Origin of the sequence: Phaeodactylibacter luteus (assembly GCF_007993045.1) — a bacterium.
Taxonomy (GTDB): domain Bacteria; phylum Bacteroidota; class Bacteroidia; order Chitinophagales; family Saprospiraceae; genus Phaeodactylibacter; species Phaeodactylibacter luteus.
Map to the genome: position 1 here is coordinate 1 of NZ_VOOR01000027.1, position 57671 is coordinate 57671.

At 56.0% G+C, this 57671-nt stretch carries 48 protein-coding genes (1 of these 48 running past the window's edge); 28 read left to right on the top strand and 20 right to left on the bottom strand.

Going from position 1 to position 57671, the window contains the following annotated elements:
* The coding region (locus FRY97_RS22975; RefSeq protein ID WP_211356868.1) for a hypothetical protein at positions 1–224 on the bottom strand (224 nt) is incomplete at its 3' end.
* Between the two features lie 1076 nt (positions 225–1300).
* On the opposite strand from FRY97_RS22975, the gene FRY97_RS13140 reads away from it, so the two are divergent.
* From FRY97_RS13140 to FRY97_RS13150, 3 genes are read left to right on the top strand one after another with little or no spacing between them, the layout of a single operon-like run.
* Positions 1301–2386 (top strand): BamA/TamA family outer membrane protein, encoded by a 1086-nt coding sequence (locus tag FRY97_RS13140; RefSeq protein WP_170254635.1) that lies wholly within the window; start codon positions 1301–1303, stop codon positions 2384–2386.
* Between the two features lie 29 nt (positions 2387–2415).
* The gene (locus FRY97_RS13145) at positions 2416–3108 is read left to right on the top strand and encodes a TIGR04283 family arsenosugar biosynthesis glycosyltransferase (protein ID WP_147168006.1); all 693 of its coding nucleotides are present in this window, start codon (positions 2416–2418) and stop codon (positions 3106–3108) included.
* A gap of 29 nt (positions 3109–3137) precedes the next feature.
* A complete protein-coding gene (locus FRY97_RS13150; RefSeq protein WP_147168007.1) occupies positions 3138–4430 on the top strand; it encodes a 1-acyl-sn-glycerol-3-phosphate acyltransferase in 1293 nt (430 codons plus the stop codon).
* 95 nt (positions 4431–4525) lie between these two features.
* On the opposite strand, the gene FRY97_RS13155 is transcribed toward FRY97_RS13150, so the two are convergent.
* Together FRY97_RS13155 and FRY97_RS13160 are read right to left on the bottom strand one after the other, a co-directional pair.
* Positions 4526–7408 carry a TonB-dependent receptor gene (locus FRY97_RS13155; RefSeq protein ID WP_147168008.1) on the bottom strand — a complete coding sequence of 961 codons (2883 nt, stop codon included), beginning with the start codon at positions 7406–7408 and terminating at the stop codon, positions 4526–4528.
* A 134-nt stretch (positions 7409–7542) separates the two neighbouring features.
* Entirely contained in the window at positions 7543–9006 is a 1464-nt protein-coding gene (locus tag FRY97_RS13160; protein WP_147168009.1) for a hypothetical protein, read from the bottom strand.
* Between the two features lie 303 nt (positions 9007–9309).
* Between FRY97_RS13160 and FRY97_RS13165 the strand changes: the two genes are divergently transcribed.
* From FRY97_RS13165 to FRY97_RS13190, 6 genes are all read left to right on the top strand, one after another.
* Complete coding sequence (locus FRY97_RS13165) at positions 9310–10263, top strand: hypothetical protein (protein WP_147168010.1); 954 nt, start codon at positions 9310–9312, stop codon at positions 10261–10263.
* Positions 10264–10592: 329 nt separating this feature from the next.
* Positions 10593–11195 carry a bifunctional pyr operon transcriptional regulator/uracil phosphoribosyltransferase PyrR gene (gene pyrR, locus FRY97_RS13170; RefSeq protein WP_147168011.1) on the top strand — a complete coding sequence of 201 codons (603 nt, stop codon included), beginning with the start codon at positions 10593–10595 and terminating at the stop codon, positions 11193–11195.
* Positions 11196–11207: 12 nt separating this feature from the next.
* Complete coding sequence (locus FRY97_RS13175) at positions 11208–12140, top strand: aspartate carbamoyltransferase catalytic subunit (protein ID WP_147168012.1); 933 nt, start codon at positions 11208–11210, stop codon at positions 12138–12140.
* Positions 12141–12395: 255 nt separating this feature from the next.
* Positions 12396–15395, top strand: a complete 3000-nt coding sequence (locus tag FRY97_RS13180) for a hypothetical protein (protein ID WP_147168013.1) — start codon at positions 12396–12398, stop codon at positions 15393–15395.
* A 230-nt stretch (positions 15396–15625) separates the two neighbouring features.
* Positions 15626–17065: a TlpA family protein disulfide reductase gene (locus FRY97_RS13185; RefSeq protein ID WP_147168014.1), complete on the top strand. Its 1440-nt coding sequence runs from the start codon at positions 15626–15628 to the stop codon at positions 17063–17065.
* Positions 17066–17118: 53 nt separating this feature from the next.
* Entirely contained in the window at positions 17119–17619 is a 501-nt protein-coding gene (locus FRY97_RS13190) for a hypothetical protein (RefSeq protein WP_147168015.1), read from the top strand.
* A gap of 230 nt (positions 17620–17849) precedes the next feature.
* On the opposite strand, the gene FRY97_RS13195 is transcribed toward FRY97_RS13190, so the two are convergent.
* On the bottom strand, positions 17850–18233 hold the full coding sequence (locus FRY97_RS13195; RefSeq protein ID WP_147168016.1) for a hypothetical protein: 384 nt from the start codon (positions 18231–18233) through the stop codon (positions 17850–17852).
* Between the two features lie 397 nt (positions 18234–18630).
* The gene (locus FRY97_RS13200) at positions 18631–19254 is read right to left on the bottom strand and encodes an NUDIX hydrolase (RefSeq protein ID WP_147168017.1); all 624 of its coding nucleotides are present in this window, start codon (positions 19252–19254) and stop codon (positions 18631–18633) included.
* Between the two features lie 23 nt (positions 19255–19277).
* Here FRY97_RS13200 and pyrE point away from each other — a divergent pair, with 23 nt between their 5' ends.
* The 3 genes from pyrE to FRY97_RS13215 all read left to right on the top strand — a co-directional run bounded on the left by pyrE (position 19278) and on the right by FRY97_RS13215 (position 21927).
* A complete protein-coding gene (gene pyrE / locus FRY97_RS13205) occupies positions 19278–19910 on the top strand; it encodes an orotate phosphoribosyltransferase (protein WP_147168018.1) in 633 nt (210 codons plus the stop codon).
* 81 nt (positions 19911–19991) lie between these two features.
* Complete coding sequence (locus FRY97_RS13210; RefSeq protein WP_147168019.1) at positions 19992–21071, top strand: M42 family metallopeptidase; 1080 nt, start codon at positions 19992–19994, stop codon at positions 21069–21071.
* A 4-nt stretch (positions 21072–21075) separates the two neighbouring features.
* Positions 21076–21927, top strand: a complete 852-nt coding sequence (locus tag FRY97_RS13215; protein ID WP_147168020.1) for a UbiA prenyltransferase family protein — start codon at positions 21076–21078, stop codon at positions 21925–21927.
* A gap of 204 nt (positions 21928–22131) precedes the next feature.
* On the opposite strand, the gene FRY97_RS13220 is transcribed toward FRY97_RS13215, so the two are convergent.
* The 4 genes from FRY97_RS13220 to FRY97_RS13235 form a co-directional block, all read right to left on the bottom strand.
* Positions 22132–23061, bottom strand: a complete 930-nt coding sequence (locus tag FRY97_RS13220) for a hypothetical protein (protein ID WP_147168021.1) — start codon at positions 23059–23061, stop codon at positions 22132–22134.
* A 128-nt stretch (positions 23062–23189) separates the two neighbouring features.
* Entirely contained in the window at positions 23190–23981 is a 792-nt protein-coding gene (locus FRY97_RS13225) for an ion transporter (protein ID WP_211356869.1), read from the bottom strand.
* 11 nt (positions 23982–23992) lie between these two features.
* A complete protein-coding gene (gene priA / locus FRY97_RS13230) occupies positions 23993–26473 on the bottom strand; it encodes a replication restart helicase PriA (RefSeq protein WP_211356870.1) in 2481 nt (826 codons plus the stop codon).
* Positions 26474–26642: 169 nt separating this feature from the next.
* Entirely contained in the window at positions 26643–28172 is a 1530-nt protein-coding gene (locus FRY97_RS13235) for an FG-GAP repeat domain-containing protein (RefSeq protein WP_147168023.1), read from the bottom strand.
* Between the two features lie 518 nt (positions 28173–28690).
* On the opposite strand from FRY97_RS13235, the gene FRY97_RS13240 reads away from it, so the two are divergent.
* Complete coding sequence (locus FRY97_RS13240) at positions 28691–29677, top strand: TerC family protein (protein ID WP_147168024.1); 987 nt, start codon at positions 28691–28693, stop codon at positions 29675–29677.
* Between the two features lie 220 nt (positions 29678–29897).
* Here FRY97_RS13240 and FRY97_RS13245 read toward each other — a convergent pair whose 3' ends face one another.
* Complete coding sequence (locus FRY97_RS13245; RefSeq protein ID WP_147168025.1) at positions 29898–30332, bottom strand: LexA family protein; 435 nt, start codon at positions 30330–30332, stop codon at positions 29898–29900.
* A 230-nt stretch (positions 30333–30562) separates the two neighbouring features.
* On the opposite strand from FRY97_RS13245, the gene FRY97_RS13250 reads away from it, so the two are divergent.
* The 4 genes from FRY97_RS13250 to FRY97_RS13265 all read left to right on the top strand — a co-directional run bounded on the left by FRY97_RS13250 (position 30563) and on the right by FRY97_RS13265 (position 36052).
* Positions 30563–32608, top strand: coding sequence for a transketolase family protein (locus FRY97_RS13250; protein WP_147168026.1), 2046 nt, complete (start codon positions 30563–30565; stop codon positions 32606–32608).
* Between the two features lie 250 nt (positions 32609–32858).
* Entirely contained in the window at positions 32859–34301 is a 1443-nt protein-coding gene (locus FRY97_RS13255; RefSeq protein ID WP_147168027.1) for an SDR family oxidoreductase, read from the top strand.
* Between the two features lie 143 nt (positions 34302–34444).
* The gene (locus FRY97_RS13260; protein ID WP_147168028.1) at positions 34445–34993 is read left to right on the top strand and encodes a fasciclin domain-containing protein; all 549 of its coding nucleotides are present in this window, start codon (positions 34445–34447) and stop codon (positions 34991–34993) included.
* 186 nt (positions 34994–35179) lie between these two features.
* Positions 35180–36052 (top strand): alpha/beta fold hydrolase, encoded by an 873-nt coding sequence (locus FRY97_RS13265; RefSeq protein WP_147168029.1) that lies wholly within the window; start codon positions 35180–35182, stop codon positions 36050–36052.
* Between the two features lie 5 nt (positions 36053–36057).
* Here the strand turns inward: FRY97_RS13265 and FRY97_RS13270 are convergent, their stop codons facing one another.
* Positions 36058–36690 carry an NAD(P)-dependent oxidoreductase gene (locus tag FRY97_RS13270; protein ID WP_147168030.1) on the bottom strand — a complete coding sequence of 211 codons (633 nt, stop codon included), beginning with the start codon at positions 36688–36690 and terminating at the stop codon, positions 36058–36060.
* A gap of 109 nt (positions 36691–36799) precedes the next feature.
* Here FRY97_RS13270 and FRY97_RS13275 point away from each other — a divergent pair, with 109 nt between their 5' ends.
* The 3 genes from FRY97_RS13275 to FRY97_RS13285 all read left to right on the top strand — a co-directional run bounded on the left by FRY97_RS13275 (position 36800) and on the right by FRY97_RS13285 (position 40636).
* Complete coding sequence (locus FRY97_RS13275; protein WP_147168031.1) at positions 36800–37135, top strand: winged helix-turn-helix transcriptional regulator; 336 nt, start codon at positions 36800–36802, stop codon at positions 37133–37135.
* A 197-nt stretch (positions 37136–37332) separates the two neighbouring features.
* Entirely contained in the window at positions 37333–38361 is a 1029-nt protein-coding gene (locus tag FRY97_RS13280; RefSeq protein WP_147168032.1) for a hypothetical protein, read from the top strand.
* Positions 38261–40636 (top strand): hypothetical protein, encoded by a 2376-nt coding sequence (locus FRY97_RS13285; protein ID WP_147168033.1) that lies wholly within the window; start codon positions 38261–38263, stop codon positions 40634–40636. Before FRY97_RS13280 ends, FRY97_RS13285 begins: the two co-directional genes overlap by 101 nt.
* Before the next feature lie 296 nt (positions 40637–40932).
* Here the strand turns inward: FRY97_RS13285 and FRY97_RS13290 are convergent, their stop codons facing one another.
* On the bottom strand, positions 40933–41343 hold the full coding sequence (locus FRY97_RS13290) for a hypothetical protein (protein WP_147168034.1): 411 nt from the start codon (positions 41341–41343) through the stop codon (positions 40933–40935).
* Between the two features lie 595 nt (positions 41344–41938).
* Here FRY97_RS13290 and FRY97_RS13295 point away from each other — a divergent pair.
* The 3 genes from FRY97_RS13295 to FRY97_RS13305 all read left to right on the top strand — a co-directional run bounded on the left by FRY97_RS13295 (position 41939) and on the right by FRY97_RS13305 (position 45025).
* Complete coding sequence (locus FRY97_RS13295; protein ID WP_147168035.1) at positions 41939–43444, top strand: M14 family zinc carboxypeptidase; 1506 nt, start codon at positions 41939–41941, stop codon at positions 43442–43444.
* An 88-nt stretch (positions 43445–43532) separates the two neighbouring features.
* The gene (locus FRY97_RS13300; RefSeq protein WP_170254636.1) at positions 43533–44075 is read left to right on the top strand and encodes a DinB family protein; all 543 of its coding nucleotides are present in this window, start codon (positions 43533–43535) and stop codon (positions 44073–44075) included.
* Complete coding sequence (locus FRY97_RS13305) at positions 44072–45025, top strand: FAD-dependent oxidoreductase (protein WP_147168037.1); 954 nt, start codon at positions 44072–44074, stop codon at positions 45023–45025. The genes FRY97_RS13300 and FRY97_RS13305 overlap by 4 nt, the downstream gene beginning before the upstream one ends.
* Here FRY97_RS13305 and FRY97_RS13310 read toward each other — a convergent pair.
* The 5 genes from FRY97_RS13310 to FRY97_RS13330 all read right to left on the bottom strand — a co-directional run bounded on the left by FRY97_RS13310 (position 45022) and on the right by FRY97_RS13330 (position 49032).
* Positions 45022–46035 (bottom strand): cytochrome-c peroxidase, encoded by a 1014-nt coding sequence (locus FRY97_RS13310; RefSeq protein ID WP_147168038.1) that lies wholly within the window; start codon positions 46033–46035, stop codon positions 45022–45024. The two genes, FRY97_RS13305 and FRY97_RS13310, sit on opposite strands and share 4 nt — an antisense overlap.
* Positions 46036–46145: 110 nt before the next feature.
* Complete coding sequence (locus FRY97_RS13315) at positions 46146–46895, bottom strand: MbnP family protein (protein WP_147168039.1); 750 nt, start codon at positions 46893–46895, stop codon at positions 46146–46148.
* A gap of 66 nt (positions 46896–46961) precedes the next feature.
* Entirely contained in the window at positions 46962–47348 is a 387-nt protein-coding gene (locus tag FRY97_RS13320; RefSeq protein ID WP_147168040.1) for a hypothetical protein, read from the bottom strand.
* A gap of 48 nt (positions 47349–47396) precedes the next feature.
* Complete coding sequence (locus tag FRY97_RS13325) at positions 47397–48305, bottom strand: transporter (protein ID WP_147168041.1); 909 nt, start codon at positions 48303–48305, stop codon at positions 47397–47399.
* A 340-nt stretch (positions 48306–48645) separates the two neighbouring features.
* Positions 48646–49032: a hypothetical protein gene (locus FRY97_RS13330; RefSeq protein ID WP_147168042.1), complete on the bottom strand. Its 387-nt coding sequence runs from the start codon at positions 49030–49032 to the stop codon at positions 48646–48648.
* A gap of 140 nt (positions 49033–49172) precedes the next feature.
* Here FRY97_RS13330 and FRY97_RS13335 point away from each other — a divergent pair, with 140 nt between their 5' ends.
* From FRY97_RS13335 to FRY97_RS13355, 5 genes are all read left to right on the top strand, one after another.
* Positions 49173–50576, top strand: coding sequence for a glycosyl hydrolase 53 family protein (locus tag FRY97_RS13335; RefSeq protein WP_170254637.1), 1404 nt, complete (start codon positions 49173–49175; stop codon positions 50574–50576).
* Positions 50577–50926: 350 nt separating this feature from the next.
* On the top strand, positions 50927–51337 hold the full coding sequence (locus FRY97_RS13340) for a 6-pyruvoyl trahydropterin synthase family protein (RefSeq protein ID WP_147168044.1): 411 nt from the start codon (positions 50927–50929) through the stop codon (positions 51335–51337).
* A 59-nt stretch (positions 51338–51396) separates the two neighbouring features.
* The gene (gene folE, locus FRY97_RS13345) at positions 51397–51993 is read left to right on the top strand and encodes a GTP cyclohydrolase I FolE (RefSeq protein ID WP_147168045.1); all 597 of its coding nucleotides are present in this window, start codon (positions 51397–51399) and stop codon (positions 51991–51993) included.
* Positions 51994–52015: 22 nt separating this feature from the next.
* Positions 52016–52894, top strand: a complete 879-nt coding sequence (fabD, locus tag FRY97_RS13350; protein ID WP_147168046.1) for an ACP S-malonyltransferase — start codon at positions 52016–52018, stop codon at positions 52892–52894.
* Between the two features lie 98 nt (positions 52895–52992).
* A complete protein-coding gene (locus tag FRY97_RS13355) occupies positions 52993–53553 on the top strand; it encodes a YqgE/AlgH family protein (protein WP_147168047.1) in 561 nt (186 codons plus the stop codon).
* Positions 53554–53833: 280 nt separating this feature from the next.
* Here FRY97_RS13355 and FRY97_RS13360 read toward each other — a convergent pair whose 3' ends face one another.
* The 3 genes from FRY97_RS13360 to FRY97_RS13370 all read right to left on the bottom strand — a co-directional run.
* Complete coding sequence (locus tag FRY97_RS13360) at positions 53834–54793, bottom strand: D-2-hydroxyacid dehydrogenase (RefSeq protein ID WP_147168048.1); 960 nt, start codon at positions 54791–54793, stop codon at positions 53834–53836.
* A gap of 160 nt (positions 54794–54953) precedes the next feature.
* Positions 54954–56114: an ArsA family ATPase gene (locus FRY97_RS13365; RefSeq protein ID WP_147168049.1), complete on the bottom strand. Its 1161-nt coding sequence runs from the start codon at positions 56112–56114 to the stop codon at positions 54954–54956.
* Positions 56115–56520: 406 nt separating this feature from the next.
* A protein-coding gene (locus FRY97_RS13370; RefSeq protein ID WP_147168050.1) for a methyltransferase RsmF C-terminal domain-like protein crosses the window boundary here: on the bottom strand, positions 56521–57671 show its 3' portion. 202 nt of this gene lie beyond the right edge of the window; the window shows 1151 of its 1353 coding nt (coding positions 203–1353); the start codon falls outside the window, past its right edge — the gene reads right to left on this strand; it ends in the stop codon at positions 56521–56523.

Consider the following 57671-nt stretch of genomic DNA (forward strand, 5'->3'; position numbering starts at 1 on the left):
ATTTGATAAACCGTCCCTTCGCGCCTTATGATTCCGTCCCTCTCGCTGACGGAAAAGAAGACAAGGTGCCTTGGAGACCGGGCGATTTTACAGGCAGTGCTGCGCGAGCTTAAGACCAGGATACAGGATGCGAGATACGATGTTAGCACCCGCCTCAGGAGGCTTTTGTCGAGGACCTGCATTTGGGCGATCCCTACCAAATCATGCAGCGAAACTTCCAGCACAGCCCGCAGTTTGGTGTCCGCTTCTGTGGAGGGCAGCATCTTGCTACCCCCCCCCAAAAAAAATTCTCTTGCGCGCTACCAAGTTGGGCGTAAACCAAATTATCGCAGGCGTTTATGTTTTCCGGGCTCTAGTGGTCTGTCAAGTGTTAATTTATGGGTTGAGTGGGAGCGAATTTTGAGGCTAATCAAGGCGGATGTTCCCGCGCATAGCAGCGCTACGTAAGGGGTTGTCCAACGAAGAGTAGACTCAAAAGTCGCCGCAGGCAACCCCTAGTTTTAGCCTTGACAGACCACTAGTGCCTCAAGCCATAAATCCTTGCCACCCCAAGTTTCGTTCTTTTCCGCCTACTCTTCGTTAAAGAACCGCTCCTTTAGCTCGGGCTAAAGTCGCCAACCTTCGCCTTGATTAGCCGGAAAATAACTTCAACTTAAGTATCATAGATTTATGACTTAAGGTACTTGCCTGGCATTGGCCTAGCGCTGCGCAGGGGTGGCCGAAGGCCAGACCCGACGCCCGTAGGGCGAGGGGCCGAGCGGACAGCGAGCCCCGGAGCATAGCGGCACCTGCCATCGGGCAGGGGCAGGCCCCCCCTATAAAAAAAACGACCATCTGGTTTTCACCCTCCTTCTTTGTCCTGGTTGGCTGGGTTTTTGATTGTCGCAGGCCAAGGCTGTAGCTACAGCCCAACTTTTCTTCCTGGGCTGTTCATGTGCAAAGCTTTCCTGTTCCAGATGATCCCGGCGTGTAGGGCAAGCCTGGCTATAACCCCTCTGAGCAGCTCCACCTAAAAAAGGAATGCCGGATTAGGGCTTCTAACTTTTTCTGTTTTCAATTATTTTAATCGTTTCATTTCCAAGCCCAGCACTTCAGCCGTCTTTAGCCGGATTCATCTACTTTGCCATTTGTGCCCAAGCGATTGACCGGGCTCAGCGATTGCTCGAAGGACATTTTGAAGATACGGACCATCCTTGCACTTGGAAATCAATATCCCCGGCCTTTTCCTGCAAAGGCTTATCTGTTGATGTTCCCTCCCTCCCTTCAACCGCCCCACCCCCAATCTTCGTACCTTGTAAGCATGAAACAGCTGATATGCACAATCGCCGTTTGGGCCTTCGGCTGCCTGCCCCTCAACGGGCAAGCCGATACGTTGCAGGGCAGTAGCGGCAGGGCGGTGGCACTGCCTTTGGCCTTCCTGACGCCGGAAACGAGCTGGGGCTTCGGGGCAGCAGGCATTTACACCTTCCGCCTGCCGGGCGAGCCGCCTAGCTCCCGCCCTTCTCAGCTGCAGCTGGGCGGGGCCTATACCTTGGAGAAACAGCTGCTGCTTTATCTGCCATTCCAGTTTTTCAAGCACGAGGAGCGGTCCAACCTCTATGGCGAGCTGGGCTATTACCGCTACACCTACTACTTCTATGGTGTGGGCAACGCTTATCCGGATTATGAGGGGGAGCTGTTCGATTTGGAATTCCCCCGGGTGCGCCTGGCCGCTGTGCGCAGGCCCGGAAGCAGTGCCTGGTACTTGGGCGGGCAGTATTGGCTCGACCGCATGAAGGTGTCTGGGCTAGAGCCGCAGGGGTTGTTGTTCAATGTCAATGTGCCTGGAAAGGAGGGCGGGCTGCTGTCGGCTGCCGGGCTTGTCGCCCTGTTGGACCATAGGGATAATGTTTTTTACCCCTCCGCAGGGGGGTACCTGGAGCTCAGCTCCCTTCACAGCATGGCGGCCATTGGCAGCGATTTTGATTTCTCTAAATTCACGCTCGACGGGCGCAAGTATTGGAGCCGCGACGGGCAGCACGTAGTGGCCCTGAACGCTTACCTGGAGTGGAACACAGGTACGCCGCCCTTTACCCACTTGGGCTTCATCGGGGGCACACGCCGGATGAGGGGGTATTACGAAGGTCGCTTCCGCGACCGGCAGCTGGCTATTTTTCAGGCCGCATACCGTTTCCCGCTCATTTGGCGGTTCAAAGCGGTTATATTCGCGGGCCTGGGGAATGTGGCCCACGATTGGGGCAGCATGGCCTTGGGCAATACCCGCTGGGCGGTAGGCGCTGGGCTGCGCTTCCTGCTATTGAAAGAGGAGCGGGCACATGTTAGGTTAGACTACGGCATAGGGCAGAACAGTAGTGGCGTCTATATCACAGTGGGCGAAGCTTTCTGATTCAGGCTCTACAGAAAATATGATGCACAATGAAAGTAAGCGTAATCATCCCTACCTTGAACGAGGCAAAAAACATCGGCAAGCTGCTGGGCTTCCTTAGGCAGAACAGTGCCCCGGAGCTGGCCGAAATATTGGTCGTAGATGCAGGGAGCACCGACAACACCGCAGAGGTGGTGCGGGCGGCCGGTGGAACGCTGCTCTCTCCGGGAGTCAGGGGGAGGGCCCGGCAGATGAACTTTGGCGCAAGCGCTGCCAAAGGGGACGTGCTCTACTTTGTACACGCCGATACCCTGCCGCCGGCTACCTACCTGGAGGATATCCGGCGGGCCCGGGAGGAGGGCTTCCCTTTGGGGTCGTATCAGTCTGCCTACGACACCCGCAGCCTGCTCTTGAAGATCAATGCTTTCTTCACCCGCTTCGATTTTCTATGGTGCCGGGGCGGGGATCAGACTTTGTTTGTAGACCGGCCTGTTTTTGAGGCCCTGAACGGATACCGCGAAGATTACTGTATCATGGAGGAGTACGATTTTATCGTGCGGGCCAGGCGGGAACATCCTTTCAAGATCATGGACAAAGCGGCGCTGATCTCGGCCCGAAAGTACGAAGAGAACTCCTATATACGGGTACAGCTGGCCAATTTGGTCGTGTTCAATATGTACCGGCTGGGCTATTCGCAGGAGCGCCTGGCCAATACCTACACCAAGCTGTTGAAATATCGTTAACTTTGCCGCCCAACTAACGAGTTTTTTCCATGCTCTATTCGTTTGTGCGGCCCATAGCAGCGCTTGGGCTCCGGGCTTTTTACCGAAAAATCCAGCTGGTGCACACCGAGCGGGTGCCCACTGGCAAGCCGGTCATCCTGGCTTGCAATCACCCTACTGCTTTTATCGAGCCCTGCCTCTTGGCTTGTTTTATGGGCAGGCCCCTCTACTTTTTGGTAAGGGGCAACCTCTTCCAGAAGAAAATTTACGATGCGCTGCTGCGCAGCCTCAATATGCTGCCCATCTTCCGGCTGAAAGATGGGGGGTACGGCAAATTGAAGAACAACTTTGATACCTTTTCTGCGGTCTTTGACGCCCTGAAGCGCAACCGGACGGTGATGATCTTGTCGGAGGGCAGCACTATCCAATGCAAGCGGCTGAGGCCGTTGCAGAAAGGGACCGCCCGCTTAGCCCTTGGCGCACTGGAGGAGGCCGGGCTGGAGGAGGTCTACGTCGTGCCGGTAGGGGTGAATTTTGCTTATGCCGAGCGCCCCCGCTCCGAAGTGATGATCGAATTTGGCGAGCCGCTGAAGGCCTCAGATTATCTGGCCGCTTTCCGCGAAAGCGCCAATCAGGGCATCGTAGACCTGACCACCGACCTGAAGCCTGCTATGGAGTCTTGCCTGGTCAACCTTCCAGGGGAAGGGGATGAAGCGCTGGGCGAGCCTTTTCTCCAAATGGCGCGCAGCGAGCACCCACAGCCCATTTGGCCGGTGGTCTCTGGAAGCCCCGGCCGCCTCGAGCTCGAAAAGGCTGTGGCAGACAAGATCGCCGCTTTGCCCCAAAGCGCCAAACCGGCCTTGCAGAAGGCGGCAGACGATTACCTCGAGCACCTCGGGCAGTTCGGGCTTACGGACGAGGCCTTGTACCGAAGGGGGGAAAAAATCGCAGGCTGGCCTTTGGCCCTCGGCGCACCCTTGTTCTGGCCGTTGTACAGCGTACATGCTCTACTGACGCGCCCGGGCAAACAGATCTCCGAAAACAAGGTGAAAACCCATGAGTTCATCATGCCGGTCCGCTGGGCGGTCAACTTGGGCACTTACTTAGCAGGCACGGTGGTGATGGGCATAGCTGCGGCCATCGCCGGTTCTTGGGCGGTCTTGGGCTGTTGGGCAGCCTTCCTCCTGTTGGGCTACCTCAGCCTGTTCTATATGGAGCACTTGCAGCGCTACCGCCTCAATAAGCGTGCCCGGCAGGTGCCGCAGAGCCAGTTGGAGCAATTGCTGGGCCGCAGGGCAGCCCTTAAGCAGCTGCTGCAAAAGGCAGAAGTGGGGGTGAAGTAGGAGCTTTTGGCTTGCCGCCAAAAAGGGAAGCCCCGGCAGCGTACAGCTGCCGGGGCTTCCTGATAAGTGTCACTTTGTCTTAGGGCCAGTCCTGTTTAGAAACGGTGGCTCAGCCCTAGGCCAAAGGAACGGCCAGGGTTGATGCTGTTGAAGATCTCGGGCGTAGCCTCAAAAGACTGATAGAAGCTCTCCACCCGGTCGTTCAGGATGTTGGACACCTTGAAATCGATGGAGGTATTCTGGTTTTTGCCGATCTTTTTGTTGAGGCTGAAATTCAGGGCGTGGAAGGGCTCGTAGTAAATATCTGAGTATAGCCCGACACCTACAATCTGTAGGGTTTCGCCTTTTACATTGTAGAACAGGCCGGCATCCCAGCCTTTGTCGCGGTTGGTGTAGGTGAGGCCTGCGTTCACCACATAAGGGGCCTGCCCAGCCATTTGGCGGGTGTTCTCGACGGTTTCGCCTGTCCGCTCGAAGTTTTTGCGGGCATTGAACTCGGTCGCGGTCATGTCGATGCGGGATTCCACGAAAGTGACGTTGCCGCTCAGCCCGAAGTCGCTCAGGGCCTCGCTCACGAAGTTCATGCTCTTGCGGAACTCGAGCTCTACCCCGTACAGCTGCCCGTCGCCTACGTTTCGGGGCTGAAACTCTGTGCTCGTCTGCTGCTCAGGTATGCGCACGAGTTCGATCGGGTTGTCGAATTGTTTGTAGAACGCGCTGACGGAGAAGAGCTGCCCGCCTTCCATGAAGAGCTCCCAGCGCAGGTCGAGGTTGTTGATGCGCGTCTCGGAGAGGTTGCCGTCCCAAGAGCCAGCATATTCAAAAAGGCTTCCGTTGAAAATACGGTTGGTGATGGGGTCAATGATCTGCGCAAAGGACAGCTCCTTGAAGGAAGGCCGTGCGATGGTGCGGGAGTAAGCGGCGCGGAGGTTCTGCTGTTCGCTCAGGCTGTAGATGAAGTTGGCCGAAGGGAAGAAATCCAGGGCATCGAGTACTTTTTCGTTGTCCAGGTTATTGCCTTCGAGGATGTCCCCGCTCGCAAAGCGCTGATCGCGGCCGGTGTGGCGCTGCACGTAGTTCTCTGCACGTACCCCAATGATGGCCTTCAGGTTGGGCAGGGGGTCGAATTCATTGGACACGTAAACCGCTGTATTGTTGACGTTGGACTCGTACGCGTTCGGGTTGGGCGTGTTGTTGCCCGACTGGTAGTAAATGCGGTTGCCATTGGGGAAAATATTGCCCTCGGTCAGCACTTCTGAAGGCGTGGGGTTTGGCCAGTCCTGACCTCCGAAAAACTGAATATCAAAGAACAGGATCTCGTAATCCCGCTGCTTATAGGTGTGGCTTGCGCCAAACTTCAGCTTGGCATCTTCCCCTTTGAATTTATATTTCTTGGTGATGTCGAACTTGGCCACTGCGTTGACCTCGCTCAGGGAGCGCCAGATGCGGGAAGGGTTGCCGCCTGCGCCTGCTATGAAAGAGGTGTCCACCGCAGTTTGGGTGAAAGCCGTCTTGCGGATATCAGGGTCATCGGAAGTAGAGAAAGTAGGGGAGAGGCGCCAGTCGATCTCCCAGCCGGAAGCGCCCAGCACGTGCGTGCCGTTCAGGAGGAAGTTGGTCAGGGAGCGCTCATTGTACTCGAGGTTGTCCGACTCGGCAATGTAGCCGGACTGCCCGACAGCCTCCCCGTCGTTGTCGATGCGGAACTGAGCGGCACGGCTTTCGCCATTCTGCAAGCGCATAGCGGTAAGGCGGAACTTGGAATACTGCGTTTTGTAGGCCAGCCCGCCAAGCGCGCCCACGAGGAAGTTGCGCTCGCCCATCTGCCCTTCTTGGATGGTAGCATAGCGCAGGTCTGTGCGGTCGGGGTCTGAAAACCGCTGAAACTCCCCATAAGTCACTTCGTCGTAGTACTTGTAGTCGGTCTTATAGCTGAGGGAGAAGATGTAGCCCAGCTTGTTGTCGGATTGGCCAACGCTCACCTGATTGCCCAAAGAGAGGCCAGCGCTGAAATCGAGCAGGCTGCTTTGCCGCTGAGCGCCCAGTGTGGGGTTGAACTCCTGAATGAAGTCAGTGACTTCCTGCTGTGAGGCCCCGCTGATCGGGGTAGGGATGTTCTCAGCACGCGCCCCCTGAGGCAGCGCGCGGGTGCCGTCGTCGTAGCCTAGGAAGTCGGTATTGCCACCTTCGTAGCCCAGGTAGTCGTCGTTGAAGTGCATATCCGGGTTGAAGGAAGTGCTGACAGAGAGGTTGAAAATCTTTTCATCAGGGAAAGCCTTCGTCTCCACATTGAGCAGGCCGCCGGTGAAATCAGCAGGCATGTCGGCTGTGAAGTTTTTGCTGACGACGATATTGTCGATGAGGTTGGTCGGGAAGATGTCCATCTGCAGGGTGTTCCGGTCGGGGTCCAGCCCAGGGATATCCACGTTGTTGAGGGTCGTTTTGGAATAGCGGTCGCCCAAGCCACGGACGTAGATGTACTTGCCGCCTTCAATAGAAACGCCCGTTACCCGCTTGGCCGCTTCCACGGCAGTAGCGTCGCCGGTCAGTTGCATACGTGCAGAAGAGATGCCGTCGAGCATGGCAGGCGCTTTCTTTTTGATGGTCATCAGAGCGGCTTCTGTAGTACGGATGGCCTTGGCCGTCACCACCACCTGCTCCAGTTCCAGGCCGGCTTCTACCAGGCGCAGCTCATTGAGCAGCGTCACTTCGCCTGCCGTAACAACCACCTCTTCGATGGCCATGTCCTGAAAGCCGATGTAAGAAATGTTAAGCGTATAAGTGCCCGGCGCTACCTCCAGGCTGAAGGCGCCGTCGAGGTCGGTCACTGTGCCCTTGGAGGTATCTTTGATGAGAATGTTGGCCCCAATGACGGTGAAGCCGCTCTCATCCTCAATGACAGTGCCGCGGATGGTACCGGTTTGTGCAAATACAGTGGTGCAGAAAAGTGCCAGTACTGCAAGTAGAAAAAGCCTCATTTTGACATTTATTTAGGCGGATAAAAAACAGCAAGAAGGCTCAACCGGATGGGTATTTCCAGATTAAGCCTTCATGCCTTTGTAATAGGATGACGGGAGAAGAGCAGCAGGCTGCCCTTCTTCCCAGTTGTTTTTTACAGGTTGTCCAGACCACCTGCCTGTGCAGCCCAAGTCCAGCCCAGAACAGATACGTCAGCTTTTGGAGAAGTACCTGCAGTTACACCAGCAGGGACAGCGCCGTTTACGTAGTCCGCAAGTGTAGCAGCGTCAACATCGAACTCGATGCCTTCGAAAGTTACGCCAGCTGCAGTTACGCGGTTGATTTTCTGGCCTTCCATGATGCCAGTGAAGAAGAGGTTCTTCAGGGCAACGATAGAGTTGTCGTCTACGTTGATCAGGTCTTCAGATACGCGGTCAGCAGTAGAAGCGATGATAGAGCCATTCTGAATGGTGTGGCCAGCTTCCAAAGAACCTTCAGGGCCGTCCAGCTCAAAGCAGTGGCCAGTTGGGGTTACCACCACGAAGTTGTCCAGTGTGCCAGCCCAAGATTGGTCAGTGTCGATAGCATCGTCGCCAGCGTTCCACACTACAACGTTGCTTACGTTTACTGTGCCGCCGAACCACTCAACACCGTCGTCCTGATTAGCTACCACCTCGACGTGCTCGATGGTCGTGCCATTGCCAACGCCGCCCAGGGTCAGGCCATTGATTTCGTTGCCAGCACCGATGTTGGTGCCACCGTGGCGGATAGAAATGTAGCGGATAACGCCAGAGTTGTCTCCCGGCTCGTTGCCGCCGTACAGGCCGTTGGCATCAGAAGTAGGGATGCCCTCGATCTGAACTTCGCTCAAATCGCCGTTGTTGTTAGAAGCTGAGATAGGCGCTTTGCCCAGAACGATGATACCGCCCCACAGGCCGTTTACGTCGCTGTCTAGGTTGGGGCTTCCGAAGTTGCCAGCAGCAACGTCTTCGCCAGTGATCTCATCTGCAACAGAAGTGAAGATGATCGGCAGTTCAGCAGTGCCCTCTGCCATCAGCATCCCACCACGTGCAACCAGCAGTGCAGTAGCGTTGGCGCCAGTGCCAGCCTGCCCTTTGATTACCGTACCGGGCTCGATAGTCAGGGTAACACCATCCAGGACAGTGATGCGGCCGCCAAGGATGTAGGTCTTGTCAGCTGTCCAAGTTGTGTTCTCAGAAATGTTGCTGGTCAGCAGCACAGTAGATTCCTCCGCGCCGATGTTGATCACAGCAGTTGCTTCGTCAGACTGCCCCTCAGAGTCAGTCACCGTCAGGGTGATGGAAGCTGCGCCGGCAGTAGTGCCTGCGTCATAGTTGATGGTTACGGAGCTGCCGTCTACTGTTCCTGAAGCGTTGGCAACCGTAACGCCTGTACCAGAAGCCTGGTAGCTGGCAGTAAGGTCCGCGTCTATAGAAACGGTGAATACGACAGACTGCCCTGTCGCGCCAGCCTCAACGTTGGCTACAGCGGAAGGAGCAGATACCATAGGTGCGTCGAACATAGCGCCTTCGTCGTCGCAAGACGTAGCGAAGAGTACAAATGCACCAAGCAGAAAGACAAGTGACTTAAAGTTCATAAACCTAAACTTTTTTGTTGCTTTAAAAAGATGCTGCAAAAGTCGCTGCCTATTGATAACCGCAAATTAATACCGGGTTAAGTTATTGTTAAGTTGACAAAAAGCAGGGCAGGGATGGAGTGTATGGGTTTAAAATATTGAAAATTAAGCATTTATACCTGGTGTATTGGCCGGGGTTCGGCTGTCGGGCTTCAGGTTGAGCCCCTATTGGCAAACTTAATATTGGCTTAACATGCAGTGCCGTGGTACTTTCTAATTTTGCCTTTCCCGGCAAAGGGCCGGCAAACGCACAACCTGCAATACATGGATCCTTCCTTACTGTTTATGTGGCTGGGCTTTATACTCGCCGGCTATTCTGTCGTGGGCAACGATAGCATTCAGACCCTCGGTACCTTCCTCTCTTCCAATGAGGAGCGTTCCTGGTACGTCCTTTGGCTCTTTGCGGGCGGCATACTGACTGCCACCCTGGTGTACGGCTGGGCGACCCACGGGGGGGATGTGTCTTACGGCCGCCTCGATAAGTACCCGCTGCCGCAACCGTTTGCCTGGTACTACCTCCTGCCCCCCCTCGTCTTGATGACCCTCACCCGTACGGGCATACCGGTGAGCACTTCTTTCTTGATCCTCACCTTTTTCAACGAGAAGAACCTGGTGGACATGACGACCAAATCCCTGTTGGGCTATGTGGTCGCCTTTGGCGCTGCCATCCTTATCTATATGGCGATCACGAAAACAGTGGAGAAGCGGTTCATCGAGTCGGAAGTCAGCCCGCGCGACCGGAAGATATGGGTGCCCTTGCAATGGATATCAACGGGGTTCCTTTGGTCGCAGTGGCTGATCCAAGACTTCGCTAACATTTACGTTTATCTGCCCCGGGGCACAAGCCAATCCACCCTTATCGTTTCCCTGCTTATCCTGCTTATCCTGCTGGCCTACATCTTTTACAGCAAAGGGGGGGCGATACAGAAGATCGTGAAAGCTAAAACCAACACCATCGATATCCGCTCGGCCACCATCATAGACGCGACCTACGGCATCATCCTCTACTTCTTCAAGGAGCTCAGCAATATCCCTATGAGCACCACCTGGGTCTTTATTGGCCTATTGGCCGGCCGGGAGATCGCCCTGCGCTATCAGCTCGACAAGAAGTTCTCCGGGCCGGTGTTCCGTATGGTCCTGGCCGATTTGGCCAAAGTAGCCTTCGGCCTTGTGGTGAGCATCGTTCTGGTGTTCATCATCAAGTTCCTGGCAGCTTAGCCTTCTGTGCTTCTGCAAAAGGGCAAAAGCGGGGCCTACCCCTGCCTGACGGCAGGGGTCGCTATGCTGCGGGGCTCGCTGCCCGCTCGGCCCTAACGGGCTTACACCCCTCCGCAGCGCTAGTCCAATGCCATCAGGCCGGTTAGGGCTTGTCAGGCTAAAGCATAATAGGTGGCCAAGCTAAAGCCCGCAGGATTTGGGTTTGTGCCCAGCTAAACACTGGTTTCCAGATTCCGGCAGCCCCAAAGTAGCCCGTCTTCGGGCAGAATACAAAATCCCGGCAAGCGCTAGCTGAATCCACCTCGTTTTAGGTATATTTACTGCCGCAAATGGAAAAAGGACGCGTCATAACCGGACCCCGGCGCTTTGCGCTGATCATAGAGCGGCTCTGTCAGCAACTGATAGAGCAGCACGGGCAGTTTGAAGAGGCCTGCCTGATTGGCATACAGCCAAGAGGGGCTTTTTTGGCCAACCGCCTGCATGCCCGCTTGTCGGAAATCCTCGGTATTCCGGACTTGGCCTATGGCCGGCTGGACATCACTTTTTATAGGGACGACTTCCGGACCCGGGAAAAACCCTTGGCGGCCAGCAAGACAGAAATTGATTTTCTGGTAGAAGATAAAAAGGTCATCCTGGTAGACGATGTCCTTTATACCGGGCGCACCGTACAGGCCGCACTGACCGCGCTCAACCACTACGGCCGCCCGGCCAAGGTAGAGCTCGTCAGCATGGTAGACCGCCGCTTCAACCGCCACCTGCCTATTCAGGCCGATTACGTGGGCCTGACCGTAGATGCCCTCGACAAAGCCTTCGTCAGGGTAGAGTGGAAAGAGCAGCACGAAGAAGACCAAATCCTCATTTTTGCGGATAAATCCGAAGCCCGGCAGCCTGCAGCACCGGGCCCGGCCGATAGCGAATCATTCTCATCTTAACTAAACGCAGGGATGGCCACCGTACAACAGCTGAGTACCAAACACGTCCTGGGGATCAAATACCTCACTGAAGCGGATATCCGCCTCATCTTCGAAACCGCACAGAGCTTCAAAGAGGTCATCAACCGCCCCATCAAAAAGGTCCCTTCCCTGAGGGATGTCACCGTGGCTAACTTGTTTTTCGAAAACTCCACCCGCACGCGCATCTCCTTTGAGCTGGCCGAAAAGCGGCTTTCTGCCGATGTGGTGAATTTTTCTGCTTCCTCTTCCTCTGTGAAAAAAGGGGAGACCCTGCTCGATACCGTCAATAACATCCTGGCCATGAAGGTCGATATGGTCGTGATGCGGCACCCGGCGCCCGGGGCTCATCACTTTCTGGCCAAGCATATCGATGCCAATATCATCAATGCCGGAGACGGCACCCACGAGCACCCGACACAGGCCCTCCTCGATGCTTTTTCCATGCAGGAAAAAGTGGGCGATCTGGCCGGCAAGCACATCGCGATCTTTGGAGACATCCTACATTCGCGGGTGGCGCTCAGCAATATCTTCTGCCTGAATAAATTGGGGGCTAAGGTCAGGGTCTGTGGCCCGCCTACCCTCATCCCCAAGCACATCCGCTCGCTCGGGGTGGATGTGTCTCATGATGTCTGGGATACCCTCCAATGGTGCGATGTCGCGAATATCCTCCGCATTCAGCTGGAACGGCAAGACATCAAATACTTCCCTTCCCTGCGGGAGTATGGCCAGTATTTTGGCATCAACCGCGCACTGCTCGATAGCCTGGGCAAGCCCATTGTGGTGATGCACCCCGGGCCCATCAACCGGGGCGTAGAGATCGCCAGCGATGTAGCGGATTCCGGGCACTCCATCATCCTTCAGCAAGTGGAAAACGGTGTCGCTGTACGCATGGCCGTCCTCTACCTGCTGGCCGCTGCCCGTTGATCGCATAGGCCGGCACGCCCCCGTGTTTTTGGAAATTTTCAGCCACTGCCTGCCTTGCTCTTTCCTGACTGAGCCTAATTTGGTATATTAAAGGTGTTGAATGCCTGATATGCACTACCCCAAACGTCGGGCAGGTGCTGCTCAACCTGCTGAGTACAACACGCTCTAAAAGGCCTGCTCCACAGAAGAGGGCCTTCCTATTGCTTGGCAGTGTTGCTCCCTGTATTTCTTTTTCTGGCTAATTAAACACATGTTATGAGATACGCCCTTGCCGCCTTTACTTTGCTATGCGCCCTCGCCATCCACTGCCCATTGCAAGCCCAGTGCGACCGCCTGATCGATGAAGACCGCATCATCAATGACATCCATCTGCTCCGGACCGCCACGCAGACCCTCGTCGTGCGTGGCAATTATTCTTACAGTATAGACCTTCGCAGCGACCGGCAGGGCGTGACCGCTAAGCTTTATTCTAAAGCCGGCGTGGAGTTCAACCAGGATGACGAAGTGATCTTGCTGTCTGTAGCGGGCGAGCGCCGGCGTTTCCGTTTTATCGAAATGGGGGAGGTCGTGCGGGAAGGGGTAGCCCCGGTCTATCAGAATGTGCTGCAGCTTGATGTAGCTTCCATTGATTGGATGTGGGAAAATGAGATTGAAGTCATTTACATCCACAACAAGATCATCAATCAGATGCGGAAGTTCACCATCAACCAAAGCCGGCGGGCAGAATTCAAGCTGCTGGTAGGCTGTTTCCGAGAGCGCCTCGACCCCAACCGTGTCCAAGACGTAAAGCTGCAGGATGCTGTCGTGGAAGTCAAGCCGGCTGCCGGGGGCGATGCGCCTTCCCCTGCCGCCAAGCCTGCCGCTTCCACCCCGCCCCCATCTGTGTCGGGAGACCCTGAAGTGGGGGCGCTCCGGGAAGAGCTCGCTTCGCTCAAACAGCGGCTCAAAGCCGAGATAGACGCAGAAAAAGCTAAAGCGGATGCCATTAAGTCGAGGTTGAACGAGGAAGTGGCCATTGCCAGAGAACAGGCGGCCGTGCAGAAGAAACAGTACGCCGATGAGGTCGTCGCAGCTCGGGAAGCTGCACAGGAAGAGGTCAAAAATGCCCGGCAGCAGGCTGCGGAAGAGGTCCAATCTGCCCGGCAGCAGGCGGGCACGGAAATGGAGAAGATCAGTTTGGACGTACAGGAAGCCCGGCAGCGGGCCAGCCAGGCTATTGAAGCGGCACAGCTGGAGTCGGCCAAGGAAGTGGCTGCTATCCGGGAAAAAGCCGCAGCGGAAATGAAAGCCGTGCAAGAAAAGCTGGACCTTGCCCGCTTGGAGTATGCGGATGAGATCGCTTCTGCCCGGGAGAATTCAGCGGCCGAGCTGCAGCGCATACGGGAAGAGACGGCGCAGATGATCGCCAAAGCCCGGGAGGAGGCCAAAGTGGAGCGCAGCCGTACCCTAGATGAAGTCGTGAGCACTAAAAACACAGCCGCTGAGCAGATCCTGTCCATTCAGGAGGAGACGGCCGAAGAGGTGGCCCGGATGAGGGAGAATACCGTGCTGGAAAAGGAGAAACTGGCTTTCGAGCTGGCGGAAGCCCGCCGCAAGGTTGCCGAAGAGCGGGCCCTGCTGGAGGAAAATGCTGCGTCAGAAATTGCTGACCTTAAAGAGAATGCGGCCCGCGAACGGGAGGCGGCGGCTACAGAGGTGGCCGAAGCCCGCCGCCGGGCTTCTGAGCAGATCGGGAACCTCAAGGAGCAGGTCCTTACCGAGCAGGCCAAAGCAGATGATGAAGTCGCTTCCGCCCGCGCTGAGTCTGCCGAGGAAGTGGCCGCTGCCCGGCAAAAAGCCGTACAGACGATTGCACAGATCGAAGCGGAAGAGGCTGCCCGGGTAGCCGCGGCCCGGGAGGAGTCAAAAGCGGAACAGGCCGCCATAGCTGGCCAGATCACCGCTGCGCGCGAAAAGGCTGCCGCCGAGCTGAAACGCCTTGAGGAAGAGCTGAAAGCGGCTGTAGCCAAAGCCCGGGAGGAAAAAGAAAAAGCACGGGCACAGGCTGCTGCAGAAGTGGCCACCGCGCGTGAAAAAGCAGAGGCGGAAATCGCCCGGGCACGGCAGGTGGCTGAAGAGCAGGTAAAGGCGGCCAACACAACTGCAGCCACTGCTGAGGAGACTTACGCCCAAGAGGTGGCCGCTGCCCGGGAAGCGGCCGCTGCCCGGAAAAAGCAGATAGAAGCGGAGGCCGCCGCCGCGGTCAAAGCAGCTAAGGAGCGGGAAGCAGAGGTGTCGAATATGACAGCAGAGGAAATTGCACAGGCCCGCACCAAGGCTGCGGCCGAGCTGACAGCCCTGCGCGAACAAGCGGCCCGGGACATCGCAGCTTCAAAGGAAATGGTGAACCAAACCAAACAGGCTGCCGCCAACGAGGCCGCCGAGGCCCGCCGGCAGGCTGCTGAACAGGTGGCCAAAGCCCAACAGGAAGAGGCCACGGCTATTCAGGCGGCCCGGGAGCGTGGGGCAGAGGAGCGGCAGCGCTTAGCTGCCGAGGTAGCTGCCGCCAAAGAAAAAGCAGGCGCTGAGATCGCTTTGGCCAACGAAGAGGCCGCAGCGGCGGTCAAAGCCGCACGGGAAAGGGCTGCCCACGAACAGGAGGCCTTGTCTATACAGGTTTTGGAAGCCCGCAAAAAGGCCACAGACGATATCGCAGCGGCCAGGGAGAAAGCCGCCCACGAAGTAGGCCAGGCGAAAAAACGGTCCTCTGAAGAGATCGCTGCCGCACAGGCACAGGCACAGGCCCGCAAACAGGAGATCATGGAGCAGGTGGCTTCCGCAGAGCAGCAGGCCCGGCAGCAAATTGCCGCTGCAAGGCAGGATGCCCAACAGGAGGTCGCCACGGCCCGCGAAGAGGCGGCCAAGAAAAAAGCGGCTTACCTGGCCGAGGCAGAGGCGGCCAGGAAGCAGTCCCTGGCAGAAATCAATCAGGCCAAACAGGAAGCCTCAGATGCCATTTACCAGGCCCGGCAGCAGGCCGTGGCGCAAGTTACCGCCGTGAAAGAGGAAACCGCTAAGAAAATACGCGAAGAGCAGGATGCCCTGAAGTCGGCTTTGGATGAAATGGCACAAGCCATGAAGCAGGAGCGGGAAAAACTGGGCCAGGCAAAAACTGAGCGCAAAGCTGCTGAGGATGAACTGGCCAAGCTCCGGGACGAAATCAGCAAGTTGAAGCGCGAAGCTGAAAAACTGAAAACCGCATCTGGCGAAAACTAAACGATACGTTAAGGAAGGGCGGATTTTTCTTTCTCATTGCAGAATATTCGGATATTAGTTGCTGCCCCGCTCGCCTGCTGCCTCGCAGCAGGCGCCCTGCAACCTTGAGCGGGGACGGGATGTTTCAAATGTTGCTTGCCCACTTTGGCTGCCGGGCAAGAGCAGCTATAGGGCAATTGCCCCAAATACAGCAAATAATGACATATAAAATCAAGTTAATGTTAGGTAGCATGAACGCATTTCGGCTGATATTCACCGCAGTTTTCCTGTCCTGTTCTTCTTGGGCTTCCGCTCAGCAGGGGTACGAAATTGAAGTGGATCTGAAAGGGTACGCTGAGGATGTCCTTTACCTAGGGTACCATTATGGCAACAAACAGTACCTGCTCGATACGGTGGAGGCGGATGCCCCCGGCCATTTCGTCTTTAAAGGGGAGGAGCCCCTTGAAGGGGGGGTATACCTTGTGGTAATGGCTCCGGACAACAATTACCTGCAGCTGTTGGTCACTGCTGAGGAGCAGCGGTTCAGCTTTTCCGCGGAAGCGGCCAACCCTACTGCAACGATGGCTTTTGAAGGCGCAGCGGACAATCAGCTTTTCTACGATTATATGCGCTTCCTGGATCAGCAGAAGCCCAAAGCGGAGGAGCTGTCCAAAGCCTTGGAGGCTACTGAGAACGAAAAGAAAAAAGCTAAAATCGAAGCAGAGCGGGAAGCTTTGGATGCAGAGGTCACAGCCTACCAAAACAACCTCCTGGCCAAGTACCCCAAGACGCTGACCGCGGCTATCGTAAGGGCCAATATGCCGCTCGATGTGCCTGAGTTTGAAGGCACAGATGAAGAAAAACAGCTCAAGGGCTGGCGCTATACCCAAAAGCATTATTTCGATAATATCGACCTTACTGACCCGCGCATGCTCCGCACCCCTTTCCTTTTTCAGCGGGTAGACTACTTTGTCAATAAATTGCAGGTGCAGCACCCCGATACTATGGCGCAGGCGGTCGATTATGTCTTGAAAGAAATGAAGCCGGCAGAGGAAAGCTATAAATTTTTCCTCATCCACTTCCTCAATGAGGCAGCCCGGTCCAAATTGGTGGGCATGGATGCGCTGTACGTGCACTTGGTCGAAAAGTATTATGCCACAGGCAAAGCAGATTGGACAGAGGAGGAGCAGCTCAAAAAAATCGTAGACAATGCTAGGGCGCTCAAGCCGCTGCTGATCGGCAAAATTGCTCCGGACGTGCAGCTGCAAGACCGGGACGGCAAAGCCTATTCCCTCCACGATATCGATTCGGAGTATACTATCCTCTACTTTTGGCGCTACGATTGTGGGCACTGCAAGAAATCCACTCCCCACATGAAGGCGTTTTACGAAAAGTACAAGGACAAGGGCGTGAAGTTGGTAGCGGTGTGTACTAAGTTCACGGACGAGGTGCCGGGCTGCTGGGAATACATAGATGAAAAGGAGATTGGCGATTGGCTACATCTGGTAGACCCCTACCACCGCAGCCGCTACATGACACAGTACAACATCAAGTCTACGCCTCAGCTGTTTATCCTGGACCGCAACAAGGAGATCATCTCCAAGCGGATCGGGGCCGAACAACTGGAAGAGGTGATGGACCGGATTATCGAAATGAAGGCACAGGAAGAGCAATCTTTGGAAAATAAGTAACCGAAGTCTGGGCTTGGGTGTTCCTACTAGCATGAACCAATACCCAATGTGATATGGACGCCAATCTGCTGGCATCGTTTGAGGCGGCTTCCTCCTCCTCCAACGATGCCCTTATTTTATCTCTCCTTGCCACTGTTGCAGGGCTGGCTGGCATGCTGGCTATGCTGTTGAGGAAGCCTGCCCCCGGGCAGCGCAATCAAAACCTCATGCTGGCCATGCTGCTGTTCTTTGTCTTTCTCATCGGGGCGAGCACCGCCTTCTTTTCCTGGATGCGGCAGGCCAAACTTGGCCCGGTGGAGATTTATGCGGACCGGGTGGAAACGCCTTATGGCGTAGCCCCTTATAGCCGTATCCGCAATGCTGAAATCATCTCAGATCAGCAGCAGTCGCCTTTCTCTACGCTTTCGCGCGAAGGCACACGCATATTGGCCATTATGGAGTATGATGGCAAGACTCACGCTTTGTCAGAAGAAGATTATCCGATAGGGGAGGTGCTGGCTCGGCTGCGGGAAGCGGTTAAGGCCTACAGGGAGCAGGAGGAGAAGGAGCAATAGGCAATGGCATGGCATTGGGCATAGGCCGGAATGCCCACGGCTTTCGTGCCAAGAGGGCGGCGGGCTAGCGCTGCGGAGGGGTGGGAAGCCCGTTAGGGCCGAGCGGACAGCGAGCCCCGCAGCATAGCGACCCCTGCGGTCAAGCAGGGGTAGACCCCCTCCCTTTATGCAGGGTCATCACATTGTGCAGGGGCAGGCCCAAAAATCGAGGGCCTGATCGTTGCGCGGGCTTATTCTTGGATGCTGACTTTCCGGCGGATGACGTCGGTGAAAGAGCGGAGCTCAACCGTGTAGGAGCCGGGGCCGAAAGGCTTGAAGTCGATTTCGTAAATGGTATCTACTGGCAGGTCAAATACTTTTTCCCGCAGCACTTCTTCCCCGTTGTCGCGCGTGATGATGATGTCGTTCAGGTTGACGCTAAGGGTAGCAAAGTCAACGTAGCACAGCTGGTTCTCCTCATCTGCATAAAGCGACCAATTGTCAGAGTCGAGGTTGAGGAGGCTGCTGCTGCCGCCGGGTTGGGCTGCGGCTAGGCTGGCGGTTTGAGCAAATAGGGCGGAGGCGCCCAAGGTAAGCCCAAAGCAAAGGGCAAAAGCGGTTAGCTTGCGAAGCATAAAAAACTGTTTTTACCTAGAAGGTTTAAAGCCGCTTTCTTTTCTTGCGGCGCTCAAAGATAGTAAATCAGCAGTGGGCTGAGAAGGCAATTTGCCGACATAGCAGGGGGTTTTTTGCTTGTGCTCTGGGGGTGCGGTACAAAAACAAAGCTAGGTGGGGCTGCGCCAAATTCTCTTTGGGTTATTCGGAAAATCGTCCCAAATGTTTCAAGCCAAGGAAAAATCAGGTTGTTAAAGTTGTGTTAAAGCGCATTGAGGGGGCAGCGTTTTGTGGCAGGGCGGAAAGTGTCGCAGATAAGCTGGCAGGGTCAACAAGCGGCTGTGTAGGGCTATGCCCCTGCGGAGCAGATAGCCACTCGACAATCACGGGATTTGGGTTGGCGGGCCATAGCGTTCATCAGCGCGCTTGCCTCAGCACGTCCACGATATTGGGGTAAACCGTCAGGCCTTTTTGGTTGAGGAAGGCCCCGATAGGCTGCCATACGGCCTGCTCGATGTCTTCTTCGGCCTGAGGCGTAAGCGCTTGTTCTGGGGCAGACATACGGTACCAATAAGTGGGTTTCAAGACGCGCCCGTCCTTTTTGTGCCGGTAGGTATGGTAGGTCGTGGCAATGAGCTCGTGCAGGCTCACTTGTTTGAGCCCGGTCTCTTCCTGTACCTCACGTACCGCTGCTTCCTCTGGAGATTCCCCCGGGTCGATTTTGCCTTTCGGCAGATCCCAACTGCCCCTGCGGAAAATCAGCAGCGCTTCGCCCTTATCATTGAAGACGAGGCCCCCGGCTGCGGGGATGACATTGAACTGTGAGCAGAAGTCGCGGAACAGCTGCTCAGCATCTTTGGCATAAAGCGTCACCTGATCAAAGCGGGCGTTCTTTTCGAGCAGGTCCATATAGCTCAGCACGCTGCGTGGGTTGCCAGTGTAGCGGGTAGCCATATGGCGGGGGTTGCTGTCGGGCTGAAAGCCGTCTTCCGGGAAGGCGCTAAGCAGCAGTGGGGTACCGTTGATGTAGATTTTGTACATTTGCCGAAAATTGACTGTCACGTATGGATTTAGCAGCGACTATCGCCAGCCATCTTCTGCAAATTAATGCAATTAAGCTGAGTCCGCAAAAGCCCTTTACCTGGGCAAGCGGAATACAATCTCCCATTTATTGCGACAACCGCATTGCGCTGTCTTTCCCGGAGGTCCGAAAAGCCATTATCGATGGGTTTGTAGCGGAGAGCAAGGCATTGGAGCCTTTTGATGTGGTAGCAGGTGTGGCAACGGCGGGCATCCCCCACGGCGCCCTGCTTGCAGACGCATTGGAGCTGCCGTTCATCTATGTGCGCTCCAAGCCTAAAGGACATGGGCGGCAAAATCAGATAGAAGGGCTGGTGAAAGAAGGGGCGCGTGCCTTGGTGGTAGAAGACTTGATCAGTACAGGGGGCAGCGCGGTGAAAGCTGTAGATGCGCTGCGGGAAGCCGGTATAACGGCCGCCGGCGTGCTGGCCATTTTTACTTACGGCTTTCCGGAAGCGGAAGCCGCTTTCCAAAAAGCGGGCTGCCCGTTCCGTGCCTTGAGCAATTACGACGCCCTGCTCAGTCAGGCAGCAGCTACCGCTTACATCAAAGAAGAAGAGGTCGCCGCTTTGTCAGCTTGGCGGAAATCGCCCAAAACCTGGGCGGCCGGGGAATAATCCGGATAGCTGCCTTTCCGATTAATTTTTATATTAGCAACTTGCACAGTACCCCTTTACCGGGCAAACCAAAAGCATAGCATGTCCATCATCAACAAGAAATCAGAAAGTTTCCTGCGCGCTTACCTCAACAATGCCTCGCCCACAGGGTTTGAGGCCCCGGGGCAGCAGCTATGGCTGGAATACATCAAGCCTTATATCGCCGAATGGCACCTTGATAACTATGGTACCGTCTACGGTGTGATCAATCCTGGACAGGAGTTCAAAGTCGTTATCGAGGGGCATGCCGATGAGATCTCTTGGTTTGTGCATTACATTACCGAAGATGGCTTCATCAACGTCATCCGGAATGGCGGCTCTGACCACATGATCGCTCCATCTAAGCGGGTAAACATCCACACCAAGCAAGGGCTGGTCCGGGGTGTTTTTGGCTGGCCGGCCATTCATACCCGGCATGGCGAGAATGCCAAGCTTGCCCCCAAGACGGACAACATCTTTATCGATGTAGGCGCGGCTAGCAAGGAGGAGGTCCTGGGTATGGGCATCCACGTTGGCTGTGTGATCACCTACGATGACGAAATGGAGGTGCTCAACGACCGTTACTACGTGGGCCGGGCCTTGGACAACCGCATGGGCGGGTTCTGCATCGCTGAGGTGGCGCGCCTGCTGCATGAGAATAAAGTAGCGCTGCCGTATTCCCTTTATATCGTCAATTCCGTTCAGGAAGAGGTAGGGCTGCGCGGGGCAGAGATGATCACGCAGGCCATCAAGCCCAATGTCGCGATTGTGACCGATGTGACGCACGATACCCACACGCCCCTCGTCAGCCCCAAGCTGCATGGGGATGTGAAGTCGGGCAAAGGTCCTTCTGTCACTTATGCGCCTGCTGTGCACAATAAGCTGCTCAATCTTATCATCGATACAGCTGAAGCCAAAGAGATACCACTGCAGCGCGAAGCTTCTTCCCGCCGCACGGGCACAGATACGGACGCCTTCGCTTACTCCAATGGCGGGGTGCCGAGCGCACTGATCTCACTGCCGCTCCGGTACATGCACACGACAGTAGAAATGGCCCATAAAGAAGACGTGGAGGCGGTTATCCGGCTGATTTACGAGGTGCTGCAAAAGATAGAGGACGGGCACAATTTCAAGTATTTTTAATCTTTTGCGGGCACTCCTCAAAGCGCTGCTCGACCTGCTGTTGTACAGCAACATCTGGATAGCTGTGGCAGCAGTGGCTATGGCTGCTCAGACACAGCTGCTGCTGGCCGGCCGTTTTATGCCTACTCCCCTCATCGGGTTCATTTTTTTTGCGACCCTGTTCCTCTACGCCGCCCACCGTATTGTAGGGCTTGCGCGCTCCCGCCCCTTCACTGCTGACGGGCGGTATGCCGTCATTGCCCGTTTCCGCAGCCACATCGTATTTTATGCCCTGATTGCGGGGCTCTGTGCAGGCATTTTTGCCCTTCGGTTGCCTCTTCGGCTGCTAGGCTGGTCTGCAGCGCCCTGCCTGGTTGCAGCTCTTTACGTTGCGCCAGTATGGAGAGGGCTCCGCCTGCGCGACCTGCCCTTCGTCAAAATTTTTTTGATCGCCCTGGCCTGGAGCTGGATCACGGTAGCCCTCCCGGCGGTAGAAGCCGGGCTGTCCTATGCTTGGCCTGCCCATCTTATGGTTTTGGAGCGGGCCGCCTTTATTTTTGCTATTACCCTGCCTTTTGACATACGCGATATGAAGGTAGACGCTTACAATGGGGTGAAGACGCTGCCTTCCGCGCTAGGTGCCCGTGCCAGCCAAAGGCTGGCCGGCCTTGCCTTGTTGTTGATGTTTGCCCTGGCTGCCCTCAACTACTACCTCAATGCGTACAGCCTCGGGCAGTTCGCTGCCCTCACCGCTTCGGCAGCCTTGTCTGGCGTGCTGGTTTTTTATGCAGAGGAAGGGCGGCCGGACTACTATTATACCGGCCTGCTCGATGGGATGATGGTGGTGCAGTTCGTTTTTATAGCTTTGGCGGGTTAAAAAAAAATCGCCCGGCTGTAAGATACATAGCCGGGCGTATTTTGTGAATGATGTAGTGTGGTATAGGGAAAGCGTTAAGCAGGCTCACCCCTCTTTGTTGGCTGCTCTTGCCGGGTTAAGCGGCCCGTATGGCATCAGCCGTTGATTTTGATGTAGTTGTAGTTGGTATGGTTTTCTCAAAGCATGGCATTCAGGTAGCCGGGGCTACTGCTCGAATTTGGCGAGCTTGTTGGGGTAGTCGATCGTGACGCTGAAGTACTGCAGGGCGTTGCCGCCAAGTGCGCCTTCCACATCCGAACCGCACATGCGGGAGTAATACTGCACATAGTTGGCATCTGGGCGGGAGCAGAACCAAACCGGCCCTGCTTTCTGCCCGGCAATAGTTACCTGCGGCACTTCGATCATGCGCACGTTGCCGAGCTCCGCATCCGCCTGTTCGATCACACGCCAGTCAGGGTGGAGCTGTTCCCACTGTTCAAAGATGGATTCGATGATGAAGGAGGCTGCAATGACCTCCTCCCCAGTCTCTCCGAGGATAGCTGCTGCCGTTTTGGCCGGGCGCATCCGTGCCCCAGAGTCGAGTATGACGGGGATGGGCATGCCATCTACCTCTATGAAGATACGGGGCAGGCTAGAGATGCGGTTGCCGCTTGCACTTTCCTTAAAATCTACAGGGATGGTATTGGCTTCAAGCGGGCTGAGCGCAGGGGCGTGGCAGGTCAGCATTTCCGAGCGGTAGTCGAAGTTCCAGCAGAACTGCCCAAACCAAGATTGGCCCAGCATGCCGTGCACGTCTTTTTCGAGGTTGGCCTGCCCATCGGGCAGCACTAGCGCAGAGTTGCGCTTGAGGGTAGGCAAGGCGCCGGTCTCGAGCACTTCGTTGATTTTTACGAATTGGTTGCCGTTGTCATCGGCTACAGAAGGCAGTGCGTGCTCCTGCATAGCCGATTCGCAGACAAATGCGCCGCCTGTAGTGTTGGCCAGGAACTGAAGGGTCCCGCCGGCAGAGGGGATTTGGGTGTAAATGAGCTGATTGCGGAACTCGACGTCGAGCTCGAATGCAGCGTCCTGCGCTGCCCCAGCTAAAGTGAAGAGCATCAGCGCGAGTGCGGTGAAGTTGAATTTGCTTGCCATTTGCTTTTTCTTTTTAAGTGTTTCATGAAAGTAGCGGGGGGCGTCTTACACTTAAGAGAATATCAAAAGGCGTGCCAATTTTTTGATGAGCCAGGCTGGACATTCTTTATCTTTTGATAAACAAAGAGTTAAGGTAGCTCTTTGTTGCAATGGGGGCAGGTGTGCCGGTGCGCGGCCTCTTCTTTTTTTCCAATCTCTTCCGAAAAGCCAGATGCGAGTATGCCTGTAGGCAAGGCAAAAAGCCCGATGCCGATGACTGCGATGATGCCGCCTAGCACGCGCCCTGCATTTGTGATGGGGTAAACGTCGCCATAGCCCACCGTGGTCAGGGTGGCGATGCCCCACCACATGGTATGGGGGATGCTGGAGAACGCTTCAGGCTGTGCTTCGTGCTCGGCGTAATACATAAGGGTGGAGGCCAGCAGCAGTAGGAAAAAAGTAAAAGTCATAGAGATGAATAGCTCTTCCCTTTTTTCCTTCAGCACTTTGTTGATAGCGGTAAGCGCCCGGGTGTAACGGTTGATCTTAAATAGGCGCAGCAGCCGGAAGATCCGCATCATCCGCACTATCCTCAGGTCTACCCCCAGCAGGGGCAGATAAAAGGGCAGCACCGCGAGCAGGTCAATGATGGCCAGTGGGGTCAGCATATAGCGCAGGTTGCCCCCGATGGGCTTTTCAAAAGCAGGGTTTTCATTGGCAGACCAAACCCGCAGCAGGTACTCCAAACTGAAAACGGCAACGGAAAAAGCCTCAAAGGCCAGGAAGCAGGCTTTATATTCGGCCCATAAAGAGGCCACAGATTCTAGGATAATGGCCAGGACATTCAGTGAGATCAGGGAGATGAGGAACACATCCACCCACCAGCTGAGGTCCCCCCGGCGCTGAGAAACATTCAGGATTTGGTATACACGTTTTTTCATAGCGGCCACAATTAATAAGGGTCTACATCGGTATTGACACGCACGCTGCTCAGCCCCTGCGCCAGGGAGAGGTTGTCTGTAGCCTCCCGGACGATAGCTTTCACTTTCTGCAAGTTTTTAGCGCCATGCGGTATTTTGATCATGAAATCGAGCAGGTAGTAGCCCCTCACCCGGGCAACGGTGGGCAGGGCAGGCCCCATGACCCACTGGCCGAGGGCTTTCTTCAGCCATTTCTCATACAGCCTTGCCGCCTCATTGACCCGCTCCGGTTTGGTGTGCTTGAGGGTGATCCGGATAAGCCGCAAATAGGGCGGGTAGTGGAATTCCTGCCGCTCCATCATCTCGCGGGCGAAAAAGCCGGCGTAATCCCCGTTCAGCACTTCCTGCAGTACAGGGTGGCTTGTATTAAAGCCCTGAATTAGGACTTCGCCCTGCCTGTGTTTCCGCCCGGCCCGCCCGGCTACTTGCATCATCAGCTGGAAAGCCCGCTCCCCGGCCCGGAAGTCGGGGTACTGCAGCAGCTGATCGGCGCTCAGTACGCCCACCAAAGCGACTTTCTCGAAGTCGAGCCCCTTTGTGACCATTTGGGTGCCCACAAGGATGTCTAGCCGGCCTTCCTCAAAGTCGTTGATGAGCCTTGCGTGCGCGTGCTTCCCCTTGACCGTGTCCAAATCCATACGGGCGATACGGGCTTCCGGGAGGTATACTTTGAGCTCGTCCTCAATTTTCTCGGTGCCAAACCCCTGCAGGGCTAATTTTTTATCCCCACATGCCGGGCAGGCCGGAGGCAAAGCTGCCTGATACCCGCAGTAGTGGCAGCGGAGGTTGTTGTGGAATTTGTGATAGGTAAGGCTGACATCACAGTGTATGCACTCGGCGTGCCAGCCACAGGTCGTGCAGCGGTAGACAGGGGAATGGCCCCTCCGGTTTTGGAAAAGGATGGCCTGCTCCCCTCGTCCGAGGGTCTGACGGAGGGAGCTGAGCAGCACCGAGCTGAAGTGGGACTGCAGCTTGCGCTCTTTTTGCTCCTGTTTCAGGTCTACCAATGAAATGCCAGGCAGCTTGAGCCCGCCGAAGCGCTCGCGCATTTGTACCAAAGCGTATTTGCCCTTTTGGGCGTTTTGGTAGGACTCCAGCGAAGGGGTGGCGGTGCCCAGCAGCACGCGGCTGCCGTGCAAATGGCCCAAGTACAAAGCGGTATCTCTAGCGTTGTAGCGCGGTGCCGGGTCGTATTGTTTGAAGGAGGGGTCGTGCTCTTCGTCAATGATGATGAGGCCAAGCTTCTGAAAGGGCAGGAAAAGGGAGGAGCGGGCCCCGAGCAGTACCGGCCGGCCGTTCAGGGCGCTATTCCAGAGCTCTACACGCTCGTTGTTGCTCATCCGGCTGTGGTAAATGGCGATGTCGCCCCCGAAGGTCTTTTCCAACCGGCTGATGATCTGAGTGGTGAGCGCGATTTCCGGCAGGAGGTAAAGGACTTGCTCCCCCCGGGCAATAGCCTCCTGCATGAGCTCTGTGTAAACCCTCGTTTTCCCGCTGCCGGTGACCCCATGCAGCAGTACCGGCTTTTCTGAAGCGAACGCCTGCTTGATGCCTTCCAGCGCAGTGGTTTGTTGAGCAGAGAGGTCTTGGGCATTGACCGTCTCTTCTTCGTATCCGCCCAACCGGCTGACTTCCCGGTCATAAATTTCCAGTATGCCCTTCTTTTCCATAGCCCGCAGCACGGTGCTGTCTACCTGCGCCTTGTCATAAACATCCTGTTTGCGCACAAAGTCCAGCTGCTTGGAGAGGTGGAGGTAGGCCATGAGCGCTTCCGTTTGCCGGCCAGAGCGGCTCAGTTTGTCAAAGGCTTCGTTCAAGGTGTTGGGCTGTGACGCGTACGGCTCTTGCAAGCGCACACAGCCTATCGTCTTGGGCTTATACTTCTCCTGCAGGTCCTCTTTGAGATAGATGACCCTTTTGTCGAGCATGGCCCGGATGAGGGGGTAAACGGACTTGCGCTGCAAAATGCCCCGGATATCGTCTATGGAAAGCTCTTGTTGAAGGGTCAGGGCTTCTGCGATAAGGTACTCCTGATCGTTGAGCCCCTCAAAGTCACGGTCGAACAAAGGGCTGAGCGTGACCACCGTTTCGCTGGCCAGTTTGAGGTTGGCCGGCAGGGCTGCGTTCATGACTTCCCCAAGGGTACAGAGGTAGTAATCGGCCATCCAACGCCATAGGGCGATCTGCGCTTTGGTGACGATAGGGGCTTCATCAATGACGGAGATAATGGGCTTGGTGTCATGGGCGGGCGCTTCGCTTTTCAGGCCGATGATGAGCGCACTGTACCGCTTGGATTTGCCGAACTGCACCTCCACCCGTTTTCCGAAAGCTGCTTCCTGGACAAGGGCCTCAGGCACACGGTAGGTGAAGGGCTTGGGCAGCGCGAGCGGCAATATGACTTCTACGTAAGTCGCGGTAGCACCTTCGGTATGGAAGAGCAGGGCATCAGCCATGAGTATAGTATTTGTTCGCTTTTTGGTGCAAATGCAACAGCCAGGGAGTAGGCCTGCTTGTACCATGCCCAATGCTGCCGAGGCTTTGGCCTTTCAGCGAATGTAGCCCAATTTGGGCAGTATAGTAAAGGATTGGTGGGCTTAATTTTGGGCCGTGCTCCCTATTGCCTTAGCGGGTCTGATTTTCCAGCAGCACAAAGGGTATGCCTTGTGCTGTCCACTTTTCGGCTTCTCCCCGGCTGGGCAGGACTTCAAACGCAAGAGACCCCAGCAGGAGGTCCTCGTCCCCATCTTGGTCGATGTCGGCCTTGTCCATCACTATCCACCGGCCTAAGGTAGACTGAGGGAAGGTAGAAGCCTTCATCTCCCATCCCCCCAGGTTCTCAAAAAAGACGAAGCTGGCTTCTGGCTGGCGCTCGAAATCTGGGAAAAAGGAGATGGCCGCAATGTCTATGTCCCCATCGAGGTCATAGTCGGCTGGCAGTGCGGCATATGCGCCGTGCAATGGCCAAAATTCGGCTTGCTCGAAATGGCCCTGCCCGGTATTGCGGAAAATGTAGATACCGTGGTATGGCTTCAATACCGGGGGATAATCTGCATTATCCCCGGCAGTGTAAATGATATCGTGCTGGCCGTCTGAGTCGTAGTCCATCAATTGGAAGGAGCTTGAGCCAAAAGATGGAGGCAGCCTAAGGGCCTGCTGTCGGGAAAAGTTGCCTTGGCCTTGGTTGAGGTAGAGGTCAAAGCCTTCGTCCCCCTGCCCAAAGAGCGCAAGGATATCGGGCTGCCCATCTCCGTTGAAATCTTCAATGGCAGTCTTGATCGCTCCAGGCGATGCCCGCAGGGTATGTGGGCGGAAGGTGCCGTTGGCCTGGGCTTCCCACCACGCGAGCCGGCCAGTCCATTTGGCAAATTCAGCCACAACAATATCTTCGAGCCCGTCCCCATTGAGGTCGGCAAAGGAAGCGTGCACAGGCCGCTGCAAGCTATCTATCCTTATGCGTGGCGGCTGGGCTCCATTTAAGGGGAGCTCGAGCATAAAGCCGGTAGGGGCATCGGTTGGGGAGAAGGAGCCCATGACTGTGGCCATCGCTTTGCCCTCGCTCAGGTGGAGGCTTACTGCCCCTTCTCTGACCTTGGCGCGCTGCTGAAGCCTCAGCTTGGCGTCGAACAGATATAAGGATTGGGTATGGGCATCTCCTACATAAATGCCACCGGGGGCGGCTTTTACGAGGGTAGTACTGGGCGGTGAGAGCGCGTAGTTGGGGAAGCGGGCTTGAAAAACCCGGGTGTCATCTAGCGGCAGCAGCTGGGGCGGGCCAAAGTCTTCCGGTGCATGCCTAAGGTAGTAGGCCTTTATCTTCTGCCAAGAGGCAGTGTCTATCAGTGGGGCCTCTGGGAATACCTTTGCCTGGGCAACCTTAGCCCCGCCCGGGCCGGCCTCGAGCAGGGCTTGGCGGGTGATCGTGCCCCCTTCGTATAGGCCCAGGAAATAGCCCATGCGCGGCAGCACGTACTCCTCCCAAGCCGCTTTCGGCAAGGAAGCAGGCTCCGGGAAGGCATGGCACGCTTGGCAGTGGATGCGCGCAAGGGCTTCGCCATCCGGACTGTGGCTTGGCCCCTTTGGCGGGCGGCGGCCACAGCTCCAAACGGTGAGCAATACTGCAGAACAGACTGAAAAGAGGATGAGGCGGTTCACTTTTTGCCTGCAAAAATAGCAGAGGGCGCCCAGCTTAGTGTTAACTGGCCATTAACATTCTGTATGGGGCCTGCCCCTGCCTTGCAGCAGGTGCCGCTATGCTGCGGGGCTCGCTCTTCGCTCGGCCCTATCGGGCTTCCCACCCCTCCGCAGCGCTAGGCCAATGCCATCAAGCCTGTAAAGCTAAATCCTGCGGCCTTTGGGCTTGCGCCCGATAACTTTTGGAGAGGACGGCTGTTTAATCGGTTGTACTTGCGTTCGCCCCACTGCCCGTTCGTCGGAAAAATCATGCCGTCAGGCAATCCCCATCTGCATAAAAGTTACTTTTTGCCACAAGGCATGGTCCTAATGGCAAATTGGCCCTTTCTGGCCAGTGGATTGAGCTGTAATTTTTTGACCACTAAAGGCCACGTGCCAGAAAAGGCTTAAGCGTGGAAATACGATCAAATAATTCGGTCTAGCCGCATTAGTGGTTTTGCCTGAAGGCGTCAAAAATGACCTGTTTTATAATTTAGCTTATGAGTATTTGGATAGGATTCATGGCCTTGGTTTTCTTTCTGTTAGCGCTGGACCTCGGCGTTTTCAACCGCAACCCGCATGCCATTTCGGCCAAAGAGGCTACGGGCTGGACTACCCTTTGGGTTTCCTTAGCCTTGCTGTTCGGCGTTTTTGTATACTATGCTTACGCGAATGCCTGGGTGGCCAATGAAGATGGGCTTTTGCCAAAAGAGGCGGCGCTCAAATACCTGACCGGCTATCTGGTCGAGCAGTCTCTAAGCATGGACAATATATTTGTCATTGCCATGATATTCACCTACTTCAAAGTCCCTCCCAAGTATCAGCACCGGGTGTTATTCTGGGGCATATTGGGGGCATTGGCCTTTAGGGGCATTATGATTTTCCTGGGCGTGGTGCTTATCAAAAAGTTCGCCTGGCTGACCTATGTGTTTGGGCTGTTCCTGCTGTACTCCGCCTACAAAATGTGGGCCTCCCACGAAGGGGTGCACCCCAATCAGAACCCTGTCATCAAATACGTGAGCCGCTTGTTCCCTGTGACCAAAGACTTCGAAGGCGACCGTTTCTTTGTGCGCCGCAAGCATATTTTGGCGGCTACCCCGCTCTTTATCGCGCTCCTTGTGGTAGAGACCACAGACATTATGTTCGCCTTTGACAGCATCCCGGCTATTTTCGCCATCACTACAGACCCCTTCCTGGTTTTTACTTCCAATATTTTTGCCATCCTCGGTTTGCGCTCCCTTTACTTTGTGCTGGCTTCTGTCATTGACAAGTTCAAATACCTACAGCAGGCTTTGGTCTTTATCCTCGCCTACGTTGGGGTGAAGATGCTGCTCGTGCATCAGGTCCACATCCCGGAATGGCTCTCTTTGTTGGTTATTTTTGGGTCCCTGGCAGGAGGAGTCCTTTTCTCGCTCTACCGGAAGAAGCGAGAAGACGATGCCCCCTCGCCGGCGGCAGAGGCGGAAAACCGTCAGGAGGTAAAGTAGCCTCGGGCACTGTAGCGTGAGGGCAAGCCCCCTCGCCGAAGGCCCTGTCCCTCTACCGGCGGCCTCTCGGCTTGTTCGGCTATGGGGCACAGCCAAATACCGGCATCGTGCTCCGTTCTGCCTAAAGCTGCTGGTCAATGGGTTGGGCCAAAGCCCGGTTGCGCCCCTCCCAAATGGGCTGGGCCGGGCAAGACAGGCACAGGCAGCACAGCATAAAGCATCAACCCTCCAATACATCCTTGACAACGCCCCAAATATTGAAGCCCATATCCGGCTCGACAGCCAAAACGCCTTCATTGTCCTCAAGGATGACCTCCTCTTCTTTGAGGAACAACCGCTTCAGGAGGAACTCGCCTTCAAGGAAAACAAGGGCCACATCGCGGTTGCGGGGGCTCACCTCCCGGTCCACTACTGCGATGCTGCCGGGAAGGTAGCCTGCTTCGGCCAGGTTGTCGGCACAAATCTGCACAAAGAAAGTCTGGGCCGGGTGGCGGATCAGCGCTCTGCTCAGGTCGAGCCGGATAAAGTGGTATTCCTCTCCGGGCAGGGGGAAGCTTTTCCCATCAGACGCTTCCACCTGCAGGTAGGGGGTCATATCTCGTTGCATGACTACCGGCACAGTCTGGAAATCTTCGAAAGCCATTAACTTGACCATTACAAATTGTTTTAGTGGCTACAATTTTAAAAACAAAAAATTTATAAAACAAGAATTTTGATTTTTTTTGTTTCAAATCATCCTGATTATTGCGGATAGCCGGAAAAAAGCAGAAAAAGCGCACGGTGCCCGCTATGGTCGGTCGGACTTTAATTATCTTCGGGCGACGATACTGCCGCAGGCATTGCTGCGGCACAACCTGGCAATCAAAAAACGATAACCTAGCAAAAATGGCAGAATCCAAGGTTTCTCAACGGGCAGCAGATAACATCCGCATCCTTTCCGCGGCTATGGTGGAGCAGGCCAAGTCCGGCCACCCTGGCGGGGCAATGGGCGGTGCAGATTTTATCCACATCCTTTTTTCTGAATATATGGTGTTCGACCCTTCGGACAACAGCTGGCCTTTCCGGGACCGCTTTTTTATGGACCCGGGCCACATGTCACCTATGTTGTACAGTCAGCTGCACCTGTTGGGGAATTATAGCACAGAAGACTTGCAGCATTTCCGGCAGTGGGGCAGCCCCACGCCTGGTCATCCGGAAGTAGACGTAGCCCGGGGGGTAGAAAACACATCAGGCCCTCTTGGGCAAGGGCATACCTTCGGTGTCGGGGCAGCTATTGCAGAGCGCTTCCTGGCCGCCCGTTTTGGGGAGTGGCTGGCCCACCGCACTTTCCTTTACATTTCTGACGGGGGCATTCAGGAAGAGATCGCGCAGGGCGCAGGCCGTATCGCGGGTTTTCTTGGGCTAGGCCAGGTGACCATGTTTTACGATGCCAATGACATTCAGCTTTCTACGGAGGTCTCCGAAGTCATGGATGAGGATACGGCAAAAAAATACGAAGCCTGGGGCTGGCATGTGCAGACCATAGAAGGCAACAACCACGATGCTATCCGCAGTGCATTAGATGCAGCTATTGCTGAAACCGGCCGCCCTTCTCTCATTATCGGCAAGACCGTGATGGGCAAAGGGGCGCTTACCGAGTCGGGGGAATCTTTCGAGCGTGAAGTGGAAACGCATGGGCAGCCGCTCAGCAAGGCCGGTGCTTCTTTTAGCGCTACCGTGAAGAACCTGGGCGGAGACCCTGATGCCCCCTTCGCGGTATTCCCGGAGGTCGCTGCTTACTACGAGGAAGTAAAGGCCGAGCGCAAGCAGCTGGCGCAAGAGCGCCGTGCGGCCTACGAGGCCTGGAAGGCAGAAAACCCCGAGCAGGATGCAAAGCTGCAGCGATTCCTTTCCCGCGAACTGCCAGATATTGACTGGGCAGGCATACCACAGAAGGCAGGCTCGGCTACCCGCAATGCATCAGGCATGGTATTGGCCTATCTGGCAGATCATGTGGAGAATATGATCGTCGCTTCAGCGGATTTGTCCAATAGCGATAAGACCAATAGCTTCTTGGCCAAAACAACGGCTTTTGCCAAAGGGGATTTTACCGGGGCCTTCCTGCAAGCAGGAGTATCTGAGCTGACGATGGCAGCCCTATCTGTAGGTATGGCGCTCCACGGCGGGGTCATCCCTGTTTGTGCCACCTTCTTCGTTTTCTCTGATTATATGAAGCCGGCCATCCGCCTGGCTGGGCTGATGGAGCAGCCGGTCATCTTTATCTGGACACACGACGCCTTCCGGGTAGGGGAAGATGGCCCGACACATCAGCCGGTGGAGCAGGAAGCTCAGATCCGCCTGATGGAGCAGCTGAAGAACCACTCTGGGCGCAACAGCTTCCTGGCACTGCGCCCGGCAGACGCAGATGAGACTACGGTAGCTTGGCGCATGGCCCTGGAGAATGCACATGGGCCGAGCGGCCTCATTTTATCGCGCCAGGATATTGCCAGCCTGCCAGCAAAGGGCAGCCGGTACGAAGCTGCGCAGGCTGCTGCTAAAGGCGCTTATATCGTAGAAAAAGAAACAGGCGGAGAGCCAGACCTCATCCTGGTAGCCAATGGCTCTGAGGTGGCTACGCTGGTAGAGGGCGCGGCTTTGCTGCGGCAGCGCAAAAAACTGCGTGTGCGGGTAGTCTCTGCCCCATCCGAAGGGGTTTTCCGCAATCAGCCCGAAGATTATCAGATGGATGTACTGCCCTTTGACATCCCGACATTCGGCCTGACCGCTGGCTTGCCGGTCACCCTCCGGGGCTTGGTGGGGCCTTTGGGAGAGGTCATTGGGCTGAGCCACTTCGGGCATTCTGCGCCTTTCAATGTCTTGGATGAAAAGCTGGGCTATACCCCAGAAAATGTCTACCAGAAAGCGGTGGATTTTCTGTCTGATTTTGAGTAGCATGCGCTGAGCAGGGGACAAGCCGCCCTTTGGCCAAAAATGCTGCAAAGCCGTGCCCGCTATCCTAGGGGGCACGGCTTTGCTTTTGGGCTATGCCGGATTTCAAACTTATTGAGTTGGGCGGTTTCCGTTTGAGGGGTTATCTTGTATGGGCCAGGGGCCGGACAGTGCATTGGCCTGCCCTGTTTCAGGGCAAAACGGGCCCCTGATGTATCAAGTCTACTTAACAACTGTACCAACGCTTTTCATTATGCGTATTTTGCTTACCGGTGCTACGGGGTATATTGGCCGGCGCTTGTTGCCTGTCCTGCTCGAGGCAGGGCATGAAGTCATCTGTTGCGTGCGCAGCGCCCTGAGCTTCGAAGTGCCGGAAGGCTGGGAAGCCCAGGCCTCGGTTTTTGAAGTCGATTTTCTGAAGCCTGTGGCCCACGCGAATGCGCCAAAAGAATTTGACGCAGCCTATTACCTTATCCATTCTTTGTCGGCAGCTATTGATGATTTTTCTGCCCTGGAAGAGCGGGCCGCACGCAACTTTTCTCAATATGTTTCCCATACTTCCTGCATGCAGGTCATCTACCTGACAGGGATCGTGAACAGCGAAGAGCTGTCTAGCCATTTGGAGTCGAGGCTGCAGGTAGAGCGCATACTTGACGAGGGGCCGGTCCCGCTTACTGCACTGCGGGCGGGCATCATCATCGGCTCGGGGAGTGCTTCGTTCGAGATCATCAGAGACCTGGTGGAAAAATTGCCGGTCATGGTCGCCCCTCGCTGGCTGTCTACCCGCTGCCAGCCCATTGCCATACGCGACGTCATCGCCATCCTCACCGGGGTGCTGATGAAGCCGGCTTACTTTGGGGAGAACCTGGATATAGGAGGCCCGGAAGTCCTGACTTACCGGCAGATGCTGCTTGGGTATGCCCGGGCCAGGGGGCTGAAACGGTCGGTGTTTATCGCGCCGGTCATGACCCCCCGCTTGTCTTCCTACTGGCTCTATTTTGTGACTTCTACCACTTACGAGCTGGCTGTCAACTTGGTCAACAGCATGAAAGTTGACGTCATCTGCCGGCCCAATACCCTGGGGCAGGACCTGGGCCTTACGTTCACCCCCTACGAGCAGGCTGTAGCTTTGGCTTTTGACAAAATCCAGCAGAATATGGTCGTCAGCAGTTGGAAAGACTCCTTGGTATCCAGCTCGCGGCAGGCCACCCTCAACCGCTATATCGAAGTGCCTACTTATGGCTGTTTTGTGGACGAACAGCAGGAAGCCCTTGGGGGGGCTTCTGCAGAAGCGGTATGGTCCAATATCATCCGCATTGGGGGGGAAAGGGGCTGGTACTACGGCAATGCCCTCTGGCGCTTGCGGGGCTATCTCGATAAGCTGGCCGGGGGGATTGGGCTGCGCAGGGGCCGTACCCACCCCGATCGCCTCCACCCGGGCGATGCCCTCGATTTTTGGCGGGTTTTGGTTGCTGATGAACAGCAGCAGCGGCTCTTGTTGTATGCCGAGATGAAACTGCCGGGAGAGGCTTGGCTGGAATTCCGGATCCGCAAAGGGGAAATGCTGATACAACGGGCGACTTTCCGCCCATCGGGCTTGCTAGGGCGCTTGTATTGGATGGCGGTACTGCCTTTCCACTTCTTCGTTTTCAAGGGGATGGCCCGGGCGATTGTGCAGTTCCGTGAAAAAAAATGACAACCCCGAAATCCATCCTTCTTCCTGTTTCGTAAGCTTCGGTGCCCGGCAATCTTGAGGGCGTACGCCCTTGCTCGGGCAAAACCTGCCGCCTTGGCAGGGGGTCACCTGGCTATTTTTTAATTCAAAACTGAAATGAAGCTATGAAAAAGTTGTTTGTCCTATCCGGAGCCCTTCTCCTGATGGCCTATTTTGCTGCGCCTCTGCTGGCGCAGTGCAGTGGGGCGAAAGCCCGCCTGGCCAGCTCACAGCCTGATATCGTAGGCGTAGCGATGTCCTCAAAAGCCCACACCACCCTTGTTGCAGCGGTGAAAGCAGCAGGCTTAGTGGAAACCCTTCAGGGAGAGGGGCCGTTCACCGTATTTGCGCCTACGAATGCGGCCTTTGAAGCTTTGCCAGAAGGCACGGTAGCCTACTTGCTCAAGCCCGAAAACAAAGCCAAACTGTCGGCGGTGCTGACCTATCACGTAGTGCCCGGGAAACTGACCGCTGAGAAAGTCCTGGCGGCGATCAAAGCAGGCGGTGGCACCGCAACGGTCACCACTGTAAATGGTGGAAAACTCCAGGCTATGGCCATGGACGGCGCGGTCTACCTCAAGGATGCACAGGGCAATACGTCTAAGGTGTCCCAAACCGACCTCATGGCCTCTAACGGGGTCATCCACGTTATCGACAGCGTGGTGATGCCCTAAACCATAAGGGAGGGGCAGATGCTCAACCTCAAATGCCCCGGCGCCTTATCGGGCTGGCCGGCAAGGGGGCGCTGCTGTGGAGGCGGCGCCCCCTTTGTGTATGTACGGAACGCAAAAAAATGCAGCCCATCTGCATAATTTGGCTGCAAATAGCTAATATGCATACGCTTCTAAAATCTGTAAAGCATGGTATGGACCCTTAACGAATGGCGCAGGCAGGGCTACTTTATGGAAACGGCTGCAGGGCAGGTGTTTTACCAAATGCGGGAGCATCGATCGGGGGAGGTATTGTTGTTGCTGCATGGCTTCCCCACCGCATCCTGGGACTGGCATAAGCTGTGGGGGCATTTGTCGGAGCGTTTCAGCCTTTTGGCCCCTGATTTTTTAGGGTTGGGGTATAGCGATAAGCCGTTGGCCCACGAGTATACCATAGCAGGGCAGGCGGATATGGCAGAGGCGCTTTTGGAGCACCTTGGAGTGAGCGAATACCACATCCTGGCACATGATTATGGGGATACGGTGGCTCAGGAGCTATTGGCCAGGGATGCAGAAAGAGCGGGCCCCTTGAGGGTACAGTCTGTTGTCCTGCTGAATGGGGGGCTGTTCCCAGAGGTGCATCAGCCGAGGCCTGTCCAAAAGCTGTTGTTGGGGCCATTAGGCCCTTATGTGTCCGGGTTGCTTGGGCCGCGGGCACTGCAGCGCAATTTCCGGGCCATATTTGGGCCGGGCACACAGCCGGGGGCAGGCGAGCTGTCGGACTGGTGGTCCTTGATACAGCACCAAGGAGGGGCTAGGGTGCTACATCTGCTCCTGAGGTATATGCCGGAGCGGCAGGAGCACCGTGCCCGGTGGGTTGGGGCGCTGGCAGAAGCTCCGGTTTTGGCGCGGTTCATAGTAGGCTTGGCTGACCCTATATCTGGGGCATTGATGGCGCAGCGCTACCGGGAGCTGGTGCCCGAAGCCGATGTGGTAGAGCTGCCGGGCATTGGGCACTATCCGCAAGTGGAGGCCCCAATGCAAGTATTGGAGCATGCTTTGTCCTTTTGGGATAGCCTCTAGGGGCATCAGTAGCTCACGAAAGGCATTTGCCGGCCGAATGCAGGGGATTCCACCTCTCTGAGGATGAAGGCGGCCAAGTCTGCCCGTCCGATTTTGGTGCTGGCATTCACGCCTACCCACCCCACGCGGTACTGCCCGCGCTCCGGCTTATTGGTCAGGCGGGGCGCGCGTACGATGGTCCAATTGAGCCCGCTTTGCTTCAGCACCTGATGGTGCCCCGCCGCGTCTTGGAGGAGGCTGGGCACAGCCAGTTTCATAATGCTGCGGATCAGTTTGTCCGCTAGCTTGGGCTGGTCTTTTTCTGGGTAAGGCAGGCCTCCGCCGGAAAGGGAAATGATGCGCTGTAGGCCTTCCTGTTGCATAGCTTGGACGATATGGCGGGTGCCTTGTGTTTGCAGGTGTGGCGGCGACCCCTTGACCTGTCCGAAAAGGCTGACCACGATGTCTGCCCCCTTGATGGCCTGCCGCACCTCAGCGGCCTTGAGCACATCGCCTTGAAGGATGGTGAGCCCTTGCTGCGGATGGGGTATTTTAGAAGGGGTACGGGCGAGCGCTTGAACGGTATGCCCGGCTTCGAGCGCTTTGCGAAGGAACTGCCGGCCGGTCTGCCCGCTGCCGCCGAATAGTGCGATGGTCATAAGCGTGGATTTTAAAAGGGTTGAAAATTGATTTTCTCTTCTAGTGTGCATAAAATTAGGTAGGTTTGCAGTACAGGCCTATTTTAGCAGTACTAACCTTTTTGTAAGTATGGATAAACCACCAGTGCCCGTCACTGCCCGCTGCCCTGTAAGGACAGCGCTCGAGCTATTGGGCGGAAAATGGAAGCTATTGATATTGTACCAGCTGGAGCAGAGCCCTGCCCGGCTTTCTGCCCTTAAAGCCCGCATACCCGACATCAGCGAAAAGATGTTGATACAGGAGCTGAAGGTGATGGTGGACAGCGGGCTGGTGCACCGGAAGAACTTTGGGGAAGTGCCGCCCCGGGTAGAGTACCGCCTTACGGAAAAAGGGCGCCTGGCTATGCCGGTCATAGCCGCATGCAGGGCGTTTGGGCAGGCTTATGTACGTGGGCTGCGCGAATGATGCGGAGCAGTGGCCCTTGGGGCCAGACCCGCTGATGAAGCGGGGCCGAGCAGGCTTGCGAGCTGCGCAGCGTAGTGGCCCCGGTTTACGGGGCGCGCCCTCATCCTTTGCACGGGGGGCACAAAAGTGGGGAAAGGGCAGGTTGTCCTTTGCAGTTTTGGGTATAGTCATTCACTTCCATAGATGGAGAAAAAAGTATGCAGATCAATTTAAGGGGACTGGGCTTGTTATGGTGCCTGCTGGCATTGGCTGCTTGCCAAAAAGGAGGGGGGGTGCCCCCACAGGTGGCGTATTACCACTGGAAGTCGGTGGTAGATCTATCAGCGGGCGAAGTGGAGCGGCTGAACGGCGAGGGCGTTAGGCGCTTGTATGTGAAGTATATGGATGTAGACTGGGAGGGAGGGCAGGCTGTGCCCAAGGCGCCTGTAGAATTCAGGGGGGACGCCTGGCGGGCATTTGAGATAGTGCCGACGGTGTTCATCACGAACCGGACTTTTCTGGAGGGGGCAAACCCCCGGGTGCTTGCAGGGCAGGTAGCGCGTTTTTTGTCTGAGGCCAATGAGGCCAATGGGGCAGCGCCAACGGAATACCAATTTGATTGTGACTGGAGCGGGGCGACGCGCCTGCCCTATTTTGCTTTTTTGGAGGAGGTCAGGCGCCTGCTGGGCGGGGCCGCACTTTCGGTGACCATCCGTTTGCATCAGTTGCGCTACCCTGAGCAGGCAGGGGTGCCACCGGCCGACCGCGGGGTGCTGATGTACTATAATATGGGGGATATCAGCAGCCTGGAGGAGCCCAACAGCATACTGAACAATCGTACGGGCGCGCGCTATCTGCAGGCAGGGCAGGGCTATGCTTTGCCGTTGGACTATGCCCTGCCGGTGTTCTCTTGGGTACTGGCCTATCGGCTGGGCGAGCTGAAGTTTATCCTCAATCAGGCTGAATGTGCGGCGCTAGATACGCTGGCCGGGGTTGAAAAATTGAAGGAAGGGCAATATCAGGTGGGGCAAAATACGTACTTTGGCTATCATTACCTCAATGCTGGCGACCGGCTGCGCTGTGAGTCGGCTAGCTTAGCGGCTCTGGAAGAGGCGGTCCGTCAGCTCAGCAAAATCCAAAACCAAAGTGAACAACTCATCTTTTACCACCTCGATGAAAAAGCCTTGGGCGGGTATCCGCCGGGCCTGGCGCAACACCTGGCTGAGCAGCTTGCTGGTGCTCAGTAGCGCGTGGGGGGCATTGGCCTGTGGGCCAGCCGATTATTCTTTTCACTATTTCAACCTCTTCGTGCCGGAATGGATTTTCGGGGAGGAGTACAGCCCTGCGTTTTATACCACAGATGGCTACTACAGCATCTGGTCTGAGCCGGACTACAAGCGGGCCAATCTGGAAGCTTGGAAAGCCCTCATTGGGCAGCAGGTAGAAGCGCCGGTGCTGGAGCGTATCCTTTACAACACTTACCCTGAGGGGCTGTACGATATAGAGCGGGCCGACCTGGTGCGGGAGCACTTGTACAAAGGGGGTGCCGGAGGGGCAAAGGCTGAGGCAGTGAAGCGCTATTTGTTGCTGGCCTTGGAGATGGAGCGCCTGGCAGACCGGCCAGTGGATAGCTGGGGCTATGGCGGCCAGGAGCGCATGCCGCAGCAGGAAGCGCAGCTGCTGATCGGCCGGATACAAGAAGCGATGAAAAGGGAAAAAGTGGGCGAGCTCAAAGACCGATATGCGTTTCAGCTGATCAAAGCCTACCGGTACAGCGGGCAGCCCGACCTGGCGCGGGCCGCCTACGAGCGCCACTTTGCAACCCAGGACAAGCTGGGGCTGATCGGGTATTGGGCAATGGACCACTACGCTGGCCTGCTGCTGCAGGATGGCCAGAACGGAGCCGGCTACTACCATTTCCTGAAGGTGTTCCGGGATGCCCCGAGCCGTAGGCACAGTGCTTACTACAGCCTCAATATTGGCACAGCCGCGGACTGGGATGCGACCTATAAGCGTTGCAAAAAAAAGGAGGACAAAGCATTGCTCCACTTCATCCGGGGCACCAAGGATGGGGTGCTGGCGCTGGAGGATATGCGCGCAATTTTTAGCCTGGTGGGCAACCACGAATGGCTGAAGATTGTCATGTCGAGGGAGATCAATAAGCTGGAGAGCGACAACCTGGAATACTATTCGGAACAGCCCATACAAGACCTGATGGCTAAGGCCAAGGCAGGGGAGAGCTTGCTGAAGAATGCAGACTACGATGAGTATGTAGGAGAGCTGTTGAAATTTGCGAATACGGCCCTGATCAACAACCCGGGCGATGGCTTTTGGCTGGTGGCCAAGGGCTATCTGGAATTTTTGTCGGGGCAATTGGACAATGCGGCCCTGACACTGGAAAGGGCCAAGGGGCTGGAAAAGCCTTTTTACCGCATACAGGCAGAAGTGCTGCTGGCGATACAACTGTTGCAGGCGGAGGAGCCTCTGACAGTAGCCCAAGAAAACCTGATGGCCGAGCAGGTGGTCGAAATATTTGAAGACGAACGCACACAGCTCTACACCGACCGCAACAATCAGGAGTTTATCCTTGATTTGCTGGCGGCGCGCAAGGAAGCAGACGGGGATGCGCTGCTGGCCCGGATGCTGAGGCGGGAGGAGTTCAGTACTTACCGCATCAGCCCAGAGCTGAGCCAGATAGAGGATTTGTTGGCACGGGTGGAGGCAGATGATTTCACCCTGCTCGAACTGCTTGCGCTCAAGCATTTTGTAGGCAATGCCTCCCCTTGGTACACCTTCAAAGTGGACCGGGCTACGGCTATGGGGGAGATCAGGGGGGCAGTACTGGAGGCCAAAGCCCGCGTGCTGATGAGAGACCCTGCCCGCTTGGCCGAAGCGTCAGCGATTTTTGAGGCCCTGCCTGCGTCTTTTGACTTCCCGCTCGCCCACAACCCTTTCAACAGCAGCCTGAACGATTGTGTGCACTGTGGCAGCAACACCAATGCCCGGCAGACCCGCAATGAGTTTGTGCGCAAGCTGGCGGAAATTTATGAAATCGCCATGCAGACGGGCAGTGCTACGGATTATTACCTATTGGGCAATGCCTACTACAACATGACGTATTTCGGCCCGGCTTATTATGTCATGAATTACTACCGCAGTGGGTCTTCTTTTGACGGCTTTACGGACTGTTCGGTGGCCTTAGGTTTTTATCAGGCGGCTATGGAGGCTGCCCCGGATTTGGAGTTAGGCGCCAAAGCTTGCTTTATGGCCGCAAAGGCTGAGCAGAACAACTATATCTTGCAGCGGGCGGCCAATCAGCCAGCAGATGAGTATTGGTGGGGGAAGTGGGAGATCTCTACTTGGCCAGAGAGCGAAGGCTATTATGAAGACTACCTGCAGGAAATTGCCCGGGACGGGCACCGGAGCTATTTTGAGAAGCTTACGGCCCAGTACGCAACAACGGATTTCTACAAGCAGGCGGTGCGCGAATGCAGTTACCTCTACTATTTTGTGAGCAATTGAGCCAGCGCTGATGCTGGCTCATGCCTCAAAAGTGAGCTGGCACCGCGTTACGGTTTGTAAAACAGAATAAAGCCGGGCTTACAGCATGCTGCAAGCCCGGCTTTAGATTTTAGCGCCCTAGTGCCTCAATCCATAAACCCTTGACACCCCAAGTTTTGTTCTTTTCCGCCTCCTCTTCGTTAAAGAACCGCTCCTTTAGCTCGGGCTAAAGCCGCGAACCTTCGCCTTGATTAGCCGGAAAACAACTCCAACTTAAGCATCAGAGATTGATGACTTAAGGCACTAGGGCTCGAAGGTTAGCCATCAATCTTGTTGCCGATTTCCTTCAGTGTGCTGCTGACATCAGATTTGAAGCCCTGCCAGCCTTCCTTGGCCTGCTGCCCGAGCGCTTTCATCTGCTTGTCCAGGTCTTGGCTAAATGCTTTAAGCTGATCCATTTCTTCCTGCAGCTCAGCTTTGGCCTCTTCGCTCGCATCGGCCATTTGGCCTTCCAATTCGTTCATCTTTTCTTTGATATCTTCCTTGGCCCGCTCGATTTCAACTTTCAGCTCCTCTTTATCAGAACGGAAGGCGTCAGCAACGTCGTTCCCGGCATTTTCCAGGTCCTCTTTGGCATCCTCCATGGTGTTGCTGCCGTTGTTGCAAGCAGTGAAAGCGAGGGATACGGCAAATACGAGGAGCAAGCTCCAGATGGCATTGGTTTTCATAAAATGTTGTGTTTTGGTTTGTGGAGTTGAAGGATGCGGGCATAGCGCCCTGAGCACACAATTAGCAGCTCTCCTTTTTACTCCGGTAATTTGAAAGATGACACCCTAAGAGTACGGGATGTCAAAATCACAAGTTTGATGTATCAGGTACACCGATAAAACGGGCGGTTTTGCGCAGATGTTCGTTCGTGGCAAAGATTATCCTCGGAGGGGCACAAGCCAGATTGTCGTTTTTTTGGAGCCTGCCCCCTCCGCAAGGATAGGGGCCTGCCCCTGCCCAACGGGCAGGTGCCGCTATGCTACGGGGCTCGCTGTCCGCTCGGCCCCTCGCCCTACAGGCGTCGGGTCTGGCCTTCGGCCACCCCTCCGCAGCGCTAGGCCAATGCCAGCCTAAAGTCTGAAAAGCATAAACGCCCGCGACATTTTGGTTTACGCCTCCCCGGTGCGCGCGCTGGCCTGGCCAATAAGTTAGCAGATGTATGTATATTCAGCCATCAGATCTTGATGCATCGGGCCAGTGTAGTGGTTGACATGAGCTACTTCAGACCTGTAATGCCCCCCGGCGCATCAATGCTATCAGCCAATCTATTTGACCATGAGAACTCTTGTTGCCTTCCTGAGCCTATTGTTATGCATAAGCAGCTGCGAGCCGGCTGCTGTGCCCGTTGAGGAGCCTGCACAGCCCGCTCCTGCCCCCCGCCCGCCTGCACCTGAAGTGGCGGCTGCGCTGCACGAAGCCTACCCCGCTTACCGGGAGGCTGCCATCCAAGACCGCCGTTTTAAGCACGAAGACATTGAGCCTATCATCGCTTCTCTGCCGGCACCTTTCCGGGTAAAGCCCATTGGAGAGTCTGTAGAAGGCCGGGCCATTTATGAAGTTGCCATAGGCAAGGGGGAGACCCCGGTGTTGCTGTGGTCACAAATGCATGGAGATGAGCCAACGGCTACGATGGCCCTGTTGGATATTTTCCGCTTTTTCCAGGCCTCGGGCGATGGGTTCGACAGCCTCCGCGATCAGCTTTTAGAAGAGCTCACCCTTCATTTTATCCCCATGCTGAACCCCGATGGAGCAGCGAAATATGCCCGTCGGAATGCCCTTGGGATAGACCTCAACCGCGATGCCCTACGGCTTCAGAGCCCTGAATCGGTGATTTTGAAAGCCGCGCGCGAGCGCACGCAAGCGGCATGGGGCTTCAACCTGCACGATAAAAACCGCTATTATGCAGCGGGCAGCCAACCTAAAACTGCCGCAGTCTCTTTTTTGGCGCCAGCCTTCAACCCAGAGAAAGATATTAATGAGGGCAGGGGCAATGCCATGCAGCTGATCGTCTTGATGGACGAAGTGCTGCAGGGGTACATCCCAGATCAGGTAGGGCGGTATGATGACACTTTCGAGCCTCGTGCTTTTGGGGACAATATCCAGAAATGGGGCACCAACACCATACTTATCGAGAGCGGAGGGCTGAAGGGCGACCGCGAGAAGCAGTACCTCCGGCAATTGCACTTCACCATATTGCTGACCGCTATGCAGGCTATTGCTACTGACGGGTACGAGGAATGGCCATTGGCGGGTTACGAGGACATCCCGTTCAACGACGGGGGCGCTTTCCACGATCTGCTCATCCGTGGCGCGGCATGGGAGCATGAGGGCCAAACCTATACCATCGACCTGGCCTTCCGGCAGCGGGAAGTAGGATATGGCGATTACCGCTCCTTCTATCATCGGGGAAGCATTACTGACTTAGGAGATTTATCTACTTACCATGGCTATCAGGAGCTGGAAGCCACCGGGCTGCAGGTCAGGCCGGGCAAGGTTTACCCCAAAGTGTTCCCTGCTCTTAGCAGCCTCCCCAAAAGCGGGTTGAAGAAGTGGCTGCGGCAAGGGTATACGACATTCGAAGTTGAAGGCAAAGTGGACCCTGCGCTTACAGCCGGCTGGCCTGTGGAGGTGGTGCAGGCTGGCCGTGCCACCGCCAATCGGGTGGAGCTTTATACCAACCCTTCCCTTTTGCTAATGCGGGATGGAGCCCCTGCTTTCGCCATCATCAACGGGGCGCTTTTTGCCTTGGAAGGGGAGGAGTTGGATTTGATCGATTTTTAGCCCAATACAAATGATACGGAAAAGCACCTCTTTTTTACTTCTTTTATCGGCAGCCTTATCATTGGGTGCCCAAATTGACAGACCGCCTATGGAGCCCAAAGATAGTTTGCCCTTTTCTGATATTACCAAAGTGCCAGGGCATTATCACGCTTCTGCCATGGCAGCACGGATGGTAGAGGGGCTCGGTTTTAGGTACTATTGGGCTACCGAGGGGCTGACAGAAGCGGACCTGGCCTACCGCCCCAGCCCCGATGGGCGTACCCTCGGTGAAACCCTGGAGCACCTCCTCAGCCTTTCGGAAATGGTCGCCAACAGTGCCCGGCAGGAGCCTAATGTCCGCCCCGCTGAGCCCGTTCGGCTTGGGCTGCCGGCCATGCGCGAGCGGACTTTGCGCAACCTTGAATTGGCGTGTGATACCTGGCTCAGCGCAGCAGCTGATGACATGGCAGCCTACGATATGCAATTTGAGCGCTCAGGCGCAAAATCATCGGTGCCTTTTTGGTACCTCATCAATGGCCCCGTGGCAGATGCCATCTGGCACGTAGGGCAGGTGACGGCTTTTCGGAGGGCTGCCGGCAACCCGGTCCCGCCGGGGGTGGATTGGTTCAAAGGGAAACCTCCAGGGCAATGAACAGGGCTATCGTCATAGGAGCCGGCGTTTCAGGCTTGACTACTGCCATTGTGTTGCAGGAAGCGGGCTGGCAGGTGGAAATCCGGACAGCAGCGTTGCCTGGGCAGACCAATTCTGCTGTTGCAGCAGCCATTTGGTTCCCTTACGCTGTAGAGCCGCTTGAAAAAGCCAATGCATGGAGCACGGAGACTTACCATGCCCTTAAGGCCCTGGCCGGGGAGCCGGGCACAGGTGTCAGTATGACGGATTTCCTTGTCCTTACCCGCCCAGGCCTCGACCATAGCTGGAAGGAAGGGCTGCCTAAAGGGGCCGTCCGCGCGGCCGCACCGGCAGAATTGCCTGAAGGCTACCAAATGGGCTATATCGCCCAAGTCCCTCTGGCAGAGTCTCCTGTCTATCTGCCATACCTGCAGCGCCGCTTGGAAGCTGGGGGCGGGCAGATCAAGCTACAGGAAGTGAGTACCGCCGGAGCTTTACTGGACGAGTGCAGCTTGGTGGTCAATTGCTCAGGGCTTGGCTCCCGCGAGCTCTTCAGGGATGAAGGAGTGTATCCTATCCGGGGGCAGATTTTGAGCGTGGAAAAGCCAAAGTCAGCCCGTTCAGCAGTAGATTCTATGGACAAGGGCCACCTGGCCTACCTCATCGTCCGCAGCAATGATATGATCATGGGCGGGACCGACTATGATGGCGATTACAACACCTCGCCTGTTGCGGCAGATACAGCAGAGATATTGAGCCGCTGCCGCCGCATACAGGCTGATGGGCCGCCCCCCCGTATCAACCGGGCATTGGCTGGGCTGCGGCCAGGCCGTAGCGCTATCCGTTGTGAGGCCGAGGCAGGAGCCCCCATTATCCACAACTATGGGCATGGCGGCGCAGGGGTGACGGTCAGTTGGGGCTGCGCCCGGGAAGTGCTCAGGCTCGCACAGCCGTTTGGCGGGATGGCTTAGCGGAATTGCTCATCCGTAAGGAATGCGGTGTCGGTAAGGGTTTGCAGAAAGGCAATGAGGTCGCTTTGCTCTTGCTCAGACAGCCCCAGGGGCTTAACACGAGGGTCTTGGTTGGCGTGGCCTTTCCCGCCTTGATTGTAATGTTGGACGACAGCTCGCAAATCGGCTAGGCTGCCGTCGTGCATATAGGGCGCGGTCACGCTTATATTCCGTAGTGTTGGCACCCTGAACTTGCCCATATCTTCTTCCTGTAGCGTCACCCGGTGGCGGCCCCCATCTTCATATTCCAGGTAAAGCCCATTGTTAAGGAACTGGTTTTGTGTGAAATTGAAACCGGAGTGGCAAGTGCTACATTGTGTGCGGCTGCTGAAAAATAGCATTTCGCCCCGGGCTTCAGCAGCAGAGAGGGGCGCCCCGCCTTGTTGGGCGATGTCGTATCGGCTATGCCCGCTGATCATCGTCCGCATAAAGCTCCCTAACGCACGGGTGATGGTAAAAGGGCTGGCATGCTCGCCATAGGCTTTCGCAAAAGCTGCTTCATAGGTGGGCATCGCGTTGAGGCGCTCGGCAGCGAGGAGGATGGAAAAATCCATTTCTGCATGGTCCTCAATAGGGACAATGGCCTGCAGATCGAGTTTGGTAACGCCTCCGTCCTTATTGATGCGGCTGAGGTAAGCAACGTTGGCCAGGGTGGGGGAGTTCCGGAAGCCCAGCCGCCCTTGTACGCCCGGGCTGATGGGCCGGTCATCGGCGAAAGCCAGCTCTTGGCGATGGCAGCTCTGGCAGGATATACTGGAGTCGCTGGAAAGCACAGGGTCATAAAAAAGCCGTTTGCCGAGCGCTACCCGGGCTTCTGTCAGTGCATTATCTTCCGGGATAGCCGGGGCAGGGAACCCCTCCGGCAGCTTGAGCGCAAAAGGGGTGGTGTCTTCAGGGCTAAAAGCCTCTGGTTCACAGGAGAGGAAGGCAACAGCAAGTAAGAGGGATAGGCCCAGTTTTTTTATGAACATCTGTAAGCAGCTTAGGTTAAAAGCTCCGGGAGCAGGCACATCAAAGCCCGCCCCGGAGTAAAACTGACTAGTGTAAACTAAGGGGCCGCCGCGGCGGCCCCTTAGTGTTTTTAGTGCTTCACAGCTATGGCGCTGCTGATGTTGTCGCGGACAGCAGCTGCAAGCTCCGGATTATTGCCAGTGTGGGTCACATAGTCCGTGCTCAGGTCGATGCCGTTGAACAGGCGGGCCAGGTCAAACTCGAAGTGGAGCATATTGCTGCCCGTTTCCACATCCTTGTGCACGGTGTACTCCAGGTTCTGGAGCATGGGGTTGGTGCCCAAGTGGAAAGCCATGGTCTCGTCTACCATGCCATCGCCATCGGTATCTACTTTGCCGTCTACGCGCAAGAAGCGGTAGCCGGAGTTCCAGTTCCAGTGCATAGCCGGGAATTGGACCGCGAGGGGGTCAGCAGCGTCCCGGCTGGTGAAGTCTTCCTCGGTTTGGCTGTTGGTGATGGAGTCTACCCCAACAAAAAAGCGGGCCATGTGGTAGTGCCCAGTTTTGACAGAAGCGACTTCCTGCATGCCCGATTCGGGCGTGACGAGTAGGTACTTGCCGGCTACGTCCAGCATGTCGCCTTCTTCTGGCATAAACTGAATGCCCCCTACATAGAAGTTGGCGACACTGAATTTGACGGCAGTGCCGCCAATGGTGTAAACCGTAGCCGTATCAAATGGCATACCGTCAACGGCATATTCGAACATCATGTTGAGGGCGCCTTCTTCATTGGAAGGGGTGTTTTTGTCCTCTTCACAAGCGGTGAGGGCAAGACCGAGCAGGCTAATCAGGGCGAGGGTGCGAAAGCTTGAAAATTTCATTTTGATAAACATTTAAAGGATGATCAAAGGCATTTTGCCTTTGCGTTAAAATAGTTCAATGCAAGCCTATTCAATCCGAACAGGCACCGTTGCTTTTGTCTTGTTGTTGTCATGGTCGTCAGCTTCTACCAACAGCTCGTAAGGGCCTGGGGCCATGCCATCTAGGCTGAAGTCCAGGCTGACTTCCAGGTTGAGCGTGTGCAGGTGCTGCTTGTCTACGAGGTACGGCATATTGTCCTCTAGGCTGACCAGCCAAATGAAGTAAGTATGAAGCCCCAGGTTTTCGTCAAAAACGACGTCCACGGGCAGCGCGGTACCGGTCGGGTAAAGGCTATTGGGCGCAGGGGACATGATTTTGATGTTGGGGGCTTCCACATCGAGTTGGGCATCCCGGCTGCTGCAGCTGCTCAGGAAGAGGCTTGCCATCGGAAGTGCCCAAATCCATTTTTTCATAAGAAAATGCTGTCGGTTAAGCCAGGCGGTTGATACCGCGGCCGGCTGTTAGAAAAAAACGTTGAAATGGACGGCAGCCCGTTGCCGGGCGTCCACCAGGCCGTTGTTCCAATCTTGCCGGAGCGGCAGGCTCCAGGCAATGCCCAGATTCAGGTTGCCTAAAAAGGCTTCCAGCCCTGCATTGGCCAGCCACGCCCGGCCTCCGGTCTGCGTACGGAAATACCCCCGTTCGGTGTCCAGCTCAGCGGCTTCGTACATCAGGCCAGCATTGGGCATGAGCTGTAACCGCCCATGCTGCCTCAGTGTGAAAACGCTAGCCAGGCCGGAGAAGCGGTTGCCAAAACGGTAAGTACTGGAGCTTTCCCCATTGAAGCGGGCCGTGGCATCCACATTCAGCCCCCAGCGCTCGTACCGAAGGGTATAGCTCAGGTTGGCCAGGGCATCCCAGCTGCCGGTGCCTACCTGGAAGTTGGGGTTGGCCACTTCGTTGGGGCCCGGCGTTTCAAATCTGCCCGTTGGAGCCTTTGCCCCTGCGCCTAACGAAAGCCGGTGGCGGAATAGGCTATAGGTGCTGTCAGGGCTCGACCAGAGCGCGTAGTGAGCCATAAGTGTGAGGTCGCCCAGCCCGGACACCGTTTTAGGGGTACCGTCCTCTTGCCGTAGGTGGTAGGCGTAAGGCAGTATGGCTGTAAGCTGCCATTTTCGCCCTGCTTGCCATCGCCCACGCACTTCCAAGCTGTTGAAGTACTCTGTCTGCGGGCTTGCCCCGGGCTCGAAGCTGAGGTCTGGGAAAGTACGGTACTGCTGGTGCTGCCACCAAAAACCGATGTAATGGCCTCCAAGCTGGGGCAGGAGCCCCGCATAACCGGGCGACATGCTACAGCCGCAGGCGTCGCAGGCTTTACCGTGCCCAAGGATGCCTAGAAAAAGTAGAGAAAGCAGGAACAACCGCTTCATACCGGATAGGTATTTGTCAGGTTATCGCCCCGGGGCGTGCCCCAGGACAGCTGCTGCCAAAAGCTGGCACAGCAGGCTGAAATCAAGATTGGAACAGGGCGCACAGGGAGCAGCGCTGATGGGCCTCGATAACCCTCTGCTAGCGGCAAGCGGTCTGGCCAAATGGGCTTCAGCTTGAAACTACAGGCAGAAAATCTGGCGTAGCCGTACGAATAGATCGGATGGCTGATAGCGTACAGGCAGGGAAAACTACCCCTTGGTTCTTAACCCGGTGGCCCGGGCAGTTATTGGGCGGGCAGTACTGTGCGCTGCACATAGGCGCTAAGCTCCTGGGAGAAAATCAGGCAAGCCTTGGCGGGTGGAAAATGCCCGGCCCAAGCCATTGAGGGGAAAGCATGTGGCAAACCGGCTGGAATACAGCTCGGGCAGCGGCTGCAACAGGGGCCTCGGCCGGCTGTTGAAGGAGGTAAAAAGGGGAGAGGAGCGTACGGTTTTCTTCAGGAGCAGGAGCCTGCCCTGTTGTACCCTCATCCTGCCCAATGGCATCGGCAGTGACCGTTTGAACATAGCAGCTGCCGCTGCACATCAGCTCTGGCTCGAATCGGTTGACACAGAGCTCAGCCGCGACGTAATCTTTGTTCCATTGCAGCCACAAGGACAGTGCTGGCAGGTAAGCTGCCTGCAAAGCCACTAAGGCGAACAAGAAGATGGACCAAAGAATTTTCATATCTGCAAAGGTAATGTAATTTTATCCTGCTTTGCAAGTCCATATGCATTGTCTTTGATTGCAAAAACATACTTTGTCTTATTTATCCCTTTTGCCTGAACAGGGCCACAGGCTGCAAGCTGGCCCCTGAAAAAATGATCATGCTGAACCGGACAATCTTATCTTTAATCGCTGTCTTGATGCTCGCTGCTGCCCTAAATGGCCAAAGCGCCTTCATCCGTGGAGCCGATTTATCTTACGTACAAGAAATGGAGGATTGCGGCGCCTTATTCAAGGATACAGCAGGCAACCCTGCGGACCCCTTTGAGTTGTTTGCGCAAGCAGGCTGTGATATGGTGCGCCTCCGCTTGTGGCATACCCCTGCCTGGTACGACACCCTGAATTCAGGGCAGCGCTACAGTGATTTTACAGATGTGCTGGAAGCGGCTCAGCGCTCAAAGGGCGCAGGCATGGGCGTTCTGCTGGACTACCACCTTTCCGACTTTTGGGCTGACCCGGGCCGGCAATGGGTGCCTGGCGCATGGCTGCCGGTAGTACATGATCTGCCAGCCCTGTCCGATTCTGTATACCAGCATATTTATACCACACTTATGGCTATGCATGAGGCTGGCGCACTGCCAGAGATGGTGCAGGTTGGCAATGAGACCAACCGGGGCATCCTGCTCACGCAAGAGGAGAATGATGCGGGCTGGGTACTAGACTGGCCAAGGAATGCCGCGTTGTTCCAGGCTGGGCTGCAAGCGGTCTCCGATGTGGAGTCCGAAACCGGTCAAGACATCCGCAAGGCTATCCACATTGCCGGGCCGACCAATGTGGGCTGGCTGATGGAAGGCTTTGCCGCCAATGACGTTACCGGCTTTGAGGTCATCGGGCTGTCGTATTATTGGCAGTGGCATCAGCCGACCACCATAGCGCAGACGGGGAGCATCATTTCCAGCTTGGTGGCAGATTATCCCGGAAAGGAGGTGATGATTTTTGAAACGGGCTATCCCTGGACGATGGACTGGGCAGACGGCGCCTCCAATATCCTCACGGATACGCACCCGGATTATGCCCCGGCCAGCCCTGATGCACAGCGGCGGTGGCTGGAAGACCTGTCAGACGCGGTTGCTGCCAACGGTGGGAGCGGGGTTTTTTACTGGGAGCCCGCTTGGGTATCTACTGCTTGCTCCACGCCTTGGGGGCAAGGCTCTCATAAGGAGAATGCGACATTCTTTGATTTTGACAGCCGGGTGCTCGAAGGCGGGGGCATGGATTGGTTCGGAGGGGAGGCTACTACGCCCACAATTGATGCTGCACCTCAAATACAGGTTGTGCTGCAACAGCGAGGGCAAGCCCTTTGGGTAGAATTGCCCGCCGAGCTGCCAGCCCTGCTGAGGTGTGATGTTTATGACATTGGCGGCCGTGGGGTCAGGTCTTTCCCTCTGCAAGGGGGCGGGCAGGAGTTTAGGCTTAGCGGCCTTCCTGCCGGCACCTACGTAGCTGTCGTCCAATCGGCTGGGCAGGTATTCGCTTCGAAGCTGTTCGAGCAGGCGGGTGAATGAACAGGCTAGTGCCTTAAGCCATAAGTCTCTGATACTTAAGTTGAAGTTATTTTCCGACTAATCAAGGCGGAGGTTCGCGACTTTAGCCCGAGCTAAAGGAGCGGTTCTTTAACGAAGAGTAGGCGGAAAATAACGAAACTTGGGGTGTCAAGGATTTATAGTTTGAGGCACTAGGGCTCCTGTGGCAACAGCACAGATATTGAAGCCCAATACAGGGCTGAATTTGATGAACAATTCGTACTTTTGCGCGGCCAAATGGATAGATGGCAACCCTATCTCCGGGGCATGGAGCAGGCTAGGATCGCCGGGGCTTTGGCCACCGGAGTACCCAATAAATAGAAAAGCGCAAGATGGTTTATCTGACAAGAAGAGAGCGGTTCAATGCAGCGCACAAACTCTGGGTGGACGCCTGGAGCGACGACCGCAACCGCGAAATGTTCGGTAAGTGTTCTAACAAAAACTGGCACGGGCACAATTATGACCTGTTCGTCACGGTCAAAGGCAAGCCTGACCCCGTCACTGGTTTTATCGTAGATGTCAAACAGCTAAGCAAGCTCATCAAGTCTTCTATTGTGGACAAGGTGGACCATTGCAACCTCAACCTGGACGTTGACTTCATCCCTAAGGGCATGCAGCCTACTACAGAAAACCTGGTCATCTTGTTTTGGCAGCAGCTCGAGCCCTTGCTCGAAGGGTGCCAATTGCATTGCATCAAGTTGTACGAAACGGAGAATATCTTCGCAGAGTATTACGGGGAGTAGCCCAGCCCCGCCAACTAAGCAGGGGCTGGCTTGTTAACAAGGAGATCAAAACTCCATACATGTCTTATACCAAACAAGAAAACTACGACGGGGCGGCCACAGAAGAGCTCACCAGTTTCTACGGGCAAATGCTGGCCCGCTTGGGGGAAGACCCCAGCCGGGAAGGCTTGCTCAAAACCCCGGAGCGAGCCGCCAAAGCCATGCAATTCCTGACCCAGGGCTACCATCAGGACGCAGAGGAAATCTTGACTTCTGCCATGTTCCGGGAAGACTACAGCGAGATGGTATTGGTCAAAGACATAGAGCTGTACTCTATGTGCGAGCACCACATGCTGCCCTTTTTTGGCAAAGCGCACGTAGCCTACATACCCAACGGGCAAATTGTCGGGCTGAGCAAAATCCCAAGGGTCATTGATGTTTTCGCCCGCCGCCTTCAGGTACAAGAGCGGCTCACAGACCAGATCTTGCACTGTATCCAGAATACCTTGCAGCCGCTTGGGGTGGCGGTAGTCATCGAAGCCCGGCACATGTGCATGATGATGAGAGGGGTACAGAAACAAAACTCTGTTACAACTACATCGGCCTTTACAGGAGAGTTTCAACGGGCAGAGACCCGGGGCGAGTTCCTGACCCTGGTCGGTGCCAATTTACACTAAATCACCAAAGCAGACTGGAAAGATGAAAGCATACGTATTCCCAGGCCAAGGCTCACAGTTTGAAGGGATGGGGCAAGACCTCTACGAAACCGGGGGCATCGCCAAAGAATTGTTTGAGCAGGCCAACGATATCCTGGGCTTCCGCATCACCGATATCATGTTCACGGGCTCCGCAGAGGACCTGAAGCAGACCAAGGTGACACAGCCGGCCGTCTTTTTGCACGCCATCGTCAAAGCGCGTATGGCTGGAGAGGCCTTCCAGCCAGAGGCCGTCGCAGGCCACTCGCTGGGAGAGTTGTCTGCCCTCGTAGCTGCAGGCGCCTTGTCTTTCGAGGATGGGCTAAAGCTGGTGCAGGGGCGCGCCCTGGCCATGCAGAAAGCCTGCGAAATACAGGAGAGCACCATGGCGGCCATCCTCGGCATGGAAGATGAGCAGGTAGAGAGCATCTGCGATAGCGTAGACGGCATAGTCGTGGCAGCCAACTACAATTGCCCGGGGCAGCTGGTGATTTCCGGCGCTGTACCCGCAGTAGAGGCGGCTGTCGCCAAATGCCAAGAGGCCGGTGCCCGCCGGGCGGTCATCCTTCCCGTTGGGGGGGCATTCCATTCTCCCCTCATGCAGCCAGCACAGGACGAGCTCGCGGCTGCCATCGAAGCGGTGAGCTTTTCTGCTCCAGCTTGCCCGGTGTACCAAAACGTTACGGCCAAGGCCGAAAAAGACCCCGAAGCCATTCAGCGCAACCTCATCGCCCAACTGACCGCCCCAGTCCGATGGACGCAGACCATGAAGCAGATGATCGCTGATGGTGTCACCGAGTTCGTCGAGGTCGGGGGCAATGGCAAAACCTTGCAGGGGTTTGTCAAAAAAGTAGACCGCCGATTCCCGACAAGCGCCCTCTAGCTCCAACTGCCCGGGCTTCCTGATTGAACCATTTGGCAGGCCCGGGCGGTTGTATACATGACCGATGCAGGCAATCAACCAGAGTTTTATCCAAGTTTATGATTAGAAAGACCGATGTATCTACAGGGAAAATCCTTCTTGCCGAACCCTTTATGATGGACCCCCACTTCCGCAGGTCGGCAGTGCTGCTTTGTGACCATGGTAAAGACGGCAGCGTTGGGTTTATCTTAGATAAGCCCTTGGATATGCGGATCGACGAATTGATTGCTACCTTCCCCGAAATAGAGGCTACCGTGTTCTACGGTGGGCCGGTACAAACGGATACCGTACATTATTTGCACACCAAAGGGGACCTCGTTGATGGCAGCCGGGAAGTTACCGACGGCATCTTTTGGGGCGGTGATTTCGAAAAGCTCAAATTCCTGATTTCTTCCAAACTCATCCTGCCTACTGATATCCGCTTCTTTGTGGGCTACTCCGGATGGTCGGAGGGCCAGCTGGCCGAAGAAATGGAAACGGGCTCCTGGATACTGAGCGAAATGTTCTTCAACTACCTCTTTGGCAGCACTTCCAATACCGTATGGAAGGAAGCCCTTGAGCACAAAGGGGACAGCTACGCCGTTATTGCCAATATGCCAGACCACCAAAGCTGGAATTGATCGTGGTTGTCCAACCTGCCGCAAACCCTTTGAACTTTTTTTGGCCTGCCCCCTCCGCAAGGATAGGGGCCTGCCCCTGCCCAAAGGGCAGGTGCCGCTATGCTCCGGGGCTCGCTATCCGCTCGGCCCTGTCGGGCTTATCCCCCCTTCGCAGCGCTAGTCCGATGCCAACCTGAAAGCGGATGGCGGGCGGCATTTCGGCTGCGCCCCTCCAGCCTTTTTCCCATCCCTCCTGCTTGCTTGTCAAGCTAACTTCGTTAAGCCTCACAGACGCTGCCCATTAGGGGTTGACAACATGCTGAGGCTGCCCTTCCAGGTAAGATTGCACATTGGCGATGGTGATATCCATTAGCCGTTGCCGGGCAGCCTGAGTAGACCAAGCCATGTGGGGCGTGATCAGGCAGTTGGGGGCGTGCAGCAGCGGATGGCCTTCAGGAGGGGGCTCAGCGCTCAGCACGTCCAATGCCGCACCGGCCAGCCAGCCTTCGTTCAATGCCATGGCCAGGTCGGCTTCGTGGACCAGCCCGCCCCTTCCCGTATTGATCAAAAAGGCATCGGGTTTCATGGCCCGGAGCAGCTCCCGGTTGATGATTAGTTCATTCTCCTTGCTCAATGGAGCGTGGAGGGTTATCACATCGCTTTGGGCAAACAGGCGGGAAAGGCTGGTAAAAGCAACCCCCTGCCGCGCATCTCGCTCGGGGTGTTTATGGGCAGCCAGTATTTTCATCCCAAATGCCAGCCCAATCTGTGCCACTTGTTGCCCAATACGGCCAAAGCCATAGATGCCCAATGTGCGCCCGGAAAGCTCCGGGATAGGCTGAAGGGTATAGCTGAAGTCCTGCCCACGGCTCCATTGGCCCTCTTTTACGCTAAGATGGTGGGCGGCCACCCGGTTAGTCAGAGCGAGCAGGAGGGCAAAAACGTGCTGCGCTACAGCCGGGGTGCTATATCCTACCGCATTGCACACGGGCACTCCGCGCTCTTTCGCCGCTTTCAAGTCGATGTTGTTGTACCCGGTGGCGGAGGCCACTATGCACTTCAGGTGGGGCAGCTGTGCAAGTGCTTCCGCTGTGACCGGAGTTTTATTCACAATGAGGATATGAGCTTCAGCGGCCCGGGCAGCCAGCTCCTCAGGCGGGGTGTAGTCGTAAACTCGGCAATCCCCAAGGGCTTGAAGCTTTTGCCAGCTGAGGTCTCCAGGGTTGAGGGTGCGCCCGTCGGTCACTACGATATTGGCCATGGCGATAGGTTTGATTGGCACACAAGATAATGTGTAGGGGGTGAAATGCCTTGCCCATCTTACTATTTTACCACAGCAGAGGCTTCTCAGAACCTGCCGGGCGGGCAAATGGGTTAGCCGCTTGGCAGCCCCTCTTTTGCCAGGCCTGCACAGGCGGAGCTCAGGGCGCTAACTCGATGATCAGCCAGGGCGCTTCATATCGGTACGGCCCCAGCTGCAGGTAGTGGGCAAAACGCGGAAGGGCCACCGGGCGTTTTTGGTTGCCCAGCGAAACCATGAGCTCATCCCCGAATTTCTGCACCTTGAGCTTGCCTTCCTCAGCAAGCGGCAGCTTGAGCTTCACTTCGTAGCCTTTCCCGCCCCGTTCTTGTATGGTGAAGGCCTTGTCCTGGTACAGTACCTGAAGGAAAGGGGCGCCACCGTAGAGCCGTTGCCCAATATTTTCCAGCAGCGGCAGCCCAAACACTTCCTGCCCCTGATGTGGGAGCTGGAAAATGGGCAGGGGCGCAAAAGCCTCCTCGATCTCCCCAAGGTAGCGCGCTTGAGTCTGCAGGTACTGCCCGAACCCGCCCTGCCCCGCCGCTTCCGGGAAAACCCGGTTGACCAGCACCGCGTCTACATTATAGCCATACAGCTGCAGATAGGTCAGCGCGCGCATAGCCTCACGTATGACCATCCGCTCGGGGTTCAGCACAATGCGGATACTGCTTATGCCAGGGTCCTGCATTACCTTTTGTATAGCCTGTAGCTTGTCGAACAGCCGTTCCATCTCGTCCAGCCCATGATCCAATGGTATGCCCGTCATGCCACGCACCATAGCCCCAAAGCCTTTCATGGCAAACCGCTGCCCCGGGAAGGCCTTGAGCAGCCAGGATTGGGTGGCCTGTGGAAGCGAAAGGAGGCTGAGCGTTTCTCCGGTAGGCGCACTGTCGATCACGATCAGGTCGTACTGCCCGCTATTGTAGTGCTCCTCCAGCCAAAGAAAAGCGGAGGCTTCTTCCATCCCCGGCAAAGCGGACAGCTCCTCCGCTACAATCTGGTCTACACCCTGCAGGCGGAAAGTAGCAAGCATGAGCTGACGGATGTTGCCCCAATGTTTTTGCATGGAATAGTATACATCTACTTCCTGGGCGAACAGGTTGGGCTCAACCTCCTGAGGCTCTGCCGAAAGCTCCTGCCCAAGCGCATCAGAAAGGCTGTGTGCCGGGTCTGTCGAAAGGATAAGGGTGCGCTGCCCTTCCCGGGCAGCTTTCAAAGCAGTGGCAGCGGACAGCGTGGTTTTGCCGACCCCTCCTTTGCCAGTGAACAAAAGGATGCGCATAACATTCAACGTTTGGTTGGACTATAAAAGAGGGAAGGGGGCGTTTGGTTAATTCCCGTAGCAAAATAATTGGGGTTGACTGAGTGGGGCCTGCCCCTGCCAGCGGGCAGGTGCCGCTATGCTGCGGGGCTCGCTTTTCGCTCGGCCCTGTCGGGCTTGCCACCCCTTCGCAGCGCTAGTGCCTCAAGCCATAAATCCTTGACACCCCAAGTTTCGTTATTTTCCGGCTACTCTTCGTTAAAGAACCGCTCCTTTAGCTCGGGCTAAAGTCGCGAACCTTCGCCTTGATTAGCCGGAAAATAACTTCAACTTAAGTATCAGAGATTTATGACTTAAGGCACTAGTCCGGCACCCCATCATAAAGAAGGCTGGGGTATGGCGGGGCACATCCAGCAGGGAAAGCCTGCTACATCCTGACCCGGAGCTCGTTGGGGAAATAATTGTTGAGCCTATTGGGCAAGAGCTTAGCCCAGCCCAGCCCCTGGTTTTGATACGTCATCAGGTGCCAGCCCTTGGCTTTGGCGGCTGCAGGCATGAAAGGGGCCTTGCGCAAGAAGGACAAGGCCTCCTCTTCGCTGGCCTCGCAGCGGGGCACGTCCTCGGACAAGTGGATGGAAAGGGCCAGCTCGTGGGCAGGCACAAGCTGCTGCCCTTTAAGGGTGCCCACCGGAGTGCCGGGGTCTACCCTGGGAAGGGCTTTAGCCAAGGCGCTGCACATCTGCATGGCCCGCTGCGGCAGCAGGTAAAGCCCTTGCTTTGGTGTGGCCAGCACTGCCCAGTCGTCGTCGGTTAGTGAGGCCCAGTGGGCTACGGCCTGCCGGCTTTGTTTTGGGGCTGGCGCAAAATAGGAGAGGGCTACTTTTGGTGCCCGTACGCCGGCATTGGCCTCTTTCCGCCGCAGCAGAGCGACATAAAAGCCTTCCCCCTTCACCCGGTGAGGAAAAAATTGGTAGCCACATTCGGTTGCGGTAAGCCCCCAATCTTGGGGCACAGGCACAGCGGCTAGTTCAAACTCATCGTGAGCAGACAGGGCCTGCCTGACCCTGCCGTCGTTTTCGTAATGGTTATAAGTACAGGTACTGTAAATGAGGTACCCCCCGGGGGCTACAAGCGGCAAAGCATTGTCCAAAATGCGCCCCTGCCGGGCACTGCACAGCTGCACATTCCCCTCCGACCATTCCTGCACCGCATCTGGCGATTTCCGGAACAGCCCTTCCCCTGAGCAGGGGGCATCCGTCAAGACCAAGTCGAACTGCCCCTTCAGCGGGGCAAAGTGTTTGCTATCAGCTTGGGCAGCAATGACATTGGACCGGCCCCATTTGGCCAGGTTGTGCCTAAGCTTGGCATACCTCGTTTTGATCACCTCATTGGCAACGACAATACTGGACTCAGGCAGCTGATTGAGGAGGATGGCGGTTTTGCCGCCCGGGGCTGCACAAAGGTCCAAGGCAAAATCGACAGGTCTCTCGCTTTGTATGTGGGCTGCCAAATACGCAATGAACATAGAGCTGGCCTCCTGCACGTAGTAGGCGCCTGCGTGGAAGAGGGGGTCGAGCG

Excerpts from the sequence above, each read along its gene's own strand:
- FRY97_RS13305 (WP_147168037.1), top strand. The coding sequence starts at position 44,072 with ATGAACAGGGCTATCGTCATAGGAGCCGGCGTTTCAGGCTTGACTACT.
- FRY97_RS13185 (WP_147168014.1), top strand. The coding sequence starts at position 15,626 with ATGAACGCATTTCGGCTGATATTCACCGCAGTTTTCCTGTCCTGTTCT.
- fabD (WP_147168046.1), top strand. The coding sequence starts at position 52,016 with ATGAAAGCATACGTATTCCCAGGCCAAGGCTCACAGTTTGAAGGGATG.
- FRY97_RS13260 (WP_147168028.1), top strand. The coding sequence starts at position 34,445 with ATGAAAAAGTTGTTTGTCCTATCCGGAGCCCTTCTCCTGATGGCCTAT.
- pyrR (WP_147168011.1), top strand. The coding sequence starts at position 10,593 with ATGGAAAAAGGACGCGTCATAACCGGACCCCGGCGCTTTGCGCTGATC.
- FRY97_RS13335 (WP_170254637.1), top strand. The coding sequence starts at position 49,173 with ATGCTGAACCGGACAATCTTATCTTTAATCGCTGTCTTGATGCTCGCT.
- FRY97_RS13160 (WP_147168009.1), bottom strand. The coding sequence starts at position 9,006 with ATGAACTTTAAGTCACTTGTCTTTCTGCTTGGTGCATTTGTACTCTTC.
- folE (WP_147168045.1), top strand. The coding sequence starts at position 51,397 with ATGTCTTATACCAAACAAGAAAACTACGACGGGGCGGCCACAGAAGAG.
- FRY97_RS13240 (WP_147168024.1), top strand. The coding sequence starts at position 28,691 with ATGAGTATTTGGATAGGATTCATGGCCTTGGTTTTCTTTCTGTTAGCG.
- FRY97_RS13330 (WP_147168042.1), bottom strand. The coding sequence starts at position 49,032 with ATGAAAATTCTTTGGTCCATCTTCTTGTTCGCCTTAGTGGCTTTGCAG.
- FRY97_RS13355 (WP_147168047.1), top strand. The coding sequence starts at position 52,993 with ATGATTAGAAAGACCGATGTATCTACAGGGAAAATCCTTCTTGCCGAA.
- FRY97_RS13275 (WP_147168031.1), top strand. The coding sequence starts at position 36,800 with ATGGATAAACCACCAGTGCCCGTCACTGCCCGCTGCCCTGTAAGGACA.
- FRY97_RS13270 (WP_147168030.1), bottom strand. The coding sequence starts at position 36,690 with ATGACCATCGCACTATTCGGCGGCAGCGGGCAGACCGGCCGGCAGTTC.
- FRY97_RS13165 (WP_147168010.1), top strand. The coding sequence starts at position 9,310 with ATGGATCCTTCCTTACTGTTTATGTGGCTGGGCTTTATACTCGCCGGC.
- FRY97_RS13255 (WP_147168027.1), top strand. The coding sequence starts at position 32,859 with ATGCGTATTTTGCTTACCGGTGCTACGGGGTATATTGGCCGGCGCTTG.
- FRY97_RS13315 (WP_147168039.1), bottom strand. The coding sequence starts at position 46,895 with ATGAAATTTTCAAGCTTTCGCACCCTCGCCCTGATTAGCCTGCTCGGT.
- FRY97_RS13245 (WP_147168025.1), bottom strand. The coding sequence starts at position 30,332 with ATGGTCAAGTTAATGGCTTTCGAAGATTTCCAGACTGTGCCGGTAGTC.
- FRY97_RS13145 (WP_147168006.1), top strand. The coding sequence starts at position 2,416 with ATGAAAGTAAGCGTAATCATCCCTACCTTGAACGAGGCAAAAAACATC.
- FRY97_RS13280 (WP_147168032.1), top strand. The coding sequence starts at position 37,333 with ATGCAGATCAATTTAAGGGGACTGGGCTTGTTATGGTGCCTGCTGGCA.
- FRY97_RS13155 (WP_147168008.1), bottom strand. The coding sequence starts at position 7,408 with ATGAGGCTTTTTCTACTTGCAGTACTGGCACTTTTCTGCACCACTGTA.
- FRY97_RS13175 (WP_147168012.1), top strand. The coding sequence starts at position 11,208 with ATGGCCACCGTACAACAGCTGAGTACCAAACACGTCCTGGGGATCAAA.
- FRY97_RS13190 (WP_147168015.1), top strand. The coding sequence starts at position 17,119 with ATGGACGCCAATCTGCTGGCATCGTTTGAGGCGGCTTCCTCCTCCTCC.
- FRY97_RS13325 (WP_147168041.1), bottom strand. The coding sequence starts at position 48,305 with ATGAAGCGGTTGTTCCTGCTTTCTCTACTTTTTCTAGGCATCCTTGGG.
- FRY97_RS13365 (WP_147168049.1), bottom strand. The coding sequence starts at position 56,114 with ATGCGCATCCTTTTGTTCACTGGCAAAGGAGGGGTCGGCAAAACCACG.
- FRY97_RS13295 (WP_147168035.1), top strand. The coding sequence starts at position 41,939 with ATGAGAACTCTTGTTGCCTTCCTGAGCCTATTGTTATGCATAAGCAGC.
- FRY97_RS13290 (WP_147168034.1), bottom strand. The coding sequence starts at position 41,343 with ATGAAAACCAATGCCATCTGGAGCTTGCTCCTCGTATTTGCCGTATCC.
- FRY97_RS13250 (WP_147168026.1), top strand. The coding sequence starts at position 30,563 with ATGGCAGAATCCAAGGTTTCTCAACGGGCAGCAGATAACATCCGCATC.
- FRY97_RS13140 (WP_170254635.1), top strand. The coding sequence starts at position 1,301 with ATGAAACAGCTGATATGCACAATCGCCGTTTGGGCCTTCGGCTGCCTG.
- FRY97_RS13360 (WP_147168048.1), bottom strand. The coding sequence starts at position 54,793 with ATGGCCAATATCGTAGTGACCGACGGGCGCACCCTCAACCCTGGAGAC.
- pyrE (WP_147168018.1), top strand. The coding sequence starts at position 19,278 with ATGGATTTAGCAGCGACTATCGCCAGCCATCTTCTGCAAATTAATGCA.
- FRY97_RS13200 (WP_147168017.1), bottom strand. The coding sequence starts at position 19,254 with ATGTACAAAATCTACATCAACGGTACCCCACTGCTGCTTAGCGCCTTC.
- FRY97_RS13340 (WP_147168044.1), top strand. The coding sequence starts at position 50,927 with ATGGTTTATCTGACAAGAAGAGAGCGGTTCAATGCAGCGCACAAACTC.
- FRY97_RS13210 (WP_147168019.1), top strand. The coding sequence starts at position 19,992 with ATGTCCATCATCAACAAGAAATCAGAAAGTTTCCTGCGCGCTTACCTC.
- FRY97_RS13225 (WP_211356869.1), bottom strand. The coding sequence starts at position 23,981 with ATGAAAAAACGTGTATACCAAATCCTGAATGTTTCTCAGCGCCGGGGG.
- FRY97_RS13310 (WP_147168038.1), bottom strand. The coding sequence starts at position 46,035 with ATGTTCATAAAAAAACTGGGCCTATCCCTCTTACTTGCTGTTGCCTTC.
- priA (WP_211356870.1), bottom strand. The coding sequence starts at position 26,473 with ATGGCTGATGCCCTGCTCTTCCATACCGAAGGTGCTACCGCGACTTAC.
- FRY97_RS13150 (WP_147168007.1), top strand. The coding sequence starts at position 3,138 with ATGCTCTATTCGTTTGTGCGGCCCATAGCAGCGCTTGGGCTCCGGGCT.
- FRY97_RS13195 (WP_147168016.1), bottom strand. The coding sequence starts at position 18,233 with ATGCTTCGCAAGCTAACCGCTTTTGCCCTTTGCTTTGGGCTTACCTTG.
- FRY97_RS13300 (WP_170254636.1), top strand. The coding sequence starts at position 43,533 with ATGGAGCCCAAAGATAGTTTGCCCTTTTCTGATATTACCAAAGTGCCA.
- FRY97_RS13220 (WP_147168021.1), bottom strand. The coding sequence starts at position 23,061 with ATGGCAAGCAAATTCAACTTCACCGCACTCGCGCTGATGCTCTTCACT.
- FRY97_RS13180 (WP_147168013.1), top strand. The coding sequence starts at position 12,396 with ATGAGATACGCCCTTGCCGCCTTTACTTTGCTATGCGCCCTCGCCATC.
- FRY97_RS13265 (WP_147168029.1), top strand. The coding sequence starts at position 35,180 with ATGGTATGGACCCTTAACGAATGGCGCAGGCAGGGCTACTTTATGGAA.
- FRY97_RS13320 (WP_147168040.1), bottom strand. The coding sequence starts at position 47,348 with ATGAAAAAATGGATTTGGGCACTTCCGATGGCAAGCCTCTTCCTGAGC.